68 protein-coding genes and 3 pseudogenes are annotated in these 54,149 nt (G+C 53.5%); 47 read left to right on the top strand and 24 right to left on the bottom strand.

The window, feature by feature from the left end; genetic code table 11:
- Positions 1-48: 48 nt before the first annotated feature.
- From K1V27_RS23050 to K1V27_RS20940, 9 genes and pseudogenes are all read left to right on the top strand, one after another.
- A complete protein-coding gene (locus tag K1V27_RS23050) occupies positions 49-306 on the top strand; it encodes a DUF4160 domain-containing protein (RefSeq protein ID WP_353740637.1) in 258 nt (85 codons plus the stop codon).
- Positions 307-315: 9 nt separating this feature from the next.
- The gene (locus K1V27_RS20970) at positions 316-570 is read left to right on the top strand and encodes a DUF2442 domain-containing protein (RefSeq protein WP_258932201.1); all 255 of its coding nucleotides are present in this window, start codon (positions 316-318) and stop codon (positions 568-570) included.
- 512 nt (positions 571-1,082) lie between these two features.
- Positions 1,083-1,327, top strand: a pseudogene (locus K1V27_RS23045) (DUF4160 domain-containing protein).
- Positions 1,308-1,577, top strand: coding sequence for a DUF2442 domain-containing protein (locus K1V27_RS20965; RefSeq protein WP_258932200.1), 270 nt, complete (start codon positions 1,308-1,310; stop codon positions 1,575-1,577). Before K1V27_RS23045 ends, K1V27_RS20965 begins: the two are co-directional and overlap by 20 nt.
- Positions 1,578-2,275: 698 nt before the next feature.
- Positions 2,276-2,752: a reverse transcriptase family protein gene (locus K1V27_RS20960; protein WP_258932199.1), complete on the top strand. Its 477-nt coding sequence runs from the start codon at positions 2,276-2,278 to the stop codon at positions 2,750-2,752.
- Entirely contained in the window at positions 2,653-3,633 is a 981-nt protein-coding gene (locus tag K1V27_RS20955) for a reverse transcriptase domain-containing protein (RefSeq protein ID WP_258932204.1), read from the top strand. The genes K1V27_RS20960 and K1V27_RS20955 overlap by 100 nt, the downstream gene beginning before the upstream one ends.
- Positions 3,634-3,734: 101 nt before the next feature.
- Positions 3,735-3,968, top strand: coding sequence for a hypothetical protein (locus K1V27_RS20950; protein WP_258932198.1), 234 nt, complete (start codon positions 3,735-3,737; stop codon positions 3,966-3,968).
- Between the two features lie 10 nt (positions 3,969-3,978).
- Complete coding sequence (locus K1V27_RS20945) at positions 3,979-4,197, top strand: hypothetical protein (RefSeq protein WP_258932197.1); 219 nt, start codon at positions 3,979-3,981, stop codon at positions 4,195-4,197.
- Between the two features lie 412 nt (positions 4,198-4,609).
- Complete coding sequence (locus tag K1V27_RS20940) at positions 4,610-5,929, top strand: OmpP1/FadL family transporter (protein WP_258932196.1); 1,320 nt, start codon at positions 4,610-4,612, stop codon at positions 5,927-5,929.
- Positions 5,930-5,958: 29 nt separating this feature from the next.
- On the opposite strand, the gene K1V27_RS23040 is transcribed toward K1V27_RS20940, so the two are convergent.
- The 3 genes from K1V27_RS23040 to K1V27_RS20930 all read right to left on the bottom strand — a co-directional run bounded on the left by K1V27_RS23040 (position 5,959) and on the right by K1V27_RS20930 (position 7,269).
- Positions 5,959-6,027 (bottom strand): hypothetical protein, encoded by a 69-nt coding sequence (locus K1V27_RS23040; RefSeq protein ID WP_353740641.1) that lies wholly within the window; start codon positions 6,025-6,027, stop codon positions 5,959-5,961.
- Positions 6,028-6,244: 217 nt separating this feature from the next.
- Positions 6,245-6,355 carry a hypothetical protein gene (locus K1V27_RS23035; protein WP_435051687.1) on the bottom strand — a complete coding sequence of 37 codons (111 nt, stop codon included), beginning with the start codon at positions 6,353-6,355 and terminating at the stop codon, positions 6,245-6,247.
- Positions 6,356-6,699: 344 nt separating this feature from the next.
- On the bottom strand, positions 6,700-7,269 hold the full coding sequence (locus K1V27_RS20930) for a tetratricopeptide repeat protein (protein WP_258927476.1): 570 nt from the start codon (positions 7,267-7,269) through the stop codon (positions 6,700-6,702).
- Positions 7,270-7,295: 26 nt separating this feature from the next.
- On the opposite strand from K1V27_RS20930, the gene K1V27_RS20925 reads away from it, so the two are divergent.
- The 10 genes from K1V27_RS20925 to K1V27_RS20885 all read left to right on the top strand — a co-directional run bounded on the left by K1V27_RS20925 (position 7,296) and on the right by K1V27_RS20885 (position 13,814).
- The gene (locus K1V27_RS20925) at positions 7,296-7,976 is read left to right on the top strand and encodes a DUF6431 domain-containing protein (RefSeq protein WP_258927475.1); all 681 of its coding nucleotides are present in this window, start codon (positions 7,296-7,298) and stop codon (positions 7,974-7,976) included.
- A gap of 38 nt (positions 7,977-8,014) precedes the next feature.
- Positions 8,015-9,571, top strand: coding sequence for a helix-turn-helix domain-containing protein (locus tag K1V27_RS20920; protein ID WP_258927474.1), 1,557 nt, complete (start codon positions 8,015-8,017; stop codon positions 9,569-9,571).
- 5 nt (positions 9,572-9,576) lie between these two features.
- Positions 9,577-10,368, top strand: a complete 792-nt coding sequence (locus K1V27_RS20915) for an ExeA family protein (protein ID WP_258927473.1) — start codon at positions 9,577-9,579, stop codon at positions 10,366-10,368.
- A gap of 11 nt (positions 10,369-10,379) precedes the next feature.
- The gene (locus K1V27_RS20910; protein ID WP_258927472.1) at positions 10,380-10,667 is read left to right on the top strand and encodes a CHC2 zinc finger domain-containing protein; all 288 of its coding nucleotides are present in this window, start codon (positions 10,380-10,382) and stop codon (positions 10,665-10,667) included.
- A gap of 86 nt (positions 10,668-10,753) precedes the next feature.
- On the top strand, positions 10,754-11,185 hold the full coding sequence (locus tag K1V27_RS20905; protein ID WP_258932194.1) for a hypothetical protein: 432 nt from the start codon (positions 10,754-10,756) through the stop codon (positions 11,183-11,185).
- Entirely contained in the window at positions 11,182-11,403 is a 222-nt protein-coding gene (locus tag K1V27_RS23030) for a helix-turn-helix domain-containing protein (protein ID WP_353740636.1), read from the top strand. The genes K1V27_RS20905 and K1V27_RS23030 overlap by 4 nt, the downstream gene beginning before the upstream one ends.
- Positions 11,404-11,604: 201 nt before the next feature.
- Complete coding sequence (locus tag K1V27_RS23025) at positions 11,605-11,847, top strand: type II toxin-antitoxin system Phd/YefM family antitoxin (protein ID WP_353740635.1); 243 nt, start codon at positions 11,605-11,607, stop codon at positions 11,845-11,847.
- A complete protein-coding gene (locus K1V27_RS20895; protein WP_258932192.1) occupies positions 11,844-12,107 on the top strand; it encodes a Txe/YoeB family addiction module toxin in 264 nt (87 codons plus the stop codon). The genes K1V27_RS23025 and K1V27_RS20895 overlap by 4 nt, the downstream gene beginning before the upstream one ends.
- A 360-nt stretch (positions 12,108-12,467) precedes the next feature.
- Positions 12,468-12,701 (top strand): DUF2283 domain-containing protein, encoded by a 234-nt coding sequence (locus K1V27_RS20890; protein ID WP_258932190.1) that lies wholly within the window; start codon positions 12,468-12,470, stop codon positions 12,699-12,701.
- A 150-nt stretch (positions 12,702-12,851) separates the two neighbouring features.
- The gene (locus K1V27_RS20885) at positions 12,852-13,814 is read left to right on the top strand and encodes a transposase (RefSeq protein WP_258932189.1); all 963 of its coding nucleotides are present in this window, start codon (positions 12,852-12,854) and stop codon (positions 13,812-13,814) included.
- A 98-nt stretch (positions 13,815-13,912) separates the two neighbouring features.
- Here K1V27_RS20885 and K1V27_RS20880 read toward each other — a convergent pair whose 3' ends face one another.
- The 3 genes from K1V27_RS20880 to K1V27_RS20870 all read right to left on the bottom strand — a co-directional run bounded on the left by K1V27_RS20880 (position 13,913) and on the right by K1V27_RS20870 (position 15,786).
- Positions 13,913-14,479: an IS630 family transposase gene (locus tag K1V27_RS20880; protein ID WP_258931400.1), complete on the bottom strand. Its 567-nt coding sequence runs from the start codon at positions 14,477-14,479 to the stop codon at positions 13,913-13,915.
- Positions 14,476-15,000: a helix-turn-helix domain-containing protein gene (locus K1V27_RS20875; protein ID WP_258931399.1), complete on the bottom strand. Its 525-nt coding sequence runs from the start codon at positions 14,998-15,000 to the stop codon at positions 14,476-14,478. The genes K1V27_RS20880 and K1V27_RS20875 overlap by 4 nt, the downstream gene beginning before the upstream one ends.
- Before the next feature lie 66 nt (positions 15,001-15,066).
- Complete coding sequence (locus tag K1V27_RS20870) at positions 15,067-15,786, bottom strand: DNA-primase RepB domain-containing protein (RefSeq protein WP_337833353.1); 720 nt, start codon at positions 15,784-15,786, stop codon at positions 15,067-15,069.
- On the opposite strand from K1V27_RS20870, the gene K1V27_RS20865 reads away from it, so the two are divergent.
- Complete coding sequence (locus K1V27_RS20865; RefSeq protein ID WP_258932206.1) at positions 15,715-16,011, top strand: hypothetical protein; 297 nt, start codon at positions 15,715-15,717, stop codon at positions 16,009-16,011. The genes K1V27_RS20870 and K1V27_RS20865 overlap by 72 nt on opposite strands.
- Here K1V27_RS20865 and K1V27_RS20860 read toward each other — a convergent pair.
- From K1V27_RS20860 to K1V27_RS20845, 4 genes are all read right to left on the bottom strand, one after another.
- Complete coding sequence (locus K1V27_RS20860) at positions 16,008-16,187, bottom strand: hypothetical protein (protein WP_258929813.1); 180 nt, start codon at positions 16,185-16,187, stop codon at positions 16,008-16,010. The two genes, K1V27_RS20865 and K1V27_RS20860, sit on opposite strands and share 4 nt — an antisense overlap.
- 25 nt (positions 16,188-16,212) lie before the next feature.
- A complete protein-coding gene (locus K1V27_RS20855) occupies positions 16,213-17,022 on the bottom strand; it encodes an ExeA family protein (protein ID WP_258929812.1) in 810 nt (269 codons plus the stop codon).
- Positions 17,019-18,320, bottom strand: coding sequence for a DDE-type integrase/transposase/recombinase (locus K1V27_RS20850; RefSeq protein WP_258932188.1), 1,302 nt, complete (start codon positions 18,318-18,320; stop codon positions 17,019-17,021). Before K1V27_RS20850 ends, K1V27_RS20855 begins: the two co-directional genes overlap by 4 nt.
- A 108-nt stretch (positions 18,321-18,428) precedes the next feature.
- Complete coding sequence (locus K1V27_RS20845) at positions 18,429-18,872, bottom strand: hypothetical protein (protein WP_258929809.1); 444 nt, start codon at positions 18,870-18,872, stop codon at positions 18,429-18,431.
- A 180-nt stretch (positions 18,873-19,052) separates the two neighbouring features.
- Between K1V27_RS20845 and K1V27_RS20840 the strand changes: the two genes are divergently transcribed.
- The 6 genes and pseudogenes from K1V27_RS20840 (at position 19,053) to K1V27_RS23015 (ending at position 23,666) form a co-directional block, all read left to right on the top strand.
- Positions 19,053-20,738 carry a PI-PLC domain-containing protein gene (locus K1V27_RS20840; RefSeq protein ID WP_258932187.1) on the top strand — a complete coding sequence of 562 codons (1,686 nt, stop codon included), beginning with the start codon at positions 19,053-19,055 and terminating at the stop codon, positions 20,736-20,738.
- Between the two features lie 420 nt (positions 20,739-21,158).
- A pseudogene (locus K1V27_RS23020) lies at positions 21,159-21,678 on the top strand (ABC transporter ATP-binding protein); the annotation flags it as partial.
- The gene (locus K1V27_RS20835; protein WP_353740640.1) at positions 21,652-21,906 is read left to right on the top strand and encodes an ATP-binding cassette domain-containing protein; all 255 of its coding nucleotides are present in this window, start codon (positions 21,652-21,654) and stop codon (positions 21,904-21,906) included. The pseudogene K1V27_RS23020 and the gene K1V27_RS20835, both read left to right, overlap by 27 nt.
- A gap of 76 nt (positions 21,907-21,982) precedes the next feature.
- Positions 21,983-22,678 (top strand): hypothetical protein, encoded by a 696-nt coding sequence (locus K1V27_RS20830; RefSeq protein WP_258932184.1) that lies wholly within the window; start codon positions 21,983-21,985, stop codon positions 22,676-22,678.
- 8 nt (positions 22,679-22,686) lie between these two features.
- Positions 22,687-23,235 carry an ABC transporter permease gene (locus K1V27_RS20825; RefSeq protein ID WP_258932183.1) on the top strand — a complete coding sequence of 183 codons (549 nt, stop codon included), beginning with the start codon at positions 22,687-22,689 and terminating at the stop codon, positions 23,233-23,235.
- Between the two features lie 203 nt (positions 23,236-23,438).
- The gene (locus tag K1V27_RS23015) at positions 23,439-23,666 is read left to right on the top strand and encodes a transposase (RefSeq protein ID WP_353740634.1); all 228 of its coding nucleotides are present in this window, start codon (positions 23,439-23,441) and stop codon (positions 23,664-23,666) included.
- Between the two features lie 729 nt (positions 23,667-24,395).
- Here the strand turns inward: K1V27_RS23015 and K1V27_RS23010 are convergent.
- From K1V27_RS23010 to K1V27_RS20815, 3 genes are all read right to left on the bottom strand, one after another.
- Complete coding sequence (locus tag K1V27_RS23010) at positions 24,396-24,527, bottom strand: IS4 family transposase (protein ID WP_353740633.1); 132 nt, start codon at positions 24,525-24,527, stop codon at positions 24,396-24,398.
- Positions 24,515-25,606 carry an IS4 family transposase gene (locus tag K1V27_RS20820; protein ID WP_258932182.1) on the bottom strand — a complete coding sequence of 364 codons (1,092 nt, stop codon included), beginning with the start codon at positions 25,604-25,606 and terminating at the stop codon, positions 24,515-24,517. The genes K1V27_RS23010 and K1V27_RS20820 overlap by 13 nt, the downstream gene beginning before the upstream one ends.
- Before the next feature lie 263 nt (positions 25,607-25,869).
- Positions 25,870-26,439: a tetratricopeptide repeat protein gene (locus K1V27_RS20815; RefSeq protein WP_258927476.1), complete on the bottom strand. Its 570-nt coding sequence runs from the start codon at positions 26,437-26,439 to the stop codon at positions 25,870-25,872.
- Between the two features lie 26 nt (positions 26,440-26,465).
- Between K1V27_RS20815 and K1V27_RS20810 the strand changes: the two genes are divergently transcribed.
- From K1V27_RS20810 to K1V27_RS20795, 4 genes are read left to right on the top strand one after another with little or no spacing between them, the layout of a single operon-like run.
- Entirely contained in the window at positions 26,466-27,146 is a 681-nt protein-coding gene (locus K1V27_RS20810) for a DUF6431 domain-containing protein (protein ID WP_258931058.1), read from the top strand.
- A gap of 38 nt (positions 27,147-27,184) precedes the next feature.
- Positions 27,185-28,741: a helix-turn-helix domain-containing protein gene (locus K1V27_RS20805; RefSeq protein ID WP_258927474.1), complete on the top strand. Its 1,557-nt coding sequence runs from the start codon at positions 27,185-27,187 to the stop codon at positions 28,739-28,741.
- A 5-nt stretch (positions 28,742-28,746) separates the two neighbouring features.
- Complete coding sequence (locus K1V27_RS20800; RefSeq protein ID WP_258927473.1) at positions 28,747-29,538, top strand: ExeA family protein; 792 nt, start codon at positions 28,747-28,749, stop codon at positions 29,536-29,538.
- Positions 29,539-29,549: 11 nt separating this feature from the next.
- Entirely contained in the window at positions 29,550-29,837 is a 288-nt protein-coding gene (locus K1V27_RS20795) for a CHC2 zinc finger domain-containing protein (protein ID WP_258927472.1), read from the top strand.
- Between the two features lie 93 nt (positions 29,838-29,930).
- On the opposite strand, the gene K1V27_RS20790 is transcribed toward K1V27_RS20795, so the two are convergent.
- The 3 genes from K1V27_RS20790 to K1V27_RS20780 form a co-directional block, all read right to left on the bottom strand.
- On the bottom strand, positions 29,931-31,040 hold the full coding sequence (locus K1V27_RS20790) for an IS4/Tn5 family transposase DNA-binding protein (RefSeq protein WP_258932181.1): 1,110 nt from the start codon (positions 31,038-31,040) through the stop codon (positions 29,931-29,933).
- 84 nt (positions 31,041-31,124) lie between these two features.
- Positions 31,125-31,556: a type II toxin-antitoxin system VapC family toxin gene (locus tag K1V27_RS20785; protein WP_258932180.1), complete on the bottom strand. Its 432-nt coding sequence runs from the start codon at positions 31,554-31,556 to the stop codon at positions 31,125-31,127.
- A complete protein-coding gene (locus K1V27_RS20780) occupies positions 31,553-31,819 on the bottom strand; it encodes a DUF2191 domain-containing protein (RefSeq protein WP_258932179.1) in 267 nt (88 codons plus the stop codon). Before K1V27_RS20780 ends, K1V27_RS20785 begins: the two co-directional genes overlap by 4 nt.
- Positions 31,820-32,463: 644 nt before the next feature.
- Here K1V27_RS20780 and K1V27_RS20775 point away from each other — a divergent pair.
- From K1V27_RS20775 to K1V27_RS20760, 5 genes and pseudogenes are all read left to right on the top strand, one after another.
- The gene (locus K1V27_RS20775) at positions 32,464-33,444 is read left to right on the top strand and encodes a transposase (RefSeq protein WP_258932178.1); all 981 of its coding nucleotides are present in this window, start codon (positions 32,464-32,466) and stop codon (positions 33,442-33,444) included.
- A gap of 210 nt (positions 33,445-33,654) precedes the next feature.
- Entirely contained in the window at positions 33,655-33,897 is a 243-nt protein-coding gene (locus tag K1V27_RS23005) for a hypothetical protein (protein WP_353740632.1), read from the top strand.
- A complete protein-coding gene (locus K1V27_RS20770) occupies positions 33,894-34,112 on the top strand; it encodes a DUF2283 domain-containing protein (RefSeq protein ID WP_258932177.1) in 219 nt (72 codons plus the stop codon). The genes K1V27_RS23005 and K1V27_RS20770 overlap by 4 nt, the downstream gene beginning before the upstream one ends.
- A gap of 150 nt (positions 34,113-34,262) precedes the next feature.
- Positions 34,263-34,691 (top strand): hypothetical protein, encoded by a 429-nt coding sequence (locus K1V27_RS20765; RefSeq protein ID WP_258932176.1) that lies wholly within the window; start codon positions 34,263-34,265, stop codon positions 34,689-34,691.
- A 386-nt stretch (positions 34,692-35,077) separates the two neighbouring features.
- Positions 35,078-35,374, top strand: a pseudogene (locus K1V27_RS20760) (ATP-binding protein); the annotation flags it as partial.
- A gap of 29 nt (positions 35,375-35,403) precedes the next feature.
- Here K1V27_RS20760 and K1V27_RS20755 read toward each other — a convergent pair.
- Positions 35,404-37,602 carry a recombinase family protein gene (locus K1V27_RS20755; RefSeq protein ID WP_258932174.1) on the bottom strand — a complete coding sequence of 733 codons (2,199 nt, stop codon included), beginning with the start codon at positions 37,600-37,602 and terminating at the stop codon, positions 35,404-35,406.
- Between the two features lie 183 nt (positions 37,603-37,785).
- Between K1V27_RS20755 and K1V27_RS20750 the strand changes: the two genes are divergently transcribed.
- The 4 genes from K1V27_RS20750 to tnpC are packed head-to-tail and all read left to right on the top strand — an operon-like array spanning position 37,786 to position 40,996.
- Complete coding sequence (locus K1V27_RS20750) at positions 37,786-38,181, top strand: hypothetical protein (RefSeq protein WP_258932173.1); 396 nt, start codon at positions 37,786-37,788, stop codon at positions 38,179-38,181.
- Positions 38,178-38,513 (top strand): IS66 family insertion sequence element accessory protein TnpB, encoded by a 336-nt coding sequence (gene tnpB, locus K1V27_RS20745; protein ID WP_258932172.1) that lies wholly within the window; start codon positions 38,178-38,180, stop codon positions 38,511-38,513. Before K1V27_RS20750 ends, tnpB begins: the two co-directional genes overlap by 4 nt.
- A gap of 51 nt (positions 38,514-38,564) precedes the next feature.
- Entirely contained in the window at positions 38,565-39,452 is an 888-nt protein-coding gene (locus tag K1V27_RS20740; RefSeq protein WP_258932171.1) for a DUF4338 domain-containing protein, read from the top strand.
- The gene (tnpC, locus tag K1V27_RS20735; protein ID WP_258932170.1) at positions 39,428-40,996 is read left to right on the top strand and encodes an IS66 family transposase; all 1,569 of its coding nucleotides are present in this window, start codon (positions 39,428-39,430) and stop codon (positions 40,994-40,996) included. Before K1V27_RS20740 ends, tnpC begins: the two co-directional genes overlap by 25 nt.
- Positions 40,997-41,274: 278 nt before the next feature.
- On the opposite strand, the gene K1V27_RS20730 is transcribed toward tnpC, so the two are convergent.
- Positions 41,275-41,436 carry a hypothetical protein gene (locus K1V27_RS20730; RefSeq protein ID WP_258932169.1) on the bottom strand — a complete coding sequence of 54 codons (162 nt, stop codon included), beginning with the start codon at positions 41,434-41,436 and terminating at the stop codon, positions 41,275-41,277.
- Between the two features lie 49 nt (positions 41,437-41,485).
- Positions 41,486-41,731, bottom strand: coding sequence for a DUF5372 family protein (locus tag K1V27_RS23000; RefSeq protein ID WP_353740639.1), 246 nt, complete (start codon positions 41,729-41,731; stop codon positions 41,486-41,488).
- Positions 41,732-41,772: 41 nt separating this feature from the next.
- On the opposite strand from K1V27_RS23000, the gene K1V27_RS20725 reads away from it, so the two are divergent.
- The 8 genes from K1V27_RS20725 to K1V27_RS20695 all read left to right on the top strand — a co-directional run bounded on the left by K1V27_RS20725 (position 41,773) and on the right by K1V27_RS20695 (position 48,268).
- On the top strand, positions 41,773-42,156 hold the full coding sequence (locus tag K1V27_RS20725; RefSeq protein ID WP_258932168.1) for a putative DNA binding domain-containing protein: 384 nt from the start codon (positions 41,773-41,775) through the stop codon (positions 42,154-42,156).
- A 452-nt stretch (positions 42,157-42,608) separates the two neighbouring features.
- Positions 42,609-45,011, top strand: coding sequence for an REP-associated tyrosine transposase (locus K1V27_RS20720; RefSeq protein ID WP_258932167.1), 2,403 nt, complete (start codon positions 42,609-42,611; stop codon positions 45,009-45,011).
- Positions 44,983-45,477 (top strand): hypothetical protein, encoded by a 495-nt coding sequence (locus K1V27_RS20715; RefSeq protein ID WP_258932165.1) that lies wholly within the window; start codon positions 44,983-44,985, stop codon positions 45,475-45,477. Before K1V27_RS20720 ends, K1V27_RS20715 begins: the two co-directional genes overlap by 29 nt.
- Positions 45,470-46,435 carry an ADP-ribosylglycohydrolase family protein gene (locus K1V27_RS20710; RefSeq protein WP_258932164.1) on the top strand — a complete coding sequence of 322 codons (966 nt, stop codon included), beginning with the start codon at positions 45,470-45,472 and terminating at the stop codon, positions 46,433-46,435. The genes K1V27_RS20715 and K1V27_RS20710 overlap by 8 nt, the downstream gene beginning before the upstream one ends.
- A gap of 273 nt (positions 46,436-46,708) precedes the next feature.
- Positions 46,709-46,924 carry a hypothetical protein gene (locus tag K1V27_RS20705; RefSeq protein ID WP_258932163.1) on the top strand — a complete coding sequence of 72 codons (216 nt, stop codon included), beginning with the start codon at positions 46,709-46,711 and terminating at the stop codon, positions 46,922-46,924.
- 1 nt (position 46,925) lies between these two features.
- On the top strand, positions 46,926-47,111 hold the full coding sequence (locus K1V27_RS22995) for a transposase (protein WP_353740638.1): 186 nt from the start codon (positions 46,926-46,928) through the stop codon (positions 47,109-47,111).
- A 10-nt stretch (positions 47,112-47,121) separates the two neighbouring features.
- Positions 47,122-47,400, top strand: a complete 279-nt coding sequence (locus K1V27_RS20700; protein WP_258931492.1) for a hypothetical protein — start codon at positions 47,122-47,124, stop codon at positions 47,398-47,400.
- A gap of 553 nt (positions 47,401-47,953) precedes the next feature.
- A complete protein-coding gene (locus K1V27_RS20695; protein WP_258932162.1) occupies positions 47,954-48,268 on the top strand; it encodes a hypothetical protein in 315 nt (104 codons plus the stop codon).
- 451 nt (positions 48,269-48,719) lie between these two features.
- Here K1V27_RS20695 and K1V27_RS20690 read toward each other — a convergent pair whose 3' ends face one another.
- From K1V27_RS20690 to K1V27_RS20670, 5 genes are all read right to left on the bottom strand, one after another.
- The gene (locus K1V27_RS20690; protein ID WP_258932161.1) at positions 48,720-49,190 is read right to left on the bottom strand and encodes a hypothetical protein; all 471 of its coding nucleotides are present in this window, start codon (positions 49,188-49,190) and stop codon (positions 48,720-48,722) included.
- Between the two features lie 50 nt (positions 49,191-49,240).
- Positions 49,241-50,989, bottom strand: coding sequence for a V-type ATP synthase subunit I (locus tag K1V27_RS20685; protein ID WP_258932160.1), 1,749 nt, complete (start codon positions 50,987-50,989; stop codon positions 49,241-49,243).
- Positions 50,986-51,615, bottom strand: a complete 630-nt coding sequence (locus tag K1V27_RS20680) for a V-type ATP synthase subunit D (protein ID WP_258932159.1) — start codon at positions 51,613-51,615, stop codon at positions 50,986-50,988. Before K1V27_RS20680 ends, K1V27_RS20685 begins: the two co-directional genes overlap by 4 nt.
- Positions 51,616-51,732: 117 nt before the next feature.
- The gene (locus tag K1V27_RS20675) at positions 51,733-53,031 is read right to left on the bottom strand and encodes a V-type ATP synthase subunit B (RefSeq protein ID WP_258932158.1); all 1,299 of its coding nucleotides are present in this window, start codon (positions 53,029-53,031) and stop codon (positions 51,733-51,735) included.
- Positions 53,024-54,149: V-type ATP synthase subunit A (locus K1V27_RS20670; protein ID WP_258932157.1), on the bottom strand; the 1,126-nt coding region annotated here is incomplete at its 5' end. The genes K1V27_RS20670 and K1V27_RS20675, both read right to left, overlap by 8 nt.

The following is a 54,149-nucleotide window of genomic DNA, read 5'->3' as shown; positions in this document are numbered from 1 at the left end:
GAGCGCCAAAGTATGCTGTTTACGTGAAAACAGGGAAGGAAAAGGCAGATGCCAGAAATCTGCCGCTTTTACGGCATTATCATATTCATAAACTACAATGATCACGATCCTCCTCACTTCCATGCAAGATACGAAGACCAGGAGGTCTCAATCGAGATCAAGAGCGGGATCGTCAAAGGCCAAATGTCAAAGAGAGCACTCCGCATGCTATTCGAATGGTCTGAAATCCATCAGGAGGAACTGACGGAAAACTGGGGGCGTGCAAGAGAGCGCAAACCGCTACAAAAAGTCCCACCACTGCCATAGGGGGTCGAGATGTTTTTGCATGTAACGCGTGTACTCTACTTGAAAGATTACAAGCTACGGCTTGAATTCAACGATGGGAAAATCAAAGAACTGGACTTGAAAGATGAACTTTACGGTGAGGTTTTCGAGCCACTAATAGATACCGAGCTATTCAAGAAAGTCTATGTGAATCCCGACACGGGTACGATCGAATGGCCCAACGGTGCCGATTTCGCTCCGGAGTTCCTCTACGAGACAGGACAGGAAATAAGAAGAAGCGCTTAGAAGTAGTTCCTTATGCGCTAACGAGGCCATCCACGCGGACCCGAACCACGCCGGGCAAGTTTGGCCGGTGTTGTCTGCAAGCTCATTGGCAGCGTGGTTCGGGCCGGTGATGGCCGGTGTTAGCCGTGCAATCAGGACCGAATATGAACCGTTGGGGTATCCCTGACTGGCTCGAAAAGGAAGTTAAGGAGCGAGATAAGACTTGCGTCTACTGTGGCATCCCAATGACCGAGCAGATGCCTCGGCGTGGCCCCCGAAAGGCTGTGGCAACGTGGGAACACATTATCAACGACGCAAGCATCGTCACTCGTGAGAATATCACCCGATGTTGCGCAGCGTGCAACTCCAGCAAAGGCACAAAGACACTCGCAGATTGGCTCCGGTCAAGTTACTGTAATAAGCGCGGCATCAGCAAGGACACGGTTGCGCAAGTGGTCAGAGAAGCTTTGCGGGTTAATGCCTGACGCCGTCGAGCGTGCTTGCTGGCCGGCCGACAAAGGAGATATCTTCATATGCCGGTAGTCTTCAGGTACAAAGGATATCGCTTTTTCTTCTTCTCAAATGAAGGGTTCCGCTTGAACCGATGCACGTCCATGTGCGGCGTGGTGAGGCTACGGCGAAGTTCTGGATGTCACCGCAGATCAGCCTTGCGGAATCATACGGGATGAACTCTGCTGAACTCCGCGAGCTCATGCGAGTGGCTGAGAAGAACAGGGAACTCATAGAAAGGTATTGGAATGAACACCTTAGCGTTTGAGCCTCGTGCCAAGAAAGTAACATTTGATACGGACAACATGTGGGTGGAGCTCACTGACGGACGTCAGCTTGGTGTTCCACTGGCTTACTTTCCCAGACTGCTCAATGCAGCCCAAGCTCAGAGGGATGACTGCATCATCAGTGGCGGAGGTACTGGCCTCCACTGGGACGAACTCGATGAGGACATATCTGTCAAGGCCCTTTTGCTCGGCATTGGTGACAGGACCAAACCTGCCAGGAAGGCATCGTGAGCCTTTTGGAGCTTTCCCTTGCTAACCAGGCAATGAACCAGACGCGCGCCACGCATCGGTTTTAGCAAGATTACAGGTACTACGGCGCGCGCTGGTTATCGCCGGCGTGTGTGCGGGGCATGGCACAGAGCTTGTGAGGTGGAAGTCCTCACACCAGGTTTTCGCGGAGTCACGCCGAGGCGTGATAAGGGAAAGGGCAAGGGCGTCATCGTGAGGTGGGGTCTGGAGCAAGCCCAATCCGAAAGCGCGGGACGACGAACAGGAATCCCGCCAAAGGCGGGATGTGGTACACTCGGGAGGAGTGGGCACGTGACCATGAAGTCCTCCATCCGCAATTGGGGTGTGCTTTATAAATCCGGCGTTTACGCGTGGAAGGTTCTGTGTCTTACCCCGGGAGGCCTGTACGGTGTCGTCGGGAAGGATACGGCATGCGGCTATTGAGTCCACGTTTGGGTAAACCCTTGAAACAGGTATGCCGAAGCCTAAGTCATCTCGATGGACTGAGGGTGGAGCAATCCACCCTGACCGCCGTGTCCCGCCGCTGGCGGGATCAGCAGAGGGCATATTAGGTTTGCTGGCAGGCAGAGCTAGTGAGGCACTCCGGAAGCCGAAAGGCGGAGTAAACAGATATGCCGAGCCGGAAACCAGGAGACTGAAGGCCCGAACGGTATGAGTGAACTTTTTCGGAGCAAGATCGGATGAACTGTAAGCCGGCAATTCAATTGTGGCTGCCTTTCGGAAAGAAGGGCGAACAGATTTATGATGGAATTGCGACCGAGAGTTCGTCGGAAGAGGTACAGCTGATGGAACGCGTTGTCTGTCAAGACAACATGATCAAGGGGTACAAACGTGTCAAGAGGAATGGCGGGAGTCCCGGAATAGACGGGATGACGGTAGAGGAACTGGAACCATATCTTCGAGAACACTGGTCGGAATTGCGGGAGGCGTTGCTTTCAGGCACATATCATCCCCAACCAGTAAAGCGGGTAAATATTCCTAAGCCTGGGGGAGGAACAAGAAAATTAGGTGTGCCTACGGCAGTGGATCGCTTGGTTCAACAGGCGGTTCTACAGGTATTGCAGCCCAATGGGACCGGACGTTTTCGGAGTGGAGCTTCGGTTTTCGACCTGGACGCGGCGCCCATCAGGCACTCAGGCGAGCACAACAGCACCTGAGGAGAGGGTCTCGGTGGGTCGTGGACATTGACCTCGAGAAATTTTTCGACCGAGTGAACCACGACAAGCTCATGGGTGAAGTCGCCAAGCGAGTGAAGGATAGACGCCTTCTCACATTGATCCGGAGTTTTCTGCAAGCAGGAGTACTGGATCACGATGCACTGCATGAGACGGTAGAAGGCACTCCGCAAGGCGGGCCACTCAGCCCGCTCTTAGCCAATCTACTCCTGGATGAGTTGGACCGGGAACTGGAGAAGCGAGGCCACCGATTCGTGCGTTATGCCGATGACTGTAACATCTATGTGCGCAGCCTTCGGGCGGGACTGAGGGTATTGGCAAGTATATCGCGCTACCTTTCCCGCAAGCTGAAGCTCAAGGTCAATGAAGCCAAGAGCGCGGTCGGAAGGCCATGGGAGCGAAAGTTTCTCGGTTTTAGCTTCACTCGTCGGGGGTTCAAGCTGTGCGTTAGTGAGGCGGCCGAAAAGCGTTTCAAGGCAAAGATCCGGGAGATCACGGGACGTACCCGTGGACGGAGCATCTGGCAGGTCGCGCGGGAACTCCGCGAGTACTTGCTGGGTTGGAAGGGCTATTTTGGCCTAAGCGAGGTTAGCTCCAGATTCAAGGAACTGGACTCCTGGATTCGGCGTCGTCTCCGCTGCTACCATTGGAAACAATGGGGTCGCTGGGGATATAAGGAGCTTCGCAAGCGTGGGGTCAGCCGACAACTGGCCTGGAATACAGCCAAATCGGCTCACGGGCCGTGGCGCCTGAGCCGTAGTCCCGCACTCGCCTTTGCCCTGACTGGACAGTACTTTGACCGCCTCGACGTACCTCGGCTGTACATCAAACGATCACCTCGACCGAATCGCCTTGGTACGTGATCCGTATGCCAGGTGGTGTGGGAGGAGAGGGGTCGCGAGGCCTCTCCCTATCCCGATTGGGGTGCGGAAAGGATGGTTGAGACCAGAGGAGTGCAGTCCTTGTGTATTTTGAGATAATTGGTGAGATCGAGCAGATTGAGACTATGGCTATCGGAGGCAATATTCGTGATATAATGCGTCTTCAGAAGCAATACGGGCCAGGGAGATGGCGAAAACTCAAAGGCTTTGCCAGGGTTCGGCTCCTGAACGGCAAGGTCTGCAAGGCCGAGCTTCACTGGTATGAAGCTCATGGAATTGGCAAAAAGAAACTCAAAATCAAGAGATTCTTGAATTAGGATCCTGTGAATGGAAAATTACAGCTTTGTACTTTGCATAGAAGATAGAGACTGTGAAGATTTGGAGAAGCGCAAGATTTATCGCGTCCTTCCAGATAATGATGCTGAAGCGGAAGGATATCTGAGGATCATCGACGAATCAGGCGAAGATTATCTTTATCCTCGCTCTTATTTTGTTTCTATACAGCTGCCACGCGAAGCGCAAGAAGCCTTACGAGTAGCCGAATAACCTCATTAAATATGGCGACATGAGGTACGAGTAGTTGCCAATAAGCCAGTTTTTTGCGCGAAGATTGTAAGGCGTCTTACAAGATCTGTAGACTGGCGTTATTCGAAAAGTGATGATTCCGGGTTACAGATAGAATGCATTTGTTCGCATGATCACGATTTGGCTGTGGTTTTGCTGACTCACAGAGTGTCGTCTGTTAAAACACCTAAGTTTATGGCTTCGGCGTTCTTACCCCTAAATTTCCAATATCAATGGCGATCTGATTTACGTAGACATGGGACGGCGAGCTTTTGCTTTTTTTAGAGACCGGCAATTGTCACATCGAATTCAGACGATGCAAGCCTGGTTCAGTGTTGCGGGGCTGTGGATGGGAGCATGATCTTACCGTTAACCAAGGAGGGGAATAGAAAAAATGAGGTTGGAGGCATGGGTTGAGAAGCGAATCGTCTTTCTGGTGGGGCTATACTTCTTTTTTTTCCCCGTTGACTCACAAGCCGGCACGCTTATCCACGGGGCAAGAGCTGCCGGCATGGCAGGTGCCTTTGCGGCCATAGCCGACGATCCATCTGCTGTCTTGTTCAATCCTGCGGGACTAGCGACGATTAAAGGAACGAATTCTTACTCCGGAGCCACCGCCGTTTTCGGCCCGACTGAGTTTGAGAGCCGTGATGGGGAAACCGAATCCACCGAGTTTCAGGTTTTCTTCCCGCCTCATCTGTATATCTCGAGCGATATGAAGCATGAGGGGATAGCCTTGGGGTTGGGAGTCTATTCACCCTTTGGGGTCGGGGGCCGAAAATGGGATGACGAGGGTATCACCCGGTACGCCGGTACCGAAAATCTCATAAGCACCTTCGCCATCAACCCGGTTTTCGCATGTCGGGTCTATCCTTGGCTGTCAGTCGGTTTGGGAGCCTTCTACCTTTATTCTTCCAGCGATTCGAAGCAAATGATCGACCAGTCGGCTTTAGGAGCCGGCGACGCAAAGCTCTCCCTCGAGGGCAGTGGCGGCGGGCTTGGCTTAAATGTGGGCATCCTCCTGTTTCCGGAGGAAAAGTTCAGTTTTGGGTTGACCTACCGCAGCGGAGTGCACGTCAACCAGGATGTCACGGTGGATCTTGACAACATTGCCCCTGCCCTTCAAATCTTTTCGGGAGGACCCGATTTTTCCACCGATGCGAGAACTACCCTGCATTTCCCGCAAGTGTTCAGCTTCGGAGCGGCTTACCGGCCGACCAAATCGCTCACATTCGGAATGGAGCTCGAGTGGACCGGATGGTCGAGCTTTGACTACATGGATTTGAATCTCCAAGAAGAATTGCCCGAAGTCGGGCTTTCTGATTTCATCGTTGATTTCGACTACAATGATGTCTGGTTTGTCAAGGTGGGCGCAGAATACAGATTGAACGACCACTATTCATTAAGGGGAGGGTACATGTATTCCATGAACCCGGTCCCCACCTACACGCTCGCACCTGGAAACCCGGATTCAAACCAGCACAATCTCTGTGTCGGCATGGGCTACAAACTGAAAAAATGGACAGTTGACTTTGCCTATGTAGCCGATTTCTACGAAGACCGAACGGTGGATAACGATATCTTGAGCGGCAAGTACCAAACCTTCGTCAATTGCGTTGGATTGAGCGTTGGATATTCCTATTTGAACATAGAAAACCTGGTCCTCAGGGCCAGGTCAGAAGCAAAGGGCTCTGCCACAGATTACTCGATATAAATTCGAAGCTCGAAATCCGAAATACGAAATCACGCCAGGGGCGTGACATGGAGGTGTGGATGAAACCTGGCATAATCTCCGAAGGTATGGATGACCATAATCATGCCCAGGATGCCGTCATTGAGGCCCAGTCCCGCCACGGCGGGATTCGAAAGAAGGTCTCAAGGCTGTCCTTGGTCACGCCGAAGGCGTGATGGCAGAGTTTGGTCAGCAGCTTGCGGTTGTATTTGAAATAAATGCGCAGTCCCGCTTCGAGCGGGATCGGGATACTGAATACAAACTGTCGATGCGGGACGGGCCTCCGGCTCGTAGAGCCTACGCCTCGGAGAGATAGAGGATGTTTTTGGTGACGTCCTCTGCGAACTGAATCGTTTTCTTGGAATGACAACTCGGGCAAAACCAGCGGCCTTTGCAGGAAACCGCCAAAATGTATTCATTTTTGCACTGAGAGTTGGTGCAGTGAACTCTGGCAAATCCCCTTCGACAAGCTCAGAATAAAGAAGAAAAGGGGACAGGTCCTACGTCCCACAATATTTGATTTGAACAGTCCCAAGTAATCTGATCCCGCCTATCCCGCTATACCTCGCCATGCTTTTGCACTTTACCCTGCCTACCCCGCGCGCCGGGCGCTAACCGGTCCCAAGACCACGCCGGATAACGGCTGGGCATCAGCGGGGGCGCCGAAGCACCTCCGGAATGTCAACATTACTGGTTGTCGCAGCGCCACGAGCCTCGCCGACCACCTGCAGGCCATGGCTCGGCTGCAAGATCTATTCTGCTGATGACGATGCAGACTCCAGTTCAGAGGCTTTCTTCAGAGCCCATTCAATGGCTTCGTTGTCAAATCCTGGCCTTGAGCGCATAAAAGCGGCCGCCTTTCGGTAGTACTCAGCGGCCATCCTATTCTGCCCCTTGGCTTCATAGACCGTTGCCAGTCTGTCGAGCCCGTCAACATCGTCCGGATATTGCTCCAATAGCTTGTGACACTGAGCTTCCGCTTCGTCCAGTTTCCCGGCTTGGATGAGATCAATGACACTATTCGATAGGTTGTCCAACTCCTCCATTTGGGCATGGATCTGTTTGAAGACATCTGAAGGAGCCTGCGGCGGCCGTGTCGCTGAGACCTGTTCGCGCAACAAACAGCATTTTTTGTACTTCTTTCCACTTCCACAAGGGCAGGGCGCATTGCGGGATATCTTACTCATGGGTAACGCAACTCCTTTGTTGAAAAACCGTTGCCAAACATAGCATCTGGCGCGTCGGGCGCCGGCGGTTTTGCGCTTGCGGGCGGCGCCAGGTTGGAGTAAACGAACGGCTTTTTCGGAAACCTCTTCGATCATGACTATTCGCTCAAGTGGGAGACGCCATGTTTGCTCCATTTACCCGCTCAGATATTAGAAAATACAGCTTGAATGTGCTGCGAAACAAGATCCGCTGCGGTTTGCCCTCCTGCCCCGTCTGCAATACTCAACCGTATTTGTTCAGGCGGCATCAGGCACGCCCCCGCAAATTCCGCATTCTATGCGACGCATTGGTCCAGGTGGTAAAATGCCTTGTCATTCGGTGGAAATGCCCCGGCTGCCATAAGACCTTCACCGAACAGCCTCCTTTCGCGCTTCCCTTCAAGCGTTACACCAGCGACGCGATACTTCATCGCTCGGCAAGCTATCTGGAAGATGAGACGTCGACCTATCGGAAGACAGTCCTGGAAGAAGGCTCGGAGATCTTCCATGCCTCGACGGACGAAGGAAATACGCCGGTCGATAAAGTCCTCTCCCACACAACCCCTTACCGCTGGATCGACACTCTTGGCCGCTTCAAAGAAATCCCGCGCCGCGCTCTGGACCTCATCTTACAGAAGGATCCGGCGACAAAAGTCTACCGGGATCTCGCCGCGCTAACGATCTCCCCCAATAAGTTCGTGAAAACCGCTCGGGAAGAAACCCTCAAACGCTCTCGCCGGCTCGTCCACCTGGAGGCGGTATTCCGAGTTGTTTTTGGTGCTTCAATTTTCCCCTTCTTTGCAACAGGCTGCGCCTGGCAATGATTTATGCTCGCCTCCAACCATAAAACAAAGGAGGCGTTATGAAGCAAAAAGATGAAAAATGGGCCCTGTTCTGGTGCGATCTCCTTCGCCCCGTTCTCTTCGACGAGGTGGAGCCGGAATCGATCCAGGATTTTCTCAAAGAGATCTCTCAAAAGGAGATGGTCTTTCCCGGCGGACGTACCGGCAAGCCCTCCCTTTCCACCCTCAGGCGAAAGCTGAAGCGCTATCGAACCGGAGGATTCGATGCTCTCGCAAGAAAAGACCGCCATGACCGCGGCCATGCCAGGGCCGCACCCGCAGAAATCATTGCAACCGCCATCGAGCTTAAATGCGAGCAGCCCAAGCGCTCCCCTGCCACCATCAACCGATTCCTAAAGGACCTCTATGGCGTTACGCTCTCCCGCTCTACTTTGTATCGCCATCTTAAAGGTGCGGGCGCAACCCGCCTCAAGCTCGGCGTTGTCAAAAACAAGGTGAGAAAACGTTGGACCAGAGACCATACCCATGATCTCTGGGTTGGGGACTTCGAGGAAGGCCCCTATGTTGTTTTCGGCCGGGAGGTCCTGCCCACCTATCTTTCCGCTTTCATCGACTGCCACAGCAGGTATATCGTCGAGGCCCGCTACTACCTGCGCCAAAGCCTCGATATCCTCATCGACTCGCTGCTGCGCGCCCTGGCCAAGCATGGCGCCCCCGGCGAACTCTACCTCGATAACGCCAAGGTCTATCACGCAATCGGCCTCAAGGCTGCCTGCTACCGGCTCCACATCCGGCTTCGCCACCGGCCGGCCGGGGACCCTTCCCCGGGAGGACTCATTGAGCGCTTCTTTGAGACCGCCCAAGACCGGTTTGAATCCGAGGTGCGGGCACAAGATGCCATAAGCCTCGATGATCTCAACCGAGCTCTCAGCGCATGGATCTCGGTGGATTATCATAGCTCCATTCATTCCGAGACCGGCGAGACTCCCAAGGACCGCTATCATACCGGACTTTCCGTCATCCGCCACGTGGAAATGGACCAGGTGCTCGCTTCCTTCCTTAGAAAGGTCACTCGGGTCGTCCACAAGGATTTTTCCGACATTAGCCTCGATAAGCGGCTCTACCGGGTCGATCCAGCTTTAAGGGGAGACAAGGTCTGGGTCCACTACGATCCCTTCTCGTCTTCAGATAGCGTGAAGATCTTTTCCCTGAAAGGCGAATACCAGGGATCGGGCGTGCTCCATCACCGCGAGGCCGAGCAACCGCCCCTTCCCGCACAAGCTCGGGGAAAACCCAAGCATAACCTCATCGATCTCCTCGTTCGCGAGCACCGGGAGCAGCTCGCCGCAAACACTCGCGGCATCGATTACCGCAAGGTCGTCTCCGTGCGGCCGTGGCCGTTTCATGCCTTTGTCAAAGCCTTTGCCCGGCTGCTCGGAAAAGAAGTGGGCATCTCCGCCTTCACGGCACAGGAGCTCGAAACGCTCAAAAAACTCTACAATCAAAACGTTCAGCTCACAGAATCCGTGCTCACGCAGGCCTTTGCCCGAGTGCCTAACAAGTCGTTCCCCCACCTCGTCGGTGAGCTCAAACAAATCCTACAGCAAAAGGAGTAACCACCATGTTCCTCGATCATTTCAAAATGAACAGCCATCCCTTCCAGGAACGCCCTCCCGTGGAATGGATCCTCAACGACCACCGCATCTCCCAGTCCCTGGCCAGACTCGACTACTTTGCCCGGCAAGGGACCCTGGCCCTCCTCATCGGACCAACCGGTGCCGGAAAATCCACACTCTTAAGGCTCTTCATCCATAACCTCTCTAAAAACCGCTACCGCCCCGTTTATCTCCACTTCACCGGAATCCCGTCATCCAGCCTGCTTCGCCTAATCGTGACTCAGTTGGGAGAAGCCCCCCGGCGAGGCAAGGATCATCTCTTTTTACAAATTCTCGATCGCACCGCAAAAGAAGATCTCTCAACGGTGCTTATCATCGACGAAGCCCACCTTATAGATCCGCAAGCTTTGACCGATCTGCGCCTCCTGGTTAGCTCAGCCCTCGATACCGATACTCCCGTAAAGATCGTCCTCAGCGGTCAGGAGCCCCTCGCCAAGCTCCTTGCCCGTGCCTCTCTTAGCGATCTTGTCAACCGAATCACCGTCCGATGTCACCTCGGCGCCTTAACCTCGGACCAGACCACCTCCTATATCGACTCCAGGATGCGTTTCGCGGGGAGCAACGAGAAGGTCTTCGAGCCCGAAGCCAAATCCCTCATCCATGACTATGCCAGCGGCATCCCAAGGCAGATTAATAACATCGCTACCGCCTGCCTCCTCAATGCCGCCGCCCAAAATCTCAACAAGATCAACGAAGCCCTGGTCACCGACACCATGGCCGAATTCCGCCTTCCCTAGGAGAAGACATCATGACAAAGCTCTATTCCAAGCAAAAACTCCGGATACTGCGTAATCAGATCCCCATCTCCCGGCTCATCTCTGATTTTCTGCGCATCCCCTGCAAAGTATCAGACGGGTATTTTCGCTTTCTATGCCCCCTGTGCTCTGAGTTTCAAACCGCCACCAACCCCAAAACCAACCTGGCCCGGTGCTTCCGGTGCCAGAAAAACTTCAATCCCATCGACATGGTCATGGCCGTCAAATGCTGCAACTTCCGTGAGGCTGTTGAAATGATCGACGGCTTACAAGACTGCTAAAATACTCACGTCTTCCCTCACAAGCTCCCACCAACTTGTGGGGGAGGACATCTTCATCTAAACTGGGACTCTCAGAGTCAAATATTGTGAGACTTAGCAGACAGGTAAATAATGATTGTTGGAACTCCATCGGGTACCATGCGCAGACGAACAATAAAGACGGCTTTCTATTTTTGGATTTCGGGCTGAAAGAGTTTGGCGTGCCGGGATACAAGGAAAGACTCAGCCGCTATCGAGAATTTCTCTATGAAACCGGGGCGGTGGACAGGGGCAAAGGTGGACTGCTCGATCCCGCTGTTGTTGAGAAGGAAAAGGGAAAGGACTTCGAATTGACGCGCGCGCAACGCTTCAAGTACCGCGCCCGCTATTTTACCGATTCGGGCATCATCGGCGGCAAAGCTTTTGTGTCGGATACCTACCGGAAAGTCAAAGATGTGTACGGGTCGAAGCGCGAGAAACTGCCAAAGCCGGTTGCAGGGCTGGCGGGTGTTTATTCTTTGAAAAGATTGACGGAATGATCGTGCCCAGCCAAATAAAAATGATTGAAAAGGTCATAGATTCTTCGGGTAACGTATTTATAGATCTGGGGTATTCTCCTGATGAAGCCGCCATTCTTCAGATGCGAGCCGACCTTATGACCAATCTTCGGAAATTTATTAAAGCGAACAGCCTGACGCAGGCAAAGGCGGCTGGAATTCTTGGAGTGAGTCAATCCAGGGTCTCGGACCTGTTGTGAGGAGAGGACGCTCATGAAATTATGCGATTCTTTCGTCGCCTTGCTTGTGCCCTGTCCTCCTTGCAGGCAGACAGCATGCCCAATCGGGTAGCACCAGACGCCGAAAAGCATGGCGCTGGTGAACTTCTTGTTCTGCTCCATTATGGCCTTGACAATACGTACGCTATGACGTACCATTTGCAGAAAATATCGAGGTGAAAGATGCCCACTGTATCAGCAACAGAGGCGCGGTCCAAATTGTACCGCCTTATCGACCAAGCATCCACGTCGCATGAACCGATCGTGATCACTGGGAAACGGGGTAATGCAGTTCTGATTTCAGAAGATGATTGGCGTTCAATTCAAGAGACCATGTATCTTTTGAATATTCCCGGTATGCGCGAGTCCATTCGTGAAGGCTTGGCGACTCCTATTGAGGATTGTACCGAGGAAATTGATTGGTGAGTTGGCGAATCGTTTTCACGAAGCAGGCTCAAAAAGATGCGAAAAAAATGTCAGCATCCGGTCTTAGATCCAAAGCAGAAAAATTAATGCAGATCCTTTGTGATAATCCCTATCAAACACCACCCCCTTATGAAAAGCTTTTAGGTGATCTGGACGGCGCATATTCACGACGTATCAACATTCAGCATCGGTTAGTTTACCAGATCATCGACAATGAAAAGACGGTAAAGATCATCCGCATGTGGACCCACTATGAATAGCTTTGCAGAACGAATATTTCGAGCGGACGCGGAACCACGTGGGAGGTATTCTCCGCTATCCGTTGGCCGCGCCGCTCAAATTGTTGTTCGGCTCGCCAAACCCACATGCCAGGGAACAGAGGTGAAAACAACCGAGTATTTCAAATATGTGCGAAAGAGACCCGACCGGGCTACAATACAAGATGAGTGGATAACGCGTGTGATCCAGTTTCCACAGAGGAGCGAAATCCAATCCGACGGGAGGATCCGGAAGTGGGGTTGGATCAAAGAAGAAGACAAGTTCCTTCGGGTCATATTGCTGGAAGACGGTGAAACCGTTCATAATGCTTTCTTCGACAGGTCGTTCAGGGAGAAGCGGCAATGAGAGTCAAATACTTTTCCGATACGGATACAGCACTGGTTGAGTTTACGGATAATGAAGTTGCTGAAACAAGAGAGATCAGCGAAAACATATACATCGACATAGACAGTCGTGGGAATCTCGTGAGTATGACGATTGAACATGCGCGCACCAATGCGCGACTCCAGGAGTTCTCTTTTCAGGAAGTAGATAGCCGATCTCAGCCGGACAACCGAACACGCCAATCAAGCTGACACGCAAAACGCAGGGCGGCTTTCATTTTTTACGTTGCGTAATGGGGGACGCCCTTTAGATTTTTAGTTTTTAGGTGAGCAGGTTGATGGTATATTGGTAGCCATGCCAAGAAACGCACGAATTGAGCAGCCGGTGCTTTGCACCACATCATGGCAAGAGGAATAGAACGGCGGCGGATTTTCCAGGACGAGTCGGACCGAGACAACTTTGAGCAACGATTGGGGAGCATTTTAAAAGAAGCGGGAACGCACTGTTATGCCTGGACTTTGATCCCCAACCATTTTCATCTGTTGCTGAAAAGCGGCTTGGTGCCGATATCACAGGTGATGCGGCGGTTGCTTACCGGCTATGCGGTGTCGTATAATCGCAGGCACCGGCGCAGCGGTCATCTTTTTCAAAACCGGTACAAGTCGATTCTCTGTCAAAAGGACCCGTATTTTCTTGAACTGGTGCGCTACCTTCACCTGAATCCGCTTCGAGCCGGGGTCGTTTCCACTTTTGAAGATTTGGAGCGCTTTGCCTACTGCGGCCATGGTGTAATTCTGGGCTATTTCAAAAATGATTGGCAGCGAATCCATGAAGTGCTGGAATTATTTGGCGATAAAAATTCGGTCGCTCGTCGTCGGTATCGTGCTTTTGTTGAGCAGGGCATCAACCAGGGACGGCGTAGTGATCTTACCGGGGGTGGACTGGTACGCAGCAGTGGGGGCTGGGCAGAAGTAAAGGCAAGGCGCAGGGCACAATTATTCGAAAAATCTGACGAGCGAATCTTAGGCGACGGGGACTTTGTTGAACAGGTCCTTCTTCAAGCGCGGGAGGAAATGGAGCGAAGACACAGGGTGCGCTCCCGGGGATTTGATCTTTCCAAGGTGGCTAAGCGAGTGTGCGAATTGCTGGCAGTGGACGAATCCGAGCTTTGGGCGGCGGGCAAGGAACGCAACAGGGTCCGTGCACGAAGTCTTTTTTGCTACTGGGCGTCAAGAGAGCTCGGCATCAGTCAGGCTGAATTAGCTCGAAAACTGAAGCTCTCGCCTGCCGCTGTCACCTTTTCTGTAAAGCGAGGTGAAGAGATCGTCTCCGAGCACAACTACTGCTTGTTTCAATCGGTGTAGTTTTTCAGATTAAGCTGCTTAAATTATTCTCATTATCTTGGCAGGATGGTTTGATTTTCGGATTATACCGGAGCAACTTTGGTTTTTCCTGGCACATTTTATGCTTTGCTAGTGGCTATGATTTGGAACTTTTCCACCATTAAGGTTCTTAACTCATCAATATATTGGCCCACATTGTTTAGGAACCTGAATACTTTTGCCCGAAAGACCTTGTATTTTGGCTCATAGGTATTTTTGACCAACTTTTCTTTGGCAAATCCCCAGAAGCGCTCGATCAAGTTTAGATTTGGAGCATAAGGAGGCAAGAACACAACGTGAAGCCGCAGATTCTGTTTCAACCAATCGGTGACGATTTGTGCTTTGAAATACTTAGCGTTGTCAAGGAAAAGGATAATTTTTGGGGCCTGCTTGTATGCTCTTGTGATCATCTCAAAGTATTCAATCACGCGGTTCGCGTCGCAGTTTTGTTCTCCCGTTATATGATCGAATTCATGGCTGTCGGGATTGTAAGCTCCAAGAATATTAAGCCGTTGTCGCCCGGTGTTGGTCTTAAAAATGGGCCGTGCTTTGGGATCAGCCCAACATAGCCGGGGTATATTTTGGTGAACTAGATGCATCCCATCTCCAAAAAGAAAGACCGTTCCAGGCTCACTATTGGACTTCATGTCGAAGTACTCGGCAATTTTTTTTCCTGTTCTTCTTCGCTCGGAGGATTGCCGGGTATCACCTTCGGGCGAATCAGCTTTATGCCGTGTTTGTGCAGAAGCTTCCTGATGGCCTCCGTCGTGTACTTGATCGCAAATTGTTCGATGATGTGGGCTCTGATTTGTTTTAGGTGAATCGGATTTGTAGACCGAACCCAGTTGAGTAACTGCTGTATTTGTTCGTCGCTCAGATAGGGCTGCTTAGGTTTGTATTGGAATGAATTAAGGCAGTCGATTCCTTTGCTGAGATATTGATGATGCCAATTCTCGATCGTTTTCATCGCCACTCCGGTTATCGCGGCGACATCCTTCAGCGCAATGCCTTTGGCAAGCATAAGCAGGGCAATGAAGCGCATTTTGAGACGAGCATCTTGCTGTGTGTCTCGGTATTGTTCCAAGCGAATTACTTCTTCCTCGCTGAATTGGTAACTCGATACATCCATGCTGACCTCACTGTTGTTAGGGTTAGTCGTCTGTAGCATGGGTGTACCATCAAAAAGATAATTTGTCCAGAGTGTGTAATATTTTAATTTTTCTATGTTTTTTCTTTATATTGCCAGATCGGCCATTTTTTTGCTCAGAAAAACCAAAGTTGTTTGAGTATATTTTGAGTTTTTTGCAGGATCGTTATTTTGCACGATTTTTTTTGCACGCTGTATTGTTCTGGTGAGGTAGTGATTGATTCTTTTTGTTCCCAGATGGCTGTCCCAGCAGGTTCTTTCCGTGAGAATCCGATCTCGGATGAAGATATCATTAAGTCCTCGGCGAAGCAGAGCCAGGACATAAGCAAAGTCAGTTCTTGATTCATCGCCACAGTCAAATTGTTTTCGGCAAATAGTGGATTGATGGCACACACCCCCCACTGGGGTAAAGGGAAAAGGGATTATGCGGGATCTGGATGAATCTTGAGGTGTTATAGCCGGTATGATGGCCTCAGTTTGCCAATCGATCCAGATGAGTTTGGAGAGAGGATGTTGTCCCTTTTGGCTGCGGTATTTTTGTTTTGGGTTGCAGAAGCCGGGACATCTGCCGAAGCGATTGGCGGGATCGGCTGCGGGGTCGCTGCGAAGTATCTTTAGCCAGTAGCGTTTATCTTGAAGCGCAAGAGGTGTATGGGAGTGAATCCACACCTGGAAGTTGTGGGGTGATGTCTCAACCACCATGCGGCCGGGTTTCCATCGTCCCTGCGGGTAGCGATGATGACGGCAGACGAGGGGCCAGGTGAGATCGTCGGCGAGCAGGTAATGGGAAGAGTGCAGCGGCTGCATGAGGATGTGGCGGCCGTTGAGGTTCTGTGCCTTGAGGTAGGCGATATTGGAGGAGATCGGGGCAACGCACCAGAGTCCTTTTTTGAAGTCGAGAACTGCAATTCGCCAATGATTTTCAAAATAGCGTGCGAGTTTGACAAGGATTTTTTCCATAGCAGTGCCGACGGCAAGGTTTTTTTAACTGCAGGCTTTGGTGAGTCGGCCTGCAGTATAAAAGGGTTTTAGAAAGGCAGATCGTAGCCCTTCAAATAGGCAACGAGCCAATCGAGTTGTTGCATTTTGTGGGAATCGGCGCTGAGTTGGAGGAACTCTTGTTCATACCTGTCCCAGAGAATGTCATTGAGGAAGGAGAGAAGGGTCCATATCACCCAGGCGATTTTTATTTCATCGGGTTCTTTCATGTTCTTAAACCCCCTTGTGATGGTTTCAGATGAGCTCGCTTGAAGCGATGCGAACGTGCTCGGCCGAGACCTGCTGGATTTTTTCATGGGCAGCGGCGATGAGGGCCCCTCTGGCCAGGTGGTTGGCGCGCCGCAAAAGCCCACCTGAACCCTGATGGATGGCGGTTACGGCCTGATCGGCAAAAAGCGGATGGCTGATCCCTGCAATTTTCAGGTGATGGTTGAGGTAGAGCTCCATATCGGATCGAGAAATAGCCTGCAGGTGGCAGCGGGCGACAACTCTTGAGGCAAGCGGGATGGAAGTACGATAGAGGAGCAGATCGAGCAAGTTATTCTGGCCGGCAAAAATGATGGGAAGAAGAGGTCTTGAGTCTCCCTCGAACTGGGTGAGGGTGTGCAGTTCGGCAAAGACTTCAAGGCGCAGAAGCGATGCCTCATCAATAATGAGGACCGGTTTTTGTTTGCGGCCATCTGTCAGCTCAAGGATCTGGCGGCGGATAAATTTCAAAAGAGTGGCTCGGGAGTAAGTTGCGGTTTCCATTTCCAGCTCAGAGCTGAGCAAGCGGTAAAGTTCCAGGATGGAGCCGGAGCAAGCTGTGATCCAGATAGGGCGGAACTCTGAGGGGTGCAAACGGTTCAATGCCCATCTGAGAGCGGTGGACTTGCCGCTGCCGACTTCTCCGGTCACCAGGGCGATGGCTCCGAGGTTCACCGCATAGTCGAAGCGCTCTGCAACCGCGGTCACTTCCGCGGTTTGCAGGATCTGGTCCGCTTTGAGCTCGGCGGTAAAGGGCTCACGGGTAAAACCGAAAAAGGTTCGATAGAGAGGTTTCATGAGGTTTCCTCCTCGCCGGCAAAGGCCAGCCTGCCGGTGGGGATGGACTGTGGCGGGGAGCTTTCCAACACTAGACGCTGTGAATAGCGTTTGACCCGGCAGTTGGCGTTGAGGTCGAGAACCGTGAGGAAGCCATGGGAGCGCCCTTCCAGGGTAATTTCCACGCGGGCCGGATCATGGTCATGGTAGAGCAGCGTGATCTGTTTCCCAATGAGCGGTACCGGGGCTTCATAGAGCCTGCCGTTCAAGGCCACGGTGCGGTCTTTGGCAACACGTCTTCGGGCGCGTTTGCGGAAGTAATCTTCGAGGTCTTTGGGAGCGGGGCGGATACACTCCATGTGATCGGCATAGCGTTTGAGAGGGGGCTCTGCGGTCGCGCCATGGGGCCTTTTATGGTAGACATCTCGCAGCCAGCAATCGAGGGCTTCATTGAGCTCATCCAGGCAGTTGCCCTTAAAGCCGGGCAGAAATTGGGTTTGGATAGTCTTGAAGACCCTTTCCACCTTGCCCCGCCCTTCGGGCTTGTAGGGCTTGGAGTGAACCAGAGCGATGCCAAGGGAGGCGGTGATTTCCCGAAGGAGAGTGGATCTGAAGGCGGGGCCGTTGTCGACATAGAGTTTTCGCGGGAGCCCTCGTTTGAGCAGGGCACAACGCAAGGCGGAAAGAAAAGAAGGCAGGCCTTCGCTGAGATAGAACTCGGCATGAGGAATCAGGCGGCTCATGTCATCTATGAAGGCAAACAGATAGGTTTTGCGTTTTTTATCGCCCACGCGGATCATCGGTCCGTGCATGGCATCCGACTGCCAAATGTCATTGGGAAGCTCGGCTTCAAACTTGCGGCGGTCCACCGGGGCCGGACATTGCGGACGGAGCAGCCCCGCCCGATGGAGAAACCGGTAGACGGTTGCCTGAGTCAACACCTCGCCCGGCTTTAAGAGCGATCGCTGCTGCATCTCGGAGATGAGCGCATTAATAGGGCTCTCAGGCAGCTCGTGGCGCAGCCGAATGATCGCCTGGCCGGTTTCTTCATCGATGGCACGGGCCACTCCCTTATCCCTTCGGCTTTTTGGATAAAGCGCCTCCAACCGCCCTCCGGCCTTCTGGTAGACTCTTATCCACTCTCGAATGGTGGAAGCCGACAGCCGGCTGCGAGCAGAATGGGGGATCTGCCACTCTTTTTCGCACTTTTCTCGCAGCAGCCTGGCCCGTTTTGCATGACTCAAGTGGTTGCAGTTGACAAAATCACTGATGACCCCGAACCGAAATACTGCAATTTCTCTTTGTTGTTGCTCATCCATAGGGACCTCCTTGTGTGGTTGATGGTTGCCTTGCTTTATTGCCGAAAGCCGGCTTAACTACAAAGGCACCCTTCGGTTGGGTCCGAGACGAGCACTCGGGTTGGCAGATTATATGGCCCTTGAGGCGGCACAGACTCCCCGGGCGATCAAGGAATCAAAAGCCTGCAACGGGTCATCGGAAGCGCCTGTGCCAAAATGGGTGAGGATCTGTTTCCTGAGCCCATTGAGCCAATGACGCTGCCTGGATCTAGGCAGGTCCGGCTTCCACCTGCGCTCGGTTAAGCGGTGCGCAATATGTTCACGGATGGTGGCAATGGCGGCCTGGAATCTGCTCCAGTAGCCGCTGGGGCGAGTTCTGAAAACGGTTCGGCAATCTACACATCGATATTTTCGAATCCACAAGGGTTCCGGGAAGTCATCAAAATAGGCGGTGTCAAAGCCATGAGCCCAGATGCGCCCTTTACAGCACGAGCATCTTTCGGGCCTTGGCCAGGGGTAGTTGCGGCCCAACTCAAAGAGGGTCTTGACGCATACGTCAAAAAACAATATCAATAAAGGGCCTTTTGTGAGTTTAACTCACTTTTCAACGGATGAGGGGTGCTTGTCCCACCCTTCATCCAACTTCATTGTCCAAAACAACCCCGCCTTTTCCTGTGAGCAGAATAATTCGATAATCTGCCCACTTGTGTCAAGTCATTGTGAAAAAAACACTGCTCATTGAGTCAATAGATTGTGCGAGTCTACACCTCCTGGGAACATTATTACCCTATCTTATCGGCGTTCACGTTTCCCGGCGGAAAGACATTTATATACGGCCAGATGCAGGTGACGGATAATGAACAGGACTCATCCTTCTGGATCATTATGGAAGTAAAGCAAGGCGCCCCTCCGGAACCGGAACTGCAACCGACGCTTGTAGATGATGGTTACTGGGACAAATGGTATCCAAACGCACTGGTGACCAATCCGAACAGCCTGTCCCCGATGTTGTTCGGCGAGGATTCTGACGGGAACTGGTTTCTCCGGCCAATATCCGCGGACGGCAAAGTGCAGCGTGAAGAGCCATATACGGACCAATTCGGCACTTATTACGGCAGTGTACAAACATTCATGGTAGGAGGCGAAGTCTTCTTGTTCGTCCAGAACAGCGATACCAAGGAGTGGAAGATTTGGCGAATTACGAAAAACGAGCCGATAGGAATTATGGATGAGAGCGTCTGGAACTATTACTACAGTACGGTAGCGTCCTATTCAATAAATGGCAGGACCTTCCTTTTCCTGCAAAGCGGCACATACTGGAACATCAGGGAAGTGTTGGCCGGCGGCACGATGGGAAGCCGGATAGGCACCGATGGGAACTGGGAAAATCATTACGAGTTCGTTTTCCCTATCTATGTCGACCCGGCCTACCTGAACCCAAGCTCGTGGATGACCCATATGTATGACTTGCTCAAGGACAGGACCTTACAAGAAATCGCCATCCCGGGATCACACGATGCTGGAATGAGTGAGCTTGGGTTTTGTAGCAAATACGCCAATGCCTGTGACACACAAACCCAAACCAGCGGCATTTATCAGCAACTTGTAAATGGCGCAAGGTATTTTGATATCCGGCCCACCAGTTATGTTGATTGTTCGGGTTCCTTTAGAGGTTGGTATACGGGACATTGGGCGTATGTGAATGGGCTGGATTGGCTGGGATGTACGGGACAGTCGCTTGACTCCGTTCTGGACGATGTAGCCAAGTTTTGTGCTGAGATGGAACCTACTGGTGGCAAGGAGCTCATCATTTTGAATTTTTCTCATTGCTACGACATCGTGACCGGGGACGACTGCGACGATTGGACCGGCAGCGACTGCTCCGATCATGAATGGGTGGACGATGTTCGTAATACGGCAGTGGAAAAGCTGTCAGCTTTTTTGATTGATTGGAGCAAATACGAGGACCCCAGGGAAGCAATATTCGGCGACCGAGCGGCGATCCAGCATGTGCTTTTGCGCTTTGAAACGGAGGCTATATCCTCGGATCCTCAGAATGGCGTATACAACTCCGATGACTTTCCCATATATAACGAATATTCGAATACCAACGATTTTTCCACAATGAAAGACAATCAAAAACAGAAAATGATAAACCCGGTAATTCATAACGCAGAGCTGTTCCTTCTCTCATGGACACTCACGCTGTCGGGTGATCAAGCGTATGATTGCACCGGGTTTGGAAACCCCACATCAATACTGGACTTGGCGGGTGAGGCGGACAGCCAGTTGATGAATTACATTCATGATTGGAGCTCCCCGAGTCCGGTCATCACTCAGACCCTTTTGCCCAATATTATCTATGTGGACAATTTCGGGACGTTCGCAACACGAGCCGCGATTTACGTCAATGAGCACTATTCAACACTGCCCCCTTAAGGTTGGGCAGGTGAAGAATCACAGCAAACGCATTTGTTGTTGCCGGGGCAGCCCCGCTGCCGGCAAGGTTTGACAGCGAACTATGTCGGCGATGATCGAGCGTGCTGGATCCCACCTCGACCAGTCCCTCGATATCAAGCCAATGCTCCATTTTGGTGTATTTAGGCGAATCCAAGATCTCAACCAGTTCACGCGTGACCAGGCCTCCTTCGATACAACACAATGGGACTGCGGCGTCGATTTCGATCCAGAATATATCGATGCCAAGACTGGAAGGTAGTCAGACGACCTATAGAACGATAGATTGCATATGCGCCCGAATTTGCTCATAGGATAGCCGGGAATCGCGGCGCTGACTTCGTCAAGCACCTTGCCCCGGTCGTCCGGCGGAACACCCATTTCGGTCATATTTCAGTTTACATGCCCGTGACAATCCACCATAATTGCGCGGACTCTTGTTGTGTCACTGCGTTTGAAGCCCGTGTGCCGACCATCAACATGAAACAAGTCTCCAAAGTCTACCGGCTGGGAGAAACCGAGATCACAGCATTGAGGCAGGTGGACCTGGCGATAGAGCAGGGAGAGTTCATCGCCATCTGGGGCCCCTCGGGCTCGGGGAAATCCACCCTGTGCAATTTGATCGGCCTGATCGACACCCCGAGCTCGGGCCGCCTGGAATTTGAAGGAAGCGACGTCAATCATCTCACAGACGATCAGCTCAGTGACCTGAGAAACAGCCACTTGGGTTTCATCTTTCAGAGCTTTAATCTCATTCCGGTCTTGTCCGCCATCGACAATGTGGCCTTGCCGCTGCAAATCCAGGGGACATCTTCCCCCCCACGCCAAATACAAAGCACAGAAACTGTTGACCGAACTGGGGCTGGCGGACTATTTGCGTCAACGTCCGCAAAAAATGTCGGGGGGGCAGCAGCAGCGCGTCGCCATCGCCCGCGCGCTGATCACCGATCCCAAGCTGGTCATTGCCGATGAGCCCACGGCCAATCTGGACACGGCCAATGCCGTGCGCATCATTGAACTGATCAGGGAGATCAACACCAGCCGGGGAACAACATTTGTTTTTTCCACCCATGACCAACGTCTGCTGCAACGGGTTCAGAGGCAAATCCATCTTGCCGACGGTTTGATCATGGCCGACCGTCAGACATGAACGCCGCTTCGGGAGGTCCTTTGAACCGATGCGCGCCGAGGTCTCATTCAGCTAATCCTCCATTTGTCTGTGCCCAATGACCGTTACGTGGATCAAAATAGCCGCACTCAATCTTCTCCGGAACCGACGCCGGTCACTGTTCACCATCATTGCCATTGCCATGGGATATGCCGCGGTCAACGTTTTCGGCGGCTTCACCGGTTACATTTTTAGATGCTTGAAGGATTCTTTCATATATGCCCAGGCCAATGGGCATATCACTATTTTCAAGGAAGGATTTTTACAGGAGGGACAAATTGAACCCCTGAAATTTCTGATTGACGCCGATCAAGCCCGGACGATTCACAGCCTTTGCCGATCGAACCCCCACATCGTTGTCACAACAGGCCAGCTCAGTATCATGGGACTGGTCACCAACGGCAGCGTCAGCACCATCTTCATCGCCTCCGGCAAAGTGCCCTCGGACACTTACCAGATTCAGCGGGCGGCAACGGGCATATTGGCCAGGATCGAGCATTTATACGGCAAGCCGCTGGACGATTCGGTCCCTTACGGCATCGGCATGGCGTTTGGACTGGCCAAGAGGCTCAAGCTGGAGGTCGGCTCGGATGCAATCGTCATGGCCTCGACAGTGGATGGTCGAATCAATGCACTGGATGCTCAGGTGTTTCAACTCTTTTACACCATCCTGGAAGAACTGAACGACAAATATCTCATTGTCCCGCTGAGTTTGCCGAATCGCTTTATGCCACCGACGGCGTTGACAGGATGACCCTACTGTTGGACGACGAGTCACATCTGCCGGAGGTGAAGGCTTATCTCGAGGCACAGATCAAGCGTCGCGGCCTCCCTTTGCAGATCAAGACGTGGGCGGAGCTTTCACCGCTTTACACCAAAGTGAAAAGAATGTTCGACATCATCTTCAATTTTGTCTTCATCATTGTGTTCATGATCGTCGTCACCAGCGTCATCAATACGGTTACCATGTCGATCATCGAAAGGACAAAAGAAATTGGCACGTTGCGCGCACTGGGCTTGAAGCGCCGCGGAGTCATCAAGTTGTTCGCCGTCGAGAGCGCCATGCTGGGATTGTTGGGATGTCTGTTGGGAATTGTATTGACCATCTTCTGCTGGCTCCTGGTGAAAGTCATCGAGCCGCAATGGGTCCCGCCGAATATACCGAGAGAGATACCGCTGGAAGTCTATCTGATTCCCTCTTATCTCATCGTCAGCTTTTTTTTCCTGTTGACCCTTGCCACTTTGGTGGCCATACTGCCGGCGCGCAAGGCCTGCGGCAAACCTATCGTGGATGCTCTTGATCACAGCTGACGGAGCAGGTAACATCGTCGTGATCATGCATGGGTGATGTCCGCTTTCACCAGCCGTAGCCGTTCACCGGGCGCAAAGGGAGCCAAGTCAGGTGGTAGAAGTTCAGTATCTCTGGCCGATTCGGACCGACTCGGTGGATAAAACCGAGTCGGTCTTGATAACGTCGGCCTTGTTCACTTGGGCCGTCGTCAAACATCAATGACGTGGCAGGCGCGCCTGCCGATTACTGGTTTGACCGGAGGGATGTGAGCAGTGATGAAACGTCCGGCAGGAATTGTCTCACCGCCGAGGAATTCATCGCCGCCATCACTCAGCATATTCCAGATAAGCATTTTCAGATGGTCAGATACTATGGCCGGCCCCGTGGAATAAGTGCGTGCCGGCATTGTGCTTGCAATTGTGATTATTCCACGGGGCTGGTATTCGAGTAGAAGCAGAGGAGACAGAATCAAAAAAGGTGTTTTAAGGCCCGGGGATGAGCCGCCGCAGGCCGGCAACGCTAATGAAGTGATCCCGCTGTCAGCGGGACTTGATGTCTCAGACTACCAGCCCCCGCACATCCCATCAATCACGCCCATGGCGTGACTGGCGGGACTTGATAAAAAAAATCTACGAGGTGGACCCCTTGACTTGTCCCCGCTGCGGCCACGAGATGAAAATCATCAGCCTGATTCACGAGCCGGCCGTGATAGAACGCATCCTCCGCCATCTCGGGCCCTGGAAACAGCAAACGGCCCCATCCGGGAGGAAGACAAAAGCACCGGAACAGGGGCCGGTTGTCCTCGATGATTTTGATCACACCTTGGCGTGGCTTCGGCACTGGAGACAGTCCCGACAAGCCCTTACAGGAGCAGTTTGCCCGCGTGTCTGCCCGGGCCCCCGGACCCGGGGGCCCGGGCAGACACGCGGGCCGTCCCCTCCACACCAAGAAGCTATCGTAACGAACGACTTGCTTCAATCTTACCCCTGAGCGCGTGTATGATAGTGACATACGGTCCAAAATCGAGACAAAAATGTGCTTGACCCATCTCACCATACCTGCTACCCAAAAATCGTCAGAAAGCAATTTCTTATCACCTCACCTGTTGGGAAGTAACCAGTTTAGCGATCTCATACATCCCTAGCCCTGCCCTTTACCCATGAGTTGCGCCGGGGCAGTATCAGCCGCCTCGCAGCGAGAATCCCTCACACAGGAGTTGAAGGTATGAGTAGCCATGCCACATCAACTGGTGCCCCGGGGGCGGATCGTTCTTTCGGCCGAGATAGCCCCCCAGTCGCGCTACCAGGCGCACCGCATCTCCAAGTAGGAGCGGTAACTTGAGGTCTTTTTTTTTGCGTAGGCATTCAGTACCTCGATTTCGAGATCCGAGAAGAGCACTTCCACGGGAAGCTCCGGAGTCTCTCTGTCCATAAGGGTCATCAGCATGATGCGCCAGGCAATGACCAGATTGATCGCGATGGATCTTTTGAGACGCTCCGCGCTCTGGTGGGCTGCCTCTTCGATGCGGCATCCGGATTTCAATACCCGATGCCAGTCCTCGATGCGCCAGCGCAGACAGTACCAGCGCAGGCACCTTTCGGCATCCTGCACGGACTCGATCTTCATTGTTGTCAGCAAGTACCATTCAATTCCTTCATCCCCCTCGGGAGGGTTGTCTTCGACCACGTGCACTATCCACAGAACAATCGGGGGCTTGTCTTTATGGTAATCGGGAGGGCGCAACTCCACCTGCTTGTAGCGAACCGATGTCTCCGCCGTACGTGCGCAACGGCCGGGCCGGGCTTTCTGCTTGCTCTTCTTCGGCCTGGCACTCTGCCTCTTGACGCTGATGCGAAGATTAGCACGCACTTGTGTCTGCTTGACGGCGTCGAAGAGCTTCCCCTCCTCGGTGGTAGTCCGATTGTGCTTGGCACGCACCAGGAGCTCGACAGAAGGATTCCGGCGCTGCTCATCAAACAACTCAAAAAAATCCGCCTCCCGATCCATGACCGATACCAGCCGGGTGTGCGGCATTTCCTTGGCCACTTCCATGCAGCCGCGAAGCCCCACAATCCAGGAGAAACTCTCCTTTTCTTCGATGGGGATGTCGCAAGGGCGCCGCTTGTCAGCCTCCGATCTCGAGACCGGAGCCAAGCAGTGGGCGTTCAACACTCCCAATGGCAGTCCACGCGGAGTAACGACCAGCGTGGAATGCAAATGAAGCCCCATGCTCTTGGCTCCGGTTTGATTGGAGCCTATCACACCCAACCCTTCGCATCGGTCCAGGTTGGAATAATCGAGATCCGAGCCATCCTGGATGCACAGCACGGTCTGCTGTGCCTTCATGCGGCGAATAGTCCTCTCGCGGTGGGGCACGAGGATGTTTTCCATACTCACAGCTCCTACGTCCCACAATATTTGATTTGAACAGTCCCAAGTAATCTGATCCCGCCTATCCCGCTATACCTCGCCATGCTTTTGCACTTTACCCTGCCTACCCCGCGCGCCGGGCGCTAACCGGTCCCAAGACCACGCCGGATAACGGCTGGGCATCAGCGGGGGCGCCGAAGCACCTCCGGAATGTCAACATTACTGGTTGTCGCAGCGCCACGAGCCTCGCCGACCACCTGCAGGCCATGGCTCGGCTGCAAGATCTATTCTGCTGATGACGATGCAGACTCCAGTTCAGAGGCTTTCTTCAGAGCCCATTCAATGGCTTCGTTGTCAAATCCTGGCCTTGAGCGCATAAAAGCGGCCGCCTTTCGGTAGTACTCAGCGGCCATCCTATTCTGCCCCTTGGCTTCATAGACCGTTGCCAGTCTGTCGAGCCCGTCAACATCGTCCGGATATTGCTCCAATAGCTTGTGACACTGAGCTTCCGCTTCGTCCAGTTTCCCGGCTTGGATGAGATCAATGACACTATTCGATAGGTTGTCCAACTCCTCCATTTGGGCATGGATCTGTTTGAAGACATCTGAAGGAGCCTGCGGCGGCCGTGTCGCTGAGACCTGTTCGCGCAACAAACAGCATTTTTTGTACTTCTTTCCACTTCCACAAGGGCAGGGCGCATTGCGGGATATCTTACTCATGGGTAACGCAACTCCTTTGTTGAAAAACCGTTGCCAAACATAGCATCTGGCGCGTCGGGCGCCGGCGGTTTTGCGCTTGCGGGCGGCGCCAGGTTGGAGTAAACGAACGGCTTTTTCGGAAACCTCTTCGATCATGACTATTCGCTCAAGTGGGAGACGCCATGTTTGCTCCATTTACCCGCTCAGATATTAGAAAATACAGCTTGAATGTGCTGCGAAACAAGATCCGCTGCGGTTTGCCCTCCTGCCCCGTCTGCAATACTCAACCGGATTTGTTCAGGCGGCATCAGGCACGCCCCCGCAAATTCCGCATTCTATGCGACGCATTGGTCCAGGTGGTAAAATGCCTTGTCATTCGGTGGAAATGCCCCGGCTGCCATAAGACCTTCACCGAACAGCCTCCTTTCGCGCTTCCCTTCAAGCGTTACACCAGCGACGCGATACTTCATCGCTCGGCAAGCTATCTGGAAGATGAGACGTCGACCTATCGGAAGACAGTCCTGGAAGAAGGCTCGGAGATCTTCCATGCCTCGACGGACGAAGGAAATACGCCGGTCGATAAAGTCCTCTCCCACACAACCCCTTACCGCTGGATCGACACTCTTGGCCGCTTCAAAGAAATCCCGCGCCGCGCTCTGGACCTCATCTTACAGAAGGATCCGGCGACAAAAGTCTACCGGGATCTCGCCGCGCTAACGATCTCCCCCAATAAGTTCGTGAAAACCGCTCGGGAAGAAACCCTCAAACGCTCTCGCCGGCTCGTCCACCTGGAGGCGGTATTCCGAGTTGTTTTTGGTGCTTCAATTTTCCCCTTCTTTGCAACAGGCTGCGCCTGGCAATGATTTATGCTCGCCTCCAACCATAAAACAAAGGAGGCGTTATGAAGCAAAAAGATGAAAAATGGGCCCTGTTCTGGTGCGATCTCCTTCGCCCCGTTCTCTTCGACGAGGTGGAGCCGGAATCGATCCAGGATTTTCTCAAAGAGATCTCTCAAAAGGAGATGGTCTTTCCCGGCGGACGTACCGGCAAGCCCTCCCTTTCCACCCTCAGGCGAAAGCTGAAGCGCTATCGAACCGGAGGATTCGATGCTCTCGCAAGAAAAGACCGCCATGACCGCGGCCATGCCAGGGCCGCACCCGCAGAAATCATTGCAACCGCCATCGAGCTTAAATGCGAGCAGCCCAAGCGCTCCCCTGCCACCATCAACCGATTCCTAAAGGACCTCTATGGCGTTACGCTCTCCCGCTCTACTTTGTATCGCCATCTTAAAGGTGCGGGCGCAACCCGCCTCAAGCTCGGCGTTGTCAAAAACAAGGTGAGAAAACGTTGGACCAGAGACCATACCCATGATCTCTGGGTTGGGGACTTCGAGGAAGGCCCCTATGTTGTTTTCGGCCGGGAGGTCCTGCCCACCTATCTTTCCGCTTTCATCGACTGCCACAGCAGGTATATCGTCGAGGCCCGCTACTACCTGCGCCAAAGCCTCGATATCCTCATCGACTCGCTGCTGCGCGCCCTGGCCAAGCATGGCGCCCCCGGCGAACTCTACCTCGATAACGCCAAGGTCTATCACGCAATCGGCCTCAAGGCTGCCTGCTACCGGCTCCACATCCGGCTTCGCCACCGGCCGGCCGGGGACCCTTCCCCGGGAGGACTCATTGAGCGCTTCTTTGAGACCGCCCAAGACCGGTTTGAATCCGAGGTGCGGGCACAAGATGCCATAAGCCTCGATGATCTCAACCGAGCTCTCAGCGCATGGATCTCGGTGGATTATCATAGCTCCATTCATTCCGAGACCGGCGAGACTCCCAAGGACCGCTATCATACCGGACTTTCCGTCATCCGCCACGTGGAAATGGACCAGGTGCTCGCTTCCTTTCTTAGAAAGGTCACTCGGGTCGTCCACAAGGATTTTTCCGACATTAGCCTCGATAAGCGGCTCTACCGGGTCGATCCAGCTTTAAGGGGAGACAAGGTCTGGGTCCACTACGATCCCTTCTCGTCTTCAGATAGCGTGAAGATCTTTTCCCTGAAAGGCGAATACCAGGGATCGGGCGTGCTCCATCACCGCGAGGCCGAGCAACCGCCCCTTCCCGCACAAGCTCGGGGAAAACCCAAGCATAACCTCATCGATCTCCTCGTTCGCGAGCACCGGGAGCAGCTCGCCGCAAACACTCGCGGCATCGATTACCGCAAGGTCGTCTCCGTGCGGCCGTGGCCGTTTCATGCCTTTGTCAAAGCCTTTGCCCGGCTGCTCGGAAAAGAAGTGGGCATCTCCGCCTTCACGGCACAGGAGCTCGAAACGCTCAAAAAACTCTACAATCAAAACGTTCAGCTCACAGAATCCGTGCTCACGCAGGCCTTTGCCCGAGTGCCTAACAAGTCGTTCCCCCACCTCGTCGGTGAGCTCAAACAAATCCTACAGCAAAAGGAGTAACCACCATGTTCCTCGATCATTTCAAAATGAACAGCCATCCCTTCCAGGAACGCCCTCCCGTGGAATGGATCCTCAACGACCACCGCATCTCCCAGTCCCTGGCCAGACTCGACTACTTTGCCCGGCAAGGGACCCTGGCCCTCCTCATCGGACCAACCGGTGCCGGAAAATCCACACTCTTAAGGCTCTTCATCCATAACCTCTCTAAAAACCGCTACCGCCCCGTTTATCTCCACTTCACCGGAATCCCGTCATCCAGCCTGCTTCGCCTAATCGTGACTCAGTTGGGAGAAGCCCCCCGGCGAGGCAAGGATCATCTCTTTTTACAAATTCTCGATCGCACCGCAAAAGAAGATCTCTCAACGGTGCTTATCATCGACGAAGCCCACCTTATAGATCCGCAAGCTTTGACCGATCTGCGCCTCCTGGTTAGCTCAGCCCTCGATACCGATACTCCCGTAAAGATCGTCCTCAGCGGTCAGGAGCCCCTCGCCAAGCTCCTTGCCCGTGCCTCTCTTAGCGATCTTGTCAACCGAATCACCGTCCGATGTCACCTCGGCGCCTTAACCTCGGACCAGACCACCTCCTATATCGACTCCAGGATGCGTTTCGCGGGGAGCAACGAGAAGGTCTTCGAGCCCGAAGCCAAATCCCTCATCCATGACTATGCCAGCGGCATCCCAAGGCAGATTAATAACATCGCTACCGCCTGCCTCCTCAATGCCGCCGCCCAAAATCTCAACAAGATCAACGAAGCCCTGGTCACCGACACCATGGCCGAATTCCGCCTTCCCTAGGAGAAGACATCATGACAAAGCTCTATTCCAAGCAAAAACTCCGGATACTGCGTAATCAGATCCCCATCTCCCGGCTCATCTCTGATTTTCTGCGCATCCCCTGCAAAGTATCAGACGGGTATTTTCGCTTTCTATGCCCCCTGTGCTCTGAGTTTCAAACCGCCACCAACCCCAAAACCAACCTGGCCCGGTGCTTCCGGTGCCAGAAAAACTTCAATCCCATCGACATGGTCATGGCCGTCAAATGCTGCAACTTCCGTGAGGCTGTTGAAATGATCGACGGCTTACAAGACTGCTAAAATACTCACGTCTTCCCTCACAAGCTCCCACCAACTTGTGGGGGAGGACATCTTCATCTAAACTGGGACTCTCAGAGTCAAATATTGTGAGACTTAGCACACAGCCGCTTCATCCGGATGGTCGATGAGTCGGTAATATCCCTTCACCGCTGCCCAGTCCCCTTCGGCTACACCACTAAAAGCGCGATCCGGTTTAATGGCCTTTGCACCGGCACACCCCACAAGCCTTTTGCTCAGTCTCTTGTCACCCAACGGAGCACCTGCGAATTCCTTTTCCGCCCATTGCTCAGCATCAAGACCATCGGCAACCTCAAGAGGACTCAAACCACTGTCTGGCGCAAGCCCCATCTTGAGCCGAAAGTCTCTCTCGAGAGGGTAGAGGTAGATATCCTTCAGTGTTTCGGCCATCTGCCAATGCCGATCCTGACGCCCTCGACCTTGGGTGCGGCCCACTCGCACCCAATTGGCTGCCCGATAACAGGTACCCGAAAAACAAGTAGTGTCCACAAAGCTTTCCACCAGCCACGGACGGAACCCGTATCGGTTTTCAAAATCACCGGGCACTGCTCTAAGGATCATTCCCAGCAACTGCGAGGCGAGGTTGTGGCAGTGCACATCCGGGCGAATCAGAAATCGACTGAGTCCGATCACCCGATGCAGATGGCAACGCCGCGTTTCGCTATCCCAACCGATCCATCGATCCCGATCCCGAAGCTGCAGTGCCGCTGCTCCAAATCCAGCGGCTCCGAGCCAGCCGTGCTCCGAGCCGATCAGGTATCGAAGCTGCCGTCCCACCAGGGGGCCCGCACCCCGCGGATGTTCACGGATCATCATCTCATTCCAGATCCGCATCTGTTCCTCTGCTTCCACGAGGATCAGGCACAGTCCGCGCAAGTCACAGGCTTGCGCGGGAACGCCCTGTGGTGCCGCGACTGGCTCCGACAGACGTCTCGGGCTGCCGGGACCCGATTGCACAAGGGGCTTGGGCAATTCGATGTGGCCCCTGGACTCCAATTCCCGAAGAGCCTTGAGGCAGCTGCTTGTCTGAGCAGTGCCCAGGGCATCGAAAAAACCATAGTGCACGCAGAGCTGCTCTGCAACCGCTGTCCGGTTCATATGGCCGTTCTCATCGAGCACCGACCGTATGTGCTCGATTACTTCAGGCCGCGACAGTGTCCGTTTGATTTGGTTTTGGGTTTCCATGCCCACATGCTACATGGCATGGAAACCCTTGTCCAGTCTTAATTTACGGGTAAAGGGCAGCCCTAGCCCGCTAAAATGGCTCTGCTATGACAGCAACGGGTTTACATGGCGAAGGCCACTGAAACGTCCGAAATCGTTATCCGAGGAGTAAACGGTATAACCGTGCTCGATGGCAAGTGCGGCGACATGGGCGTCTGTTGTCAGATTTCCTCCCGTTCCAGAGGCGGTCAGCAGGTTGCGTAGGATTCGCCAATGGCCCTTGCCGGGGGCGACCGTTGTTACCACCGGCTGTGACAGCCATTCCTCAACATATGCGACGGACTGCTCGACGGTAAGTGGACGCTCAAAAACCCGCGCATTGGTAGTCAGTCGCAGAAAAGCAAGAATCACCAACCATGGCAGCCCCACGCTTTCATTGCCGGACAGTACTTCTTCTAACCACGCAAGTGCGCGCGCATGCTGCGGTAGGTCCAGGTTCACAGCGTAAAGCAGTAAATTGGCATCTACCAAAATCATTTGCGCAACTCCAGCTTCATCGCAATTGCGGCGTCTTCGAGGTCATCGGCCAGACTCAGTGCTTTGTCAAGATTGATAGAGGGACGAACGGAGCCCAGCGACGTCGACGATAATCTGTAGGGTCGCGCTTCGGGGTGTTCGAGTGCATGCACTCCTTTCCGCAATGCCTCGTTTACCACTTCCTTGAACGGTTTACCGCTTCGGTGAGCAATGTCCTTGAGTGACATGGCGACCTGGTCGTCAATGGTTAAGGTAGTACGCATCGTGATGTCCTCCCGTCAGTCATCATGGTGACAATATAGCTGGGATTTCGATTAGCGTCAAGAAAGTGGTACCGACGATCATTCCGTCAGCCTCTTCGGAGAATAGACTCCCGCAAGCCCCATAATCGGCTTCGGAAGTTTCTCGATCGATAATCATGATGGGGTGTGCCGGCCATGGCAAAACTCCTCCTGCATTCGGAAATTTGCATTACCTGATCCAAGTAGATACAGTTTCAGATCGAGACAAGCATTATTTACCTGTCCCCTTTTTCTTTTTTTTTCTTTTTGCCGGTATTCTTCGCTCCCCCACATATGAAAAGTTGAGCTCTGTCCAGTCGATAGGCGTGAGAGGGGGAAAGCCGGAGTTCCTTTCCGGTGTGCCAAGTGGCAAGCGCGGTGAGCCTCTAATCATTTTTCACTTCGATTAGATGCTTAGCCAGGCCATGCCTTCGTTATTAAGCCGCCAGCTCAAGCTTTGCTTCAATGGTGCTCCAGGGGACCTCAATCTTGGGGTAATGGTAATGTGTTTAACGTAATGGGGGACGCCCTTTAGATTTTTAGTTTTTAGGTGAGCAGGTTGATGGTATATTGGTAGCCATGCCAAGAAACGCACGAATTGAGCAGCCGGTGCTTTGCACCACATCATGGCAAGAGGAATAGAACGGCGGCGGATTTTCCAGGACGAGTCGGACCGAGACAACTTTGAGCAACGATTGGGGAGCATTTTAAAAGAAACGGGAACGCACTGTTATGCCTGGACTTTGATCCCCAACCATTTTCATCTGTTGCTGAAAAGCGGCTTGGTGCCGATATCACAGGTGATGCGGCGGTTGCTTACCGGCTATGCGGTGTCGTATAATCGCAGGCACCGGCGCAGCGGTCATCTTTTTCAAAACCGGTACAAGTCGATTCTCTGTCAAAAGGACCCGTATTTTCTTGAACTGGTGCGCTACCTTCACCTGAATCCGCTTCGAGCCGGGGTCGTTTCCACTTTTGAAGATTTGGAGCGCTTTGCCTACTGCGGCCATGGTGTAATTCTGGGCTATTTCAAAAATGATTGGCAGCGAATCCATGAAGTGCTGGAATTATTTGGCGATAAAAATTCGGTCGCTCGTCGTCGGTATCGTGCTTTTGTTGAGCAGGGCATCAACCAGGGACGGCGCAGTGATCTTACCGGGGGTGGACTGGTACGCAGCAGTGGGGGCTGGGCAGAAGTAAAGGCAAGGCGCAGGGCACAATTATTCGAAAAATCTGACGAGCGAATCTTAGGCGACGGGGACTTTGTTGAACAGGTCCTTCTTCAAGCGCGGGAGGAAATGGAGCGAAGACACAGGGTGCGCTCCCGGGGATTTGATCTTTCCAAGGTGGCTAAGCGAGTGTGCGAATTGCTGGCAGTGGACGAATCCGAGCTTTGGGCGGCGGGCAAGGAACGCAACAGGGTCCGTGCACGAAGTCTTTTTTGCTACTGGGCGTCAAGAGAGCTCGGCATCAGTCAGGCTGAATTAGCTCGAAAACTGAAGCTCTCGCCTGCCGCTGTCACCTTTTCTGTAAAGCGAGGTGAAGAGATCGTCTCCGAGCACAACTACTGCTTGTTGCAATCGGCGGATTTCGAGTCCGGAGAGTAAACTAAACTAAAGGGCTTCCCCCATTTTTTTGATCTTGTGCAAATGTGGTAAACACACTTGCAGAATTCACATACAGGGGACTTTCACCCCATAAGTTCACGCCCATGCCGGGCGTACACAATTGGCATGATGGGAGGCAAAAAGACATGCGCCCCTCAGCAATACGTTGGGTTGGCAGGAACTTCATCATATAGACGGGTACACTTTGTCATGGCAGATTATAGGTACACCGCATATTTTGAGAATGAAGTTCTGCGTAAGCGACCATATCTTAAAAAGGAATGGTGCGTTCAGGTTCTGGAGAATCCAATTAGGACTGAGTCTCAGGATGGAAACCGTTTTCGATTTTGGGGGCGCATAGATGAATTTGGAGGCAGAGTTCTTAGAGTTGTGACCCTTGAGGATAAGATCACCATACACAATGCTTTTCCTGATAGAGGTTTCAAGAAATGAAGATCAGCTACTATCCTGATACAGACTCTCTTTACATTGACCTATCGGAACAGGTGAGTGCCGAGAGTCGTGAAATTTCTGAGGGTATTGTCCTTGATTATGATGCCGAAGGGCGCTTGGTCGGTATCGACATTGATAATGCCAGCAAGAAGGTTGAACTCCAAAAGCTTACAATCAATAAGTTGCCACTAATCGAGCAGATAATCGCGGCCTAAGGCAACATAATAGGGCAGTAAGCAGTGTGCATAAGGACACCTATGGTCGATCATTGCTCGAAACCTGCTCGCATCTTCATTGGGCGAATTACCCAAGCGGGTAGCCGGGGGTTTTTCTCAGGGCCGCGACCGGGGTAGGGCCACGCTATCATGTTGAAATTTCGATATTACTATCCCATCCAAGCGGCCCTATCGGCACATGATGTTGTGAGCCGGCAGCGTAAAGAGAAAATCAGCTATCTTGAAAAGGAGCTTGAGGGCGCCCAATATGAAGCCGATTGGGGCTTTTTGCAGTTCAACAAAGTGGACCCTGACCCTTTGAATCGGCTGGTTGCCGCCGAACTGGAGCGAAGATGGAATGAAAAGCTCCAGGACCTTAATGAGGTGAAAGAACGAATTGAAAAGGAAAGAAGAGAGGTCCCGAAACCGAGTCTGGAAGAACTACAGACAATCCACTCTCTTTCCCGGCGACTTCCGGAAGTGTGGCGGCACCCGAAAACCGACCCCGCCGTCAAGAAAAAGATTATCAGAATGGTAGTACAAGAAGTTCTAATGGATTTATTCACGAGCCGGCCGTGATAGAACGCATCCTCCGCCATCTCGGGCCCTGGAAACAGCAAACGGCCCCATCCGGGAGGAAGACAAAAGCACCGGAACATGGGCCGGTTGTCATCGAAGATTTCGCCCACGCCTTGGCGTGGCTTTGGCACTGGAGACAGTCCCGACAAGCCCTTACAGGTGCAGTTTGCCCGCGTGTCCGCCCGGACCCCCGGATCCGGGGCCCGGGCAGACACCTTGCCGTCCCCTCCACACCAAGAAGCTATCGTAACGAACGACTTGCTTCAATCTTGCCCCTGAGCGCGTGTATGATAGTGACATACGGTCCAAAATCGAGACAAAAATGTGCTTGACCCATCTCACCATACCTGCTACCCAAAAATCGTCAGAAAGCAATTTCTTATCACCTCACCGATCAGGCTTTGGACGTCGTCCTTTCGAAGGTCAACCGGCGCATCGGCACCCGGGCACACAGCGTTCAGGCCCCTGTGGAATACGAGCTGCCCCTGGAGGCGGTAAGGGAAGCCATCGTCAATGCTGTTGCCCATCGCGACTACAGCAGTAATGCCAGCGTGCAGGTCATGCTTTTCGCCGACAGGTTGGAGGTGTGGAACCCCGGCGAGTTACCGCCCCCGCTCACGCCCGATCTGCTCAGACAACCTCACCCGTCCATACCCCGGAACCCCCTTATCGCCGAAGCGATGGTTTCATACTAACCTCCAATGTAGAAAATTTATTGGAAAAGATGGAGTTGTTTACGACAAGTGGTTGAATTCACGTTAATTCTTAAGCCTTTTTGATTGCCTTTGGTGACATAGATGTATTCTAGCTTCCCGGATTTGACCCAATTGAGAACGGTCTGTTTGGAAACTCCCAATTCATTGGCGGCGCGGTGTAAAGGAACCCAGCCTGCCGGTACGTCCTGGGCTGTAAGGCGTTTGATGTCTTCATCCGTTAAAAAGATTTCCCATGGTGCGCCATCGGTGACTTGCTGACCTTTGATAAATCCGGCTTTGAGCCAGCCGTGAATGGTGGGAACACTGACTTGAAGAACTTTCGATGCTTGTTGCGCTGTGTAGGATTTGTGCTGCTCATCTTTTGGTTTTTGGAAGCGAGGGATATCATAGCTGCGCCTGAGATTCGCCACTTTATGAGCGTTGTAGGGTAACCCGGTGGGTGTTTTGTGACCTTGACGGATAAGAATGCGAGCGATCTGGTCATCGGTGAATTTTTCGGCAAGGCGGCGCACCAGATCCACCAAATCGAGCGATGTGGCTCGCTTGCTTCTCACCTTGGGCAAATGGACCACTTTTTCCGTTACGGCGCCGCCGGCCCACACAATCTTGACCTCGACGTCGCGATTTTTTTTGGCCAGGTAGACTTCTTCGATGGCAGCTCTGAGTAAACGTTTTTGATCTTTATCCGTGGCCGCGCCCCAAACGGCCGGCAAGTCTTGAGAGAGACTTTGGATTTGCCCTATTTCGATTTTTGACAACCGATCCTTAAAGCTTTGCTTACGGTTCCTGATGCGGGCTTTGAACTCTTCGACACGCTTTAGCGATTCATTCCATTGGCGCTCCAGCGTGCGGGCAACCAGTCTATTTTCAGGCTCGACTGCATCGAATTGGCGAAAGGCACGATCGGATTCATACTGGGCCCTTTCCAACTGGAGCTCCAGTTGCTTCAAGGCAATATCTTGCTCTTGTTGGATTTGTTGGAGAGCACGCAGGTGGATATTTAGACTAGCGGGCGCAACGACCTCAAGTAAAGTTTGTGCCACGAATTGGTCGATTCGGCGACCACCAACGGATTGACAGTATCTGTCTGAAAAATTCCGGTTGGCCATATTACATACGTAATAGGGGTAAGACCGTTGAGCTTGACCATGATAGTTTACATGCATCGAGCGGCCGCAGTTGCCGCACCGAGCAAGCCCCTGAAGAAGAGCCGAGCCTTCTCGAACCACCTGACTGGCCTGGTATTTGGCGGCAGCGGCATTTTTTTCCATCTGTTGACGGATCTTAAGGTAGTCTTCCCAAGAAATATAAGCAGGATGATGATCGTGGATAATGACATCCCAGTCTTCCATGGCTTGGACCTTTTGGCGCGATTTTTGATTGCCATGCTCGTCCAGCTCTTTGACCACCTTGGTTCTGCCGAAAACGTACGCTCCAGTGTAGAGAGGGTTTACGAGGGTGTCTCGGACAGCCTTGTTGTATGGGCGCACCCAGCGAATCTTTTTTTCAAAGGATGCTTTTCGCGGAAACAGCAGATTGTTTTCCAGGAGATATTTGAGGACGCCATTGATGGTGCCGATTTCGAAATACTTTTGGTAGATTAAATCAATAAGATGAGTCACCTGCTCGTCAAGGGACTTGATGATATTGCCGTCTTCGTCAAATTGATAGCCTACAGGAAGATGAAACCGAAGTTCTCCCTTCTGGGCCTTGTGGTAGAGACCTTGCAACATTCGGTTCTTTAACATATGGAGCTCTGCTTCACTCATGGTTCCCTTCAAGCCAAGGAGGAGGCGATCATTAAAGGAGGAAGGATCATAAACTCCATCTGTATCGGCAATAAGGGTTGCGGTCAGGGAGCACAGATCCAGGAGCTGGTACCAGTCCCTATTATTTCTTGCCAGTCTGGAGACTTCAAGACCAAAGATGATGCCAGCTTTTGCGAGGGCTACATCCGCCACCAGTTTAGCGAAACCGGTTCGGCCCACAGTAGAACTGGCAGATCTGCCCAGGTCGTCATCAATAACGATGATGGATTCTTCACTCCAACGGTATTGTCGCGCCAGGTCCACGAGCTCGTATTGGCGCTGCTGACTTTCAATGTTGTCGCGGACTTGATGTTCGGTGGATTGGCGGATGTAGATGTAAGCATTACGGCGCAAGTGGGAAGAAGTGATTTTGGTGTCATTTCTCATGATCTTTGATCTCCTCGGAAAGTGAGCTCAGTTGCTCGATGATCAACTCAGCAAAAATGTCTTCGATTTTTTGCCTGCTTTCCTCCGGCAGCCGCGGCCGTGTGCTTTCGGCAAGCCTGCATGAACTCCCCAGCCCGAGGTGCTATGATCGGCTGAACCCTTAGCAAGGAAGGAGAACAGCCGATGAAGCAAGAGCGGCACCTACCGGAAGAACCGCAAGATTTGCAGACAGTATGTGACGCCTTTGAACAGTGGCGTCGCTCACGACAGAAGCGGGATCGTATCCCCGAGGAGCTTTGGCGGGCGGCGGTCGATCTCTCCGCCTCATATCCCACCTTGCGAATTGCGAGGACGCTTCGGCTCAACTACACTCAGCTCAAGGAACGTATTCATGAACGAGTGGGCAAAAGCATGGCTTCACAATTTGTCGAGGTGAAGGTGCCCTCTTTATTTTCCGTATCCCCATGCGTTATGGAACTGCGCTCTCCTTCTGGCTTTGAGCTGAAAATCGAGACGGATGCCGCTCTTCAGTCTGAGCTCGTGCATCTCATAAGCTGCTTTGTGAGCCATAGCCGATGATCCAGATCAGCCCTCAGATGCGAATACTTGCCTGCACAAGGCCTGTTGATTTTCGCAAAGGCATTGACGGACTTTCGCGCATCTGCCGCCAAGTGCTCGATGCTGATCCATTCTCCGGAACCGTCTTTGTCTTTTTCAACCGCCGCAGGACTACCATCAAAGTCCTTTGCTACGACGGTCAGGGGTTCTGGCTTTGTCAAAAGAGGCTATCGAGCGGGCGGTTCCAGGTTTGGCCTGACAGGAGTCAGATGGATGCCCACGAGCTTCAGAACCTCATCTGGAACTTCCCTACTCCCCAAGGGGTGGTGAAGTTTTTCAGAAAATTGCAGTAGATTCGCATTTTCATCTTGCGTTCCAGGTCTCCGCGTGGTAGATGTCCTCACGTGGAAACGATACTAATCTACAGAGCCAAGACAGTGACCGAGGAGGACGTCGCCTTCATCCGCTCTCTGATAGCGGATCATCCAGGCGACAGCCGCCGCAAGCTCTCCCGCAGGCTGTGCCGAGCATGGAACTGGGTGCAACGCAACGGAGAGCTTCGTGACATGGTATGCCGCTCACTCATGCTCGAACTTGACAGGGCGGGCCATATCGAACTCCCACCCAAGAAATTCACTCCGCACAACCCACTGGCTGTTCGTAAAAGGCCAGAACCGTGCGAGATCGATCAAACCCCTATAAGTGGCCGCTTGTCGCGACTACCGCAGTTCGAGTTTCAGCAGGTACGAAGGGGGCCGCTGGAGAGACTCTTCAACAGTCTCGTTGAGCACTACCATTACCTGGGCTACTGCCAGCCGGTGGGCGAGCATCTCAAGTACCTGGTGATGGCTTGCGAGCGGCCCATCGCCTGTTTCAGTTGGTCATCGCCGCCTCGCCATATTGGCTCACGAGACCGTGTCATCGGCTGGACAGCCAGGCAACGTCGTGACAATCTCTACTTTTTGGCCTACAACAGCCGCTTTCTCATATTGCCATGGGTTTCGGTACCCCATCTCGCGTCCCATCTGCTGTCGAAAGTGGTGCGAAGGATCTCTTCGGACTGGCAGCAGGTTTACGGACACCCCCTTTATTTTCTCGAGACTTTCGTGGACACCGAGCGTTTCCGAGGCACCTGCTACCAGGCTGCCAATTGGATCTATCTCGGTCTGACAACGGGACGGGGCAAAAATGACCATACCATGAAACCCAACCGCTCTCTAAAAGCTGTATGGGGATATCCGCTCACCAGGCGTTTTCGAGAAAAGCTATGTCAACAAAGCTTCCCTCAATAGAACTCGATCCGGAAAAGCTTGACGCTTTTCTCAAGAGGGCTGAGCAGTGCCTCAGTCCGCAAGATTTTTCCCTTCTGGCTTCCCTGGTTTGTGCCCTTTCAAACCTTCGAGACCTTCTCCAGAGTAAATCCAGATCCATCGTGCGCCTTCTCCGCATGATCTTCGGGGTCAAAACGGAGACCTCCAAACGGGTACTGAAGGAGAGCGCAAACAAAGATGCCGGTGTCGAGCGGCAAGCTCGCAAAAAGGGGCACGGTCGAAATAGTGCACAAGACTATACCGGCGCAAACAAAGTCGCTGTGGCTCATGATTCTTTGGAGCACGGTGACCGTTGCCCCGAATGTGAGAAAGGCCGGGTCTATCGAGTCGACCCCGGAGTCCTTTTGAACTTCTTTGCCGCGGCTCCCATTCAGGCCATCCTCTACCTGCTCGAAAAATTCCGCTGCAATCTCTGTGGCGAGATTTTCACTGCCGAAAAGCCCCCTGAGGCGAGCGAGAAAAAATATGACGAGACAGTCGGCGCCATGGTTGCACTGGCACGCTATGGCTTCGGACTGCCCTTTCATCGGCTCGAAAAGCTGCAGGCCGGCTGCGGTATTCCTCTTGCCGCATCCACCCAGTGGGAGATCGTTAATGAACACGCCGCCACCCTCAAACCTGTCTTCGATCACCTGACCCACGAGGCAGCACAGGCGGAAAGAATCTATCAGGACGACACCCACATGAAGGTCCTCGCTCTTAACGCCAAGAAAAAGGAACGGGAGGAAACCGACGGTAGAACCGGCACGTTCACAACAGGACTGGTTTGTGAATCGGAAGACAGAACCATTGCCTGCTTTGTTACCGGCACGCAACACGCCGGCGAAAACTTAAGGGACCTCCTCCTGCAAAGGATCGAGGAGCTTTCTCTTCCCATCCAGATGTGCGACGCTCTGTCTCGCAACATGTCGGCGGACCTCCTGACCATGCTGTGCAACTGCATGAGCCACGCTCGCAGGAACTTCGTCGGGGTGCTCGATGCCTTTCCCGAAGAGTGCCGATTCGTCATAGAGAACCTGGCCAAAGTCTACCACCATGATGCCCTGGCCAAAGAGCGCAATATGTCGCCAGAAGAGAGACTGCAATTCCATCAAAAGCAAAGCGGCCCCGTGATGGATGAGCTAAAAAGCTGGATGGAGACACAACTCGATGACAAAAAGATCGAGCCCAACTCAGGCCTGGGAAACGCCATCCAATACATGCTCAAGCGCTGGGAGCAATTCACTCTCTTCCTCAGGGTTCCCGGTGCTCCCCTTGACAATAATATCTGTGAAAGAGCCCTTAAGATGGCCATTCGACACCGCCGCAACTCCCTTTTCTACAAGACTCAGCGGGGAGCTTGGGTGGGAGACCTCTTCATGAGCCTCATCCACACCTGTCATCTGACGGGGGTAAACGCCTTCCACTATCTCACAACTCTTTTGCGGAATGCATCCGAGCTTGCACGGAATCCCAGTCGATGGATGCCGTGGAATTATGAGGCGGCACTTTCAAGCCCTCCGTAGTCACGGCTCCTCGGAACACTCGCTATCTACATCAGTTCCCTGCACCCTTGTCGGTAGGCAGCCGGAAAATTCAACGCCGAGCGACAACCCAAGCTTGCCCATTACCCGGGCTCATGGGTATCGTTTTGCCGCACCGTGGGGCCACACCACGCCACCCTCCCTCTGAGTCTCGGCTTCTGGGCACGACCAGCCTCATGCCCATACCAAATCACGCCAAAATCGCTGCGCCGCTCCCTATGAAAAAAAATCGCCTGCGCAGGCTTGCCGAAAGCACACTGTCATTTCTCATGATCTTTGATCTCCTCGGAAAGTGAGCTCAGTTGCTCGATGATCAACTCAGCAAAAATGTCTTCGATTTTTTGCCTGCTTTCCTCCGGCAGCCGCGGCCAAATAGTGGAGCAGTTGATGTCGCGTCGAAAAAGGTGCAGTTGCTTTTCCATATCCTTCCTCCTTTGCACGGTGTGGAATGGAAAAGCATAGTAGCGACTCTCAGTCCTTTGAAGCCTTGAGGTTTCTGATGAGCAAGACTAATTCTCTGATTGAATCGAGGGTAAAAACAGGCTGCTCGGCCGTCAATTCCGCTAGAGGCGTTTTGCCTTGGTCTGCCCAGTGGAGCGGAATGCGGGTATTGCTTTTATCCGGGAGTTGAATAACGTAGTAGCGTTTTTTCTTGTGTTCCCAGACTTTCACAAGGGGAACGAATTGCCCAAAAAGAGGGTGATGTGGATGGACGATTCTTAAAGTCCGAAAATTTGAGTTAATATGCGCAGTGTGAGATGGTCGCCGAACCGCTCTACCTTGCCAGATACATCGAGAAGGCCGGCAGCGGCACGCTGGATATGATCGAACGCTGTAAAACCGCCGAGCTTCCGGAGCCGGACTTCGAGCAGCGGGCGGGCCAGTGGGTGGTGACCCTTTGGCGGGATTGGCTGACGACGGAAGTGATGGCCAGGTATGACCTGAATGAGCGGCAGATTCAGGCAGTGACTCATGTCAAGGGAGTCGGGCAGATCGCGAATTCCGAATACCAAGAGCTCATGGGAGTTTCCAAGCGTACTGCGCATCGAGATCTTGCCGATCTTGTCAAGAAGGGACTTTTCATGAAAGTTGGAACAAGAGGGAAAGGTGCTTATTACAAATTACAGCGCAAAGGGCCATAAAAGGGCCAATTGGGCCAAAGCTTTTCACGAGTGACGCTAAATTTGATTGGGCCATATATGGGCCAATTGGGCCACAAAGGGGACAAAGGGGCATGCCCGGTCAGCTTGGAAATCGGACGCAAAACAGAAAGGAACCAAGCGGGGGTAGCGGGCACAGATGAAGAAAAAAACAGAATCATAGATGGATGATCTTGTTAATCGTATAGGCGAACCGGCCAAGATCACAAAAGAGCTTGCCCGTGAGGCTGTACCACAATATTCGACCGAGGTCGATGACATCTTGAAGACATAATGCCGAGATTCAAGGCGCATCGAACATTGCCTTGACGGCATGCTCGACTTCTGTTTCGACGATGAAATACCGGCGTTATACAAAAGGCTCTGCCGCCATTACTTTGAAATTGACCCGGAGGCAACGGCTTTTTACGTCAACGCATATCGGGAAATGTGGGATGAACAAACGAATGATTCCAGGGATGAAATCCATGTCTGACGACCGCAGACTCATAGAAGATTTCCTACCGATACAGGCGATCAGCGCCGAAGCGTCGCGGGAAAAATCGGTCCGTAAGGGGCACATTTCGACCCTGCATCTGTGGTGGGCAAGACGGCCACTGGTGGCGTGCCGTGCGGCAGTATATGGGGCTCTCGTGCCGGCATCGCGGTTTATCCCGGAAAACGGGCCGGACAACAAAAAACAGAGCCTGGGCCGGGCCAATGCGGCCAAGTTTATCGAGCGGCTCTGCAAGTATCCGGGCAATCCGACCGTCATCAAGGAAGCCCAGCGGCACATTCTCGAAGCCCACGCCGAGCGGTTGACCGAAGAGACCGGCAAGAAGGTCACTGTCGAGGACATCGAGGAAGGCCGCGCCCCGCGTCCCAAGGTGCTGAACATGTTCGCAGGCGGCGGGGCAATTCCCCTGGAGGCCCTACGCCTCGGTTGTGAAGCCTACGCCCTTGACCTCAACCTGGTGGCGCACATCATACAACTCTGCACCCTGGTCTATCCGCAGAAATACGGAAAGCCCGATCCGAATGCCCGCGGTATGACCGGCCTCAAGAACGTGAAGGGCGAAACCACCTGGGGCGGTCTGGCTAACGAGGTCCGCTACTGGGGCAAATGGGTGCTCAAGAAGGTCAAGGCCGAAATCGGCGACCTTTACCCGCTCATACCGGACCCCGAGTACAGGAAAAAGAAGCAAGAAAATGGTGGAACAGGCTTCCAGCCTGTGCAGCTGGATCTTTACAAAACTCGAAGAAACTTGCCGCACTGGCAAATCGGTGGATCGACCTATTTTGTGACATGTCGGATCAAAGGCATCAAGTTAACTCCTGAGGTGCGAACAATCGTTCTCGATTCCTGCCGATATTTTGACGGTGAGCGATACAATCCGTGGTCTGCCGTAGTCATGCCAGACCATGTACACATGCTTCTGCAACCTACGGAAATTGAAAAAGGCCAATGGTATTCCTTGTCTTCGATCCTTCATTCCATCAAGTCGTTCACCGCCAACAAAATCAATGCCCTCATGCGCAGAACCGGCACCGTATGGCAGGATGAATCCTTCGACCGGATTGTCAGGGATGAAGGCGAGTTTCTGGAGAAGTGGAACTATATCCGCAATAACCCCGTGAAAAGGCAACTTGTTAATTCGCCCGAGGATTGGATTGGTTTTTATGAATGCACAGGCAAGATGCCTGTGCCACCTGATTCATCTGTCGAAAGCATCCCTCCCGGATACCTCATGCCCGTGGCCTATCTCTGGACGCGGACCGTCCGCTGCAAAAACCCCTCGTGCGGGGCTACTGTGCCATTGGTCAAACAGACCTGGCTTTGCAAGAAGAAGGGAGGCAAGAAAAACCTCGGCCGGTATGTGGCTATGGCATATCAGGAGGTTATAACCGGCATGCGGCGGGCTCATGCCGAAACCCCCTCCGAGCGCCGGCAGGCCGAGGAGGAAGGCCGCCTCCTGCGTGATCGGATGCGGGCCGCCTATCCGTTTCATCCCGCGCTCATCGACATCATGAGGGAACGCTGGGCCGCGGTGGATACCTTCCAGAGGACACGCGGCGCGCTGCGGTTCCTTGCCTCCTGCATGCATTCCCTCAAGAAGAACGACGGAGCCAAGGCGCTTCTTGGGCCTGGAGACGTGCCGGTGAAGGACGTGGATGTCCGGGTGAAGATGCTCAAAGAGCTCGGGGTACAGAACGACTACGACCCGGTCATCACGGCGGATATCGACGGTCCGAACGCCCGGGCGAAACGCATCGACGACCGGATGGCACGCGAGACTCCCGCGCTTGCCAGTGTGAAACCCGCCACACGCATCGCCACGGCCATCCTTCTGTATTCGTTTGGCGGATTGAAGCGTGAGGGCTCGGGCAGCGACGAGACACTGCCGCCCGGCGTTACGGAAAACGAACTGCTTGCGGCCTGCGTCGGTCCCGATCTGGACAACATCACGGCCACCGCCGTCTTATCCGAGCTTCGTAATACATGCCTGTACCTGCATTACGACGGCGTCCGCTACTGCTTCAAGAAGGACCCGAATGTCACCAAATTGATCGAGGACACGGAGCAGACCGTTGCCCGCGAGGATTCTCAGGCGCGGGGGCACGGGGGGAGGCGCATCCTCCGGTCCCGTGCAAACTCGAAGGATCGGTGGAAGAGTAATGCTCGGTGTAAAGGCAAGCTCGAAGAAAATATCTTGGTCAGGCCGTGTCGTGGCCGTCCAGCCCCGCATACGGCTCACGCGGTCTTTCGATCAGCGGTCCCACGGTTACCTGGGGTACGTGCTTCGCATCAACGGGACCTGCGGCGGGCAGGTGGACGAATTCCTGATCGCCGTCGGTGAAGCTGCGCACCAAAAGCACCAATTTCATTCAGGCATGGAGCTGAACGGTTCCTCCGTGCCGGTCGAAGACCCGCGCAAGGAGACGGCGGCGTTCTACAAGACGAGTGGGCTCAAGGTGGTCAAGGATGCCGAGTGTGAAATTCCTGCCGGGCCGCCTTTCCTCGGCGTGCCGCCTGACCTGGAGACCTACCGCAGCCGTGGGCATCGTCGTCTGGACGCCCGGACCTACGCCATCAAATGCTCGACCTGTATCTGGGGATGCCGGATGCCGGTGGAGATGATCATCGACCACTGGAATCCGTCAAAGAAACAGTACCGGTTTGAAACCTTCTGTTACGGCCCGAAAAGCTGTGCTCTCTACAAGGCCGGACCGACGCGCAAGGTGCCGGGGCGAAAGGGCATGTCATGCACCGAGGAGGACTGGATCGACGAGGATGCCACGGCGCACCGGGGGCCTGATGAATAGTAGTCAGTTGCACCATGCAAAAATGTTGGAACGTGCCCAAGGCTGTCTCCTTGGGCAGCTCGCCGGTGATGCTCTGGGAAGCCTGGTCGAATTTCAGACCCCCGAACAGATTCGACGGCAGTATGCCAACGGCGTCCGGGAACTTGCCGACGGAGGCACTTGGAACACGATTGCCGGCCAACCGACCGACGATTCCGAGATGGCTCTGTTGTTGGCCCGTATGCTGGTGGATCGGGGGCGGTATGATCCCGAGGAAGCCAGGAAGGCTTACCTGTTCTGGCTGGACTCCGGGCCCTTCGATTGCGGCATGACCGTTGCCGGAGGTCTGCGGGGACGACCCAATCCCGACAGCCAGGCCAATGGAGCGCTGATGCGGATCAGCGCGCTGGGCATCTTTGGCGCCAACCAAGAGTTGGAGCATGTGGCCGAGTGGGCGCGCCAGGATGCTGCGATCACCCATCCCCATCCGGTCTGCCGGCAGGCCAACGCCTTGTTCACGATGGCCATTGCCCATGCCGTCCGCCATGGGTGCGACGTCCGAAGCCTGTACGAGCAGATCGTGACCTGGGCGGTAGACATGGAGGTGGATGGAAGCCTCCTGGAAGCGGTCCGGGGAGCGGCCGAGGCACCGCCCTCCGACTATGTCCACCAGCAGGGGTGGGTCTTAACGGCATTCCGCAACGCCCTGTGGCAGCTTCTGCATGCCCCGAATCTGGAGGAAGCCGTGGTGGACACCGTCATGCGCGGCGGAGACACCGACACCAACGCCGCCATCTGTGGGGCGCTTCTGGGCGCTGTGTGGGGCCGGAACGCGATTCCCGCCCAATGGACCGAATGTGTGCTGAACTGCCGCCCTGCGGCCGTAAAACCGCATGTGCGCCGTCCCCGCCCCGAGTGTTGCTGGCCCATGGACGCTTTGGAGCTGGCCGAAGGGTTGATTCGGGAAAAAGAATACTGAGAAAAATTTGGACGAATTACAATTCCAGCTGCTCATAGACCTCCACCGGCCTGCTGCACGGTAGGGGCCAGGCGGTGAAGCTTCATCCACACCTCCATGTCACGCCCTTGGCGTGATCGCCGACGGGCTGTTTCGCCCGAACGCAACCTTCTATTGCCTCCCCAAAAAGGATCTGAAAGAGCTGGAAGAGATCTTCCGCACCAAGGTCCTGGTCACGCCAAGGCGTGACTCAAAGGTGAGGGTAAAATCAAGGACGAGCTCATTGATAAACTGATGAACTGGCGCCACAGCGGCTTCAGTGTGCATGCCGGCAATCACGCCCTTGGCGTGACCCGAGACGACAGTGACGGTCAAAAAGCGCTGGCCGAATACATCCTGCGTAACGCGTTCTCTGAACAGAAGATCACCTACTTCGAGGACACCGGCAAGGTCCTCTATCGCTCGGCCATGACCACGCCGCAGGCGTGGGAGCAACAAAAAGAATTTTGAAATTTTCAGCGCCGAGGAATTCATCGCCGCCATCACTCAGCATATCCCGGATAAGCATTTTCAGATGGTCAGATACTATGGGTGGTATTCCAGTAGAAGCAGAGGAGACAGAATCAAGAAAGGTGTTTTAAGGCCCGGGGATGAGCCGCCCCAGGGCGAGAACGCCAATGAAGTGATCCCGCTTTGAGCGGGACTTGATGTCTCAGACTACCAGCCTGCGCGCATCCCATCAATCACGCCCATGGCGTGACTGGCGAGACTTGATAAAGAAGATCTACGAGGTGGATCCCTTGACTTGTCCCCGCTGCGGCCATGACATGAAGATCATAAGCCTGATTCACGAACCCGCCGTGATCGAGCGCATCCTCGGCCATCTGGGACTGTGGAAACAGCACCCAGATCTTCATGAGGGAAAAACCAAAACACCTGGCGATGGGCCGGTTGTCATCGAAGATTTCGCCCACGCCTTGGCGTGACCGGCCCGGATATGAAGAGCCCGCCTACAGATACCACTAAACCAGGGCGCTGGACAAATCCCTGACCGGCTACCACAGGAGTAGTCTGCCCGCAAACGCGGTCAAATACCCTCTTTCAACTCCTCCACAAACCAGAAAACGTGCGCGAAACTCGATCTGCGTCGAAATATGCCGATCATGCAACCGCCACGGTGCCACACCGTGGTGCTGTTTGTCATTGCTCACCATGAAATCCGCACAAAAATGGCCTTGACTTGCCCTTGACAGTACCACCAACACCTGCTTTCAAAAAACCTCAAAAAAGCGATTTCTTATCACCTCACCTGACTGTCGAATGCTCTGGGACGGTCGCCCATTTTGTAAGAGTAAAACCGGCAGAAGCGAGCTAATGCCTCCTACAAAAATATCAGACATCCGCCGATATCGCCATTGTGGTTTCCGTGAAATAGTCCTCTCCGTCTGGAACTCCGGACACAGACAGTTTCGAATCGGGAGGAGATGACCTCTGCAGTCAATGGCTACCATCAACAAATCAGGAAAGGAAACCAGCAAAATGAAAGTGAGACGAAGTGTATTCAAAGCAGTGGCCGCTACCATGTCGATTTTATTTGTCTTTACAGTGTTCATGCCCCTGACTTATGGGATGGATACCAAGGCGAAGGATCGCACGGTCAAAGGAATTCTTGAGCCGCACAAGGGCGACCTGGTGTTGCGGGACATGACTTCTGGAATCAGGTACCATCTGGCAGGGCAGGACCTGACTTCGCAGCGAGGAAAAATGGTCAAGGTCACCGGGCAGATAACCCAAGACGCTGAAGGAGACAGGACCATCAATGTGACCAAATATGAGACAATCAAAGTGAGGTGATCTTAACCTTCGCAAGCACGGAATATCTGCAAGACACACGGGCAATCAGGGTCATGGAAACTTGGTTGCCCGTTGCTTTTCCCCTGTTGTCACCTGCGGCAATCGTCCAACCCGAATCATCGTACCTGGGTGTTTTCTCTCAAAAGAGAGACTGGAGGCGGCGTGGTGAAAATCATTCTTATCACAATCCTTCTTGTAAACCGTAGCGCAAGGGCTTGTCCCTTGCAAAAGAGGGCTGTCCATGCAACCCGCAAGGGGTCGCGCTACGAATGGAAACGGGATCACCCGGCGCCTCGGCTTTTCAGTTGATTTTCACGACCCCACACTGGAGGTGCTATTTGAACCCTGTCATCTGCTGAAGTCGCGAGGGACTCGCCGTCGCCTGGAATGAGGACGGCGAGCCGGAAGGAAAGCGGGAACTGAAGGGGGGGTACCCTGGGGAGGTCGCCGATCAATGGGCGGCGCCGACGGCCTGAGCTGCTTTGAGGATTGTGAGACCGAATACCATGCCGAAAATACCAACGGTTTCAATGATGCCAATGGCGATGATCAAAAGGCCGAATCCCTTCCCTCCATTTTCATTGAGACACCGAACTCCTGCGGCCCCAATCACTCCCTGAAAATAGGCCGAAAACGCTTCGATAAAACCGCAGCCGATGGCCACACCAAGCAACAGCATGGTGTTGGTCGGGGTGACCGCCTTAACGAGCATGCCATTCATAAGAATCATGGAGTACAGGGTTTGACTGATTGGAGCGGCGACCATGATGATATATTGAAAGGATAGCTTTTTGCCTGCTTTTCCTTCACTCGCCCAGGCGCCTGCAGCCGCTGTTCCAGCTGCAGCGATGCCGAATGCACTGCCTATTCCACCGATACCAAGCACCAACCCAGCTGCCAACTTTCCCATTACATCCAACATTTTGCATCTCCTCGTTAAGCTTTAGCGACATTGAACGGTTAAGAAATCTTTCAATTCTTGCGGAAAGGTTCATACTCCCGACCGCTCCATTCCATTCCCACATGGTTGGAGAACTCCAAAAGATTGAGCCTCACTCCATGAGCGAACACCGCAACCATGCACAGTGCGATATTCATGAAGTGGGCTGCGACCAGAATGACCACGGCAAAAAAAAGCGGCAGAGGTCCTGCCAGTTCATTGAAGCTGGCGGCCAGGATTCCTCCCGCCAACCCCACCGCCCAGAGCCGTATGTAACTGATAATATCCGACAAAAAAGCTGCGGCGCTGAGCGCAATGGATCCCAGTCCTCTGCTGAGGGCTGTGACAGGGTTCCAGGAAGGGGAAGTAAAAACCAGCACCAGCCCCAGGGAGACACCAAATAGCGGAATCATCCAGGGCGGCTGAGTTTCTCCCAGCACCAGAACATTCACCAGGGCAAACATGGCCCACACGAACAACACCCAGCCTAACTCTGCAAGGGAGGCTAGCCCTATGGGCGCACGGCGAATTTTCCAAAGATGTGCGATGGAGATGTGCAATGCCCCCAGGAAAAAGCAGCATTTCTTCAGAAAAGCCTCTCCATCCGGACTCATGGAATCGAATGAGGTGAGCTTGATCAGGGTTTCCCCAAAGTAAGTATTCGTCATTAGGCCGTAGCTGACTACCCCTGCAAAGAGCACGAGGAAAAGTTGCAACAGGTCCTTGGGAACTCCCCTGGCCGTGGCGGGCTTATAGGCGAGTAAAAGAGCTGCCAGAGCGACCAGCCCATAGCCTGCATCGGCAAACAGCATCGCGGTGAAGATGGTCAAAAAGGGCAGAAAGAATGGGCTGATGTCCACCTCGTGATAGCCTGGCGTTATGCCGAGCACCTTGTAGAGGACCTGGATGGGTCTGCACCACCAGGGATTCTGTAGTTTGGTTGGGGGCAGCTCATCGGTATCCGGATCGGAAAATTTTATACCGATACTGAGCCCTTTGCCGGCAAAATTTGATTCCAGTGAAAATGCAGCGGATGCAGGCAGCCAACCTTTGAGAACAAACACAGACCCCTCACTCATCAGGCTCAGTTCCACTTCTGCAAACCGCTTATTCTGCTCAAGCTCTGCATGGAATGCTTTCATAGCATCGCGTCGGGCTGCCAATGCGCGCAGTGCATCTTCAATATGGTCGAGCTCAGCTGTGAGGTTTGCTTGTTCCTGCTCCAGCTGGAAACGGTCTTTTTGCGGCTGGAGAATGCGTGTCGCTGCGGCAGTGCTCGGTATCGGTTGGCGGGAGATGGCCAGGAGGTAAACGAGCCCACTCTGTTTTGTTACGATGTGGATCAACTCCGCTTCAATCAGGTCCTGCAACCCATCGGGACAGATGAAAAATTCAACCGCTAATCCGGCCCTGCGAAGACCATCGAGATCCTCTCGATGGATTCGACCCCAAGGGGCAACGGAGTCTGGCTGTTTTTTGAGGTCCATCAGTTCAGACTGCAAACGCGCCCGCTCTTCAGTCAATCCATTCACCTGCTCTACGAGATCGGCAGGAGAGACTTTGAGAGAGGAATCTTTTTCGGGTATGGGCTTGAGCTTTGCCACGCTGTCAATGGCTTTGGCTGCCTGGTCGATTTGTTTTTGCAGGTTTGGGGGAGCAGCAACCAGTTCAGGATAGACCGGCTCTACGTGGACAATTCCTTCATCACGCAGCGCGCATAACACCTTGTCCCGATCCGTTGCACGACCGGCAATCAGGACTTTCTTCATGGGCGTGATCATGCTGAAACCTCCTGAACCGACCGGCTTTGGTCGGCCGACTTGCCTTTGGCGATCTTGGCCCTTCCCACCGCGGCGGTTTCTTCTTCTGCCAACTGAATTCTAATGATACGAATGCTTTCCCGGGTTCGTGGAATCATGACTTTTTCAAATAAATTGACACGTTGGGTCACTTTGCGCAGTTCCTTCTGCAATAGCCTTTCCTGCTCCCTGAGAACTCTGATGGTTTCCCGTAATTCCAGGAGCTCCTTGATAAGAGCCAAACCCTGGTCGACCCATGGGGGGGTGGCGAAAAGACTATAGGGCTTTAGGATGAAATGGACTGTTATGACGGTCGGCAGTGCAATGCCCGCGACATTTCTTTCTCCCAGTTCGACCCGGTCCACCGACACCAACCGCGTAACGAGACCAGGCAAGGATTCGCTGAAAAGAGGCAGCCAGCTGTCATTGGCCGTGATGCGCCGGGTGATTTCTGTGCGCGATTGGGCAGCTGCGGTGCGAACCTTGAGAATCTCCATCTGAATCTGTTGTTTCTTGAGAATCAGCGTTGGCAGAAAGCGTTCATAGGCTGCCAAAAGACGCCGCCGCTTGAGAAGCTCGGGTCTGGTTTTCTTTGTTTTGCCCGCCATAGTGGGTCAGTTCCTCTTTGCCTCAGTTTTGTCTGCACAGCCTGGACGCCGGATCTTTGTCTCCGAAGCAGGCATTTTTGTTGTGTCCGATGAAGACCAAATCCTCTCTTCCATCGGCTAGTTCCGCTGAGGCCAAAAAGTCTCACAGAGACTGGAGCGGATGCCGGTCTCACGAGGCTCGAAGAATTCCGCCAGGATGTTCCAGGAAAGATTGAGTGCATCAAACAGGTTGATGTTGACAGACAAGTCCATGATGCGATTCTCAAAAGCTTCACCGTAATTGAGCAGTTTCACATCCCACGGCGACATCTCAAACCCCATGGCGCGCTTCTCGCGGCTTTCGCGGCATTTTGCATAGAGCTGAATGCAGCCGTCCATGATGGCGCGGTGGTCGTCGCGGGTTTTGCCGTTGACCAGTTGTTTGAGGCGCGAGAGCGAACCGAACGGTTCGATGTAGCCGCCTTTGAGGTAAAACTGTCCCTCGGTGATATAGCCGGTATTGTCGGGCACGGGGTGAGTCACATCATCGCCCGGCATCGTAGTGACAGCCATGATAGTCACTGACCCGCCATTTTCAAACACGACCGCTTTTTCATAGCGCGCGGCCAGTTGCGAGTAGAGGTCCCCAGGATAACCTCTGTTGCTGGGGATTTGTTCCATAGTGATGGCAATTTCCTTGAGCGCATTTGAAAAATTTGTCATGTCCGTCAGGAGCACTAGGACCTTCTTGCCTCGGACGGCAAAATTCTCGGCTACGGTGAGGGCCAGATCGGGTGTCAGCAGACACTCGACCACGGGGTCGGATGCGGTGTGAATGAACAGGATGGAGCGCGCCATGGCGCCGCCTGCTTCCAGTCGGTTCTTGAAGTACAGGTATTCGTCGTATTTGAGTCCCATCCCGCCGAGGATGATGACATCGGCTTCAGCCTGCAGGGCGATGCGCGCCAGCAGTTCGTTGTAGGGCTCCCCGGGGATGGAAAAAATCGGCAGTTTCTGTCCTTCAACCAAAGTATTGAAGACATCAATCATGGGAATGTTGGTTGGAATCATTTGATGGGGCATCAGGCGGACCGCAGGGTTGACGGCAGGACCTCCAACCTCCACCAGGTTTTCGGCCAGCGGACTGCGGTGGTCTCGAGGTTCGCCGCCGCCTGAGAATATGCGGCCGAACAGATTATCTGAGAAATTGAAGCGCATGGATGATCCGAGAAAGCTCACTTGATCCCCGGTGGATAACCCTCTGGTGCCGGAGAAGACCTGCAGGTAGATGTCCTCGCCGGCCATGCGAATGACCTGACAAAGCGATTGACCCCATTTGCCCTGGATGACCGCCAATTCTTCGTAACCGATGTGGGAGGCTTTGAGGGTCGCTACGTTGCCTGCTATGTTTTCTATTCGAGTGTAATACTTACGCATTGACGGATTCCCCATTGGCAAGGCAAGAGTTGATTTTGAATTCGGCCTCGCCCATGTCAGCGCTTTCCCACGGTGCATACTTCCAGTTCTGGAAGTATGCAGTGAGGGTGAAGAACATGTCGCGAGCCTCTTCCTTGTCGGTTAAGGTGAAGCGGTGAGAGAGAACTTTGCTCACCAGGTCGAAGAGATAGCGTTGACGGCCTACTGAACATGCCGCATCCACTACATCGAAAGAGTTCTGTTGGAGATAAACTGAGTCAAGCAATTCGGATTTGAGATAAACTACGAAGTCTTCAGTGGAGGTTCCTTCTTCGCCGACCACCTGCATCATTTCAAAAATGCTGCGGCCCTTTTTGAGAAAAGAATGCGCCCAGCTCACTTGATCATGCTCAATGATCCCTTGGTATTTGGACCATGAATCCAGCGGGTCAATGGCTGGAAATCTTCTTGCATAGGATCGTGCGTAGGACAGACCGAGGAAGGCCCCTACAACTTTGAGGGTGCTCTGGGTCACCGGTTCTTCGAAGTTTCCGCCCGCCGGGCTGACAGCACCGCTGATGGTCAGCGAAGGAGTTCTTCCATCGCGCAGGCGGACCACTCCGCCGCGCTCATAAAAGCGGGCAATGGAGCTTTCCAAGTAGGCCGGAAACGCCTCTTCACCGGGAATTTCCTCCAGACGTCCACTCATTTCTCTGAGGGCTTGCGCCCAGCGCGAGGTCGAGTCGGCCAACAGCAGTACATGCTGTCCATTCTGTCGATAATATTCGCCCAATGTGACGGCTGTGTAGATGGAGGACTCCCGGGCTGCAACCGGCATGCTCGAAGTGTTGCAGATGATGATGGTGCGCTCCATCAGAGTGCGCCCGGTGCGCGGGTCGGCGAGATGCGGAAATTCGCGCAACGTTTCGACCACCTCTCCGGCACGCTCGCCGCATGCCGCAACAATCACCACGTCCACTTCCGCATGGCGACTGGTGATCTGCTGCAGCACGGTTTTACCGGAACCAAAGGGCCCCGGGATGCAGTAGCTGCCGCCCAACATGATGGGAAAAAAGGTGTCAATGATCCGTTGCTTGGTGATGAGTGGCTGTGAAGGAAGCATGCGCTCTTCGTAAACG

The organism is Desulfoferrobacter suflitae, assembly GCF_022603395.1.
GTDB lineage: Bacteria > Desulfobacterota > Syntrophobacteria > Syntrophobacterales > Syntrophobacteraceae > Desulfoferrobacter > Desulfoferrobacter suflitae.
The sequence above is the reverse complement of the archived record's forward strand: the minus strand, read 5'-3'. Positions and strand labels throughout refer to the sequence as shown.

Coding starts and splice junctions, on each gene's coding strand:
- K1V27_RS20755 (WP_258932174.1), bottom strand. CDS start 37,602: ATGAGAAATGACACCAAAATCACTTCTTCCCACTTGCGCCGTAATGCT.
- K1V27_RS20680 (WP_258932159.1), bottom strand. CDS start 51,615: ATGGCGGGCAAAACAAAGAAAACCAGACCCGAGCTTCTCAAGCGGCGG.
- K1V27_RS20775 (WP_258932178.1), top strand. CDS start 32,464: ATGGCAAGAGGAATAGAACGGCGGCGGATTTTCCAGGACGAGTCGGAC.
- K1V27_RS20915 (WP_258927473.1), top strand. CDS start 9,577: ATGTTCCTCGATCATTTCAAAATGAACAGCCATCCCTTCCAGGAACGC.
- K1V27_RS20970 (WP_258932201.1), top strand. CDS start 316: ATGTTTTTGCATGTAACGCGTGTACTCTACTTGAAAGATTACAAGCTA.
- K1V27_RS20695 (WP_258932162.1), top strand. CDS start 47,954: ATGAAAGTGAGACGAAGTGTATTCAAAGCAGTGGCCGCTACCATGTCG.
- tnpB (WP_258932172.1), top strand. CDS start 38,178: ATGATCCAGATCAGCCCTCAGATGCGAATACTTGCCTGCACAAGGCCT.
- K1V27_RS20940 (WP_258932196.1), top strand. CDS start 4,610: ATGAGGTTGGAGGCATGGGTTGAGAAGCGAATCGTCTTTCTGGTGGGG.
- K1V27_RS20850 (WP_258932188.1), bottom strand. CDS start 18,320: ATGGATGAGCAACAACAAAGAGAAATTGCAGTATTTCGGTTCGGGGTC.
- K1V27_RS23030 (WP_353740636.1), top strand. CDS start 11,182: ATGATCGTGCCCAGCCAAATAAAAATGATTGAAAAGGTCATAGATTCT.
- K1V27_RS20690 (WP_258932161.1), bottom strand. CDS start 49,190: ATGTTGGATGTAATGGGAAAGTTGGCAGCTGGGTTGGTGCTTGGTATC.
- tnpC (WP_258932170.1), top strand. CDS start 39,428: ATGTCAACAAAGCTTCCCTCAATAGAACTCGATCCGGAAAAGCTTGAC.
- K1V27_RS20790 (WP_258932181.1), bottom strand. CDS start 31,040: ATGGAAACCCAAAACCAAATCAAACGGACACTGTCGCGGCCTGAAGTA.
- K1V27_RS20675 (WP_258932158.1), bottom strand. CDS start 53,031: ATGCGTAAGTATTACACTCGAATAGAAAACATAGCAGGCAACGTAGCG.
- K1V27_RS20910 (WP_258927472.1), top strand. CDS start 10,380: ATGACAAAGCTCTATTCCAAGCAAAAACTCCGGATACTGCGTAATCAG.
- K1V27_RS20705 (WP_258932163.1), top strand. CDS start 46,709: ATGAACTGGCGCCACAGCGGCTTCAGTGTGCATGCCGGCAATCACGCC.
- K1V27_RS20930 (WP_258927476.1), bottom strand. CDS start 7,269: ATGATCGAAGAGGTTTCCGAAAAAGCCGTTCGTTTACTCCAACCTGGC.
- K1V27_RS20795 (WP_258927472.1), top strand. CDS start 29,550: ATGACAAAGCTCTATTCCAAGCAAAAACTCCGGATACTGCGTAATCAG.
- K1V27_RS20890 (WP_258932190.1), top strand. CDS start 12,468: ATGAGAGTCAAATACTTTTCCGATACGGATACAGCACTGGTTGAGTTT.
- K1V27_RS20765 (WP_258932176.1), top strand. CDS start 34,263: ATGTTGAAATTTCGATATTACTATCCCATCCAAGCGGCCCTATCGGCA.
- K1V27_RS20960 (WP_258932199.1), top strand. CDS start 2,276: ATGAACTGTAAGCCGGCAATTCAATTGTGGCTGCCTTTCGGAAAGAAG.
- K1V27_RS20700 (WP_258931492.1), top strand. CDS start 47,122: ATGTCTCAGACTACCAGCCTGCGCGCATCCCATCAATCACGCCCATGG.
- K1V27_RS20945 (WP_258932197.1), top strand. CDS start 3,979: ATGGAAAATTACAGCTTTGTACTTTGCATAGAAGATAGAGACTGTGAA.
- K1V27_RS20815 (WP_258927476.1), bottom strand. CDS start 26,439: ATGATCGAAGAGGTTTCCGAAAAAGCCGTTCGTTTACTCCAACCTGGC.
- K1V27_RS20920 (WP_258927474.1), top strand. CDS start 8,015: ATGAAGCAAAAAGATGAAAAATGGGCCCTGTTCTGGTGCGATCTCCTT.
- K1V27_RS20805 (WP_258927474.1), top strand. CDS start 27,185: ATGAAGCAAAAAGATGAAAAATGGGCCCTGTTCTGGTGCGATCTCCTT.
- K1V27_RS20720 (WP_258932167.1), top strand. CDS start 42,609: ATGAACAAACGAATGATTCCAGGGATGAAATCCATGTCTGACGACCGC.
- K1V27_RS23025 (WP_353740635.1), top strand. CDS start 11,605: ATGCCCACTGTATCAGCAACAGAGGCGCGGTCCAAATTGTACCGCCTT.
- K1V27_RS20865 (WP_258932206.1), top strand. CDS start 15,715: ATGATGACGGCAGACGAGGGGCCAGGTGAGATCGTCGGCGAGCAGGTA.
- K1V27_RS20810 (WP_258931058.1), top strand. CDS start 26,466: ATGTTTGCTCCATTTACCCGCTCAGATATTAGAAAATACAGCTTGAAT.
- K1V27_RS20860 (WP_258929813.1), bottom strand. CDS start 16,187: ATGAAAGAACCCGATGAAATAAAAATCGCCTGGGTGATATGGACCCTT.
- K1V27_RS20875 (WP_258931399.1), bottom strand. CDS start 15,000: ATGCTACAGACGACTAACCCTAACAACAGTGAGGTCAGCATGGATGTA.
- K1V27_RS20870 (WP_337833353.1), bottom strand. CDS start 15,786: ATGCAGCCGCTGCACTCTTCCCATTACCTGCTCGCCGACGATCTCACC.
- K1V27_RS20780 (WP_258932179.1), bottom strand. CDS start 31,819: ATGCGTACTACCTTAACCATTGACGACCAGGTCGCCATGTCACTCAAG.
- K1V27_RS20750 (WP_258932173.1), top strand. CDS start 37,786: ATGAAGCAAGAGCGGCACCTACCGGAAGAACCGCAAGATTTGCAGACA.
- K1V27_RS20830 (WP_258932184.1), top strand. CDS start 21,983: ATGACCGTTACGTGGATCAAAATAGCCGCACTCAATCTTCTCCGGAAC.
- K1V27_RS20965 (WP_258932200.1), top strand. CDS start 1,308: ATGAACACCTTAGCGTTTGAGCCTCGTGCCAAGAAAGTAACATTTGAT.
- K1V27_RS20710 (WP_258932164.1), top strand. CDS start 45,470: ATGAATAGTAGTCAGTTGCACCATGCAAAAATGTTGGAACGTGCCCAA.
- K1V27_RS20725 (WP_258932168.1), top strand. CDS start 41,773: ATGGTCGCCGAACCGCTCTACCTTGCCAGATACATCGAGAAGGCCGGC.
- K1V27_RS20770 (WP_258932177.1), top strand. CDS start 33,894: ATGAAGATCAGCTACTATCCTGATACAGACTCTCTTTACATTGACCTA.
- K1V27_RS20685 (WP_258932160.1), bottom strand. CDS start 50,989: ATGATCACGCCCATGAAGAAAGTCCTGATTGCCGGTCGTGCAACGGAT.
- K1V27_RS20800 (WP_258927473.1), top strand. CDS start 28,747: ATGTTCCTCGATCATTTCAAAATGAACAGCCATCCCTTCCAGGAACGC.
- K1V27_RS20730 (WP_258932169.1), bottom strand. CDS start 41,436: ATGGAAAAGCAACTGCACCTTTTTCGACGCGACATCAACTGCTCCACT.
- K1V27_RS20785 (WP_258932180.1), bottom strand. CDS start 31,556: ATGATTTTGGTAGATGCCAATTTACTGCTTTACGCTGTGAACCTGGAC.
- K1V27_RS20835 (WP_353740640.1), top strand. CDS start 21,652: ATGTCGGGGGGGCAGCAGCAGCGCGTCGCCATCGCCCGCGCGCTGATC.
- K1V27_RS20885 (WP_258932189.1), top strand. CDS start 12,852: ATGGCAAGAGGAATAGAACGGCGGCGGATTTTCCAGGACGAGTCGGAC.
- K1V27_RS23005 (WP_353740632.1), top strand. CDS start 33,655: ATGGCAGATTATAGGTACACCGCATATTTTGAGAATGAAGTTCTGCGT.
- K1V27_RS20820 (WP_258932182.1), bottom strand. CDS start 25,606: ATGGAAAACATCCTCGTGCCCCACCGCGAGAGGACTATTCGCCGCATG.
- K1V27_RS23050 (WP_353740637.1), top strand. CDS start 49: ATGCCAGAAATCTGCCGCTTTTACGGCATTATCATATTCATAAACTAC.
- K1V27_RS20880 (WP_258931400.1), bottom strand. CDS start 14,479: ATGAAGTCCAATAGTGAGCCTGGAACGGTCTTTCTTTTTGGAGATGGG.
- K1V27_RS20925 (WP_258927475.1), top strand. CDS start 7,296: ATGTTTGCTCCATTTACCCGCTCAGATATTAGAAAATACAGCTTGAAT.
- K1V27_RS20855 (WP_258929812.1), bottom strand. CDS start 17,022: ATGAAACCTCTCTATCGAACCTTTTTCGGTTTTACCCGTGAGCCCTTT.